The 53,568-nt window shown below is 72.9% G+C and carries 57 protein-coding genes and 1 riboswitch (2 of these 58 only partly in view); of the genes, 24 read left to right on the forward strand and 33 right to left on the reverse strand.

From position 1 onward, the window contains the following. Positions 1-1,273: the start of an ABC transporter permease gene (locus ACFYXE_RS28885; protein WP_389317257.1), read on the reverse strand. The gene continues 1,292 nt to the left of window position 1, outside the view; 1,273 of the gene's 2,565 nt are visible here — the first part of the coding sequence; it begins with the start codon at positions 1,271-1,273; its stop codon lies off the left edge, out of view. A 13-nt stretch (positions 1,274-1,286) separates the two neighbouring features. Beyond that, complete coding sequence (locus ACFYXE_RS28890; RefSeq protein WP_389317260.1) at positions 1,287-2,126, reverse strand: ABC transporter ATP-binding protein; 840 nt, start codon at positions 2,124-2,126, stop codon at positions 1,287-1,289. A 164-nt stretch (positions 2,127-2,290) separates the two neighbouring features. Here ACFYXE_RS28890 and ACFYXE_RS28895 point away from each other — a divergent pair, with 164 nt between their 5' ends. Then, positions 2,291-2,539: an antitoxin gene (locus ACFYXE_RS28895; protein WP_361179358.1), complete on the forward strand. Its 249-nt coding sequence runs from the start codon at positions 2,291-2,293 to the stop codon at positions 2,537-2,539. Positions 2,540-2,543: 4 nt separating this feature from the next. Further along, positions 2,544-2,915: a fic family toxin-antitoxin system, toxin component gene (locus ACFYXE_RS28900; protein WP_389317264.1), complete on the forward strand. Its 372-nt coding sequence runs from the start codon at positions 2,544-2,546 to the stop codon at positions 2,913-2,915. A gap of 72 nt (positions 2,916-2,987) precedes the next feature. Here the strand turns inward: ACFYXE_RS28900 and ACFYXE_RS28905 are convergent, their stop codons facing one another. The 4 genes from ACFYXE_RS28905 to bioB all read right to left on the reverse strand — a co-directional run bounded on the left by ACFYXE_RS28905 (position 2,988) and on the right by bioB (position 7,105). Next, a complete protein-coding gene (locus ACFYXE_RS28905; RefSeq protein ID WP_389317267.1) occupies positions 2,988-3,659 on the reverse strand; it encodes a class I SAM-dependent methyltransferase in 672 nt (223 codons plus the stop codon). Between the two features lie 219 nt (positions 3,660-3,878). Continuing rightward, positions 3,879-4,613 carry a dethiobiotin synthase gene (gene bioD, locus ACFYXE_RS28910; protein ID WP_389317270.1) on the reverse strand — a complete coding sequence of 245 codons (735 nt, stop codon included), beginning with the start codon at positions 4,611-4,613 and terminating at the stop codon, positions 3,879-3,881. Position 4,614: 1 nt separating this feature from the next. After that, positions 4,615-5,892, reverse strand: coding sequence for an adenosylmethionine--8-amino-7-oxononanoate transaminase (locus ACFYXE_RS28915; protein ID WP_389317273.1), 1,278 nt, complete (start codon positions 5,890-5,892; stop codon positions 4,615-4,617). Next, positions 5,885-7,105 carry a biotin synthase BioB gene (gene bioB, locus ACFYXE_RS28920; protein WP_389317276.1) on the reverse strand — a complete coding sequence of 407 codons (1,221 nt, stop codon included), beginning with the start codon at positions 7,103-7,105 and terminating at the stop codon, positions 5,885-5,887. The genes ACFYXE_RS28915 and bioB overlap by 8 nt, the downstream gene beginning before the upstream one ends. 120 nt (positions 7,106-7,225) lie before the next feature. Between bioB and ACFYXE_RS28925 the strand changes: the two genes are divergently transcribed. Beyond that, positions 7,226-8,389, forward strand: a complete 1,164-nt coding sequence (locus ACFYXE_RS28925) for an 8-amino-7-oxononanoate synthase (RefSeq protein WP_389317279.1) — start codon at positions 7,226-7,228, stop codon at positions 8,387-8,389. Between the two features lie 29 nt (positions 8,390-8,418). Here the strand turns inward: ACFYXE_RS28925 and ACFYXE_RS28930 are convergent, their stop codons facing one another. Both ACFYXE_RS28930 and ACFYXE_RS28935 read right to left on the reverse strand, forming a co-directional pair. Beyond that, complete coding sequence (locus ACFYXE_RS28930) at positions 8,419-8,643, reverse strand: DUF397 domain-containing protein (RefSeq protein ID WP_389317282.1); 225 nt, start codon at positions 8,641-8,643, stop codon at positions 8,419-8,421. A gap of 9 nt (positions 8,644-8,652) precedes the next feature. Next, a complete protein-coding gene (locus ACFYXE_RS28935) occupies positions 8,653-9,516 on the reverse strand; it encodes a helix-turn-helix domain-containing protein (RefSeq protein WP_389317285.1) in 864 nt (287 codons plus the stop codon). A 273-nt stretch (positions 9,517-9,789) separates the two neighbouring features. Here ACFYXE_RS28935 and ACFYXE_RS28940 point away from each other — a divergent pair, with 273 nt between their 5' ends. After that, positions 9,790-10,242 carry an ATP-binding protein gene (locus ACFYXE_RS28940; RefSeq protein WP_389317288.1) on the forward strand — a complete coding sequence of 151 codons (453 nt, stop codon included), beginning with the start codon at positions 9,790-9,792 and terminating at the stop codon, positions 10,240-10,242. Positions 10,243-10,288: 46 nt separating this feature from the next. On the opposite strand, the gene ACFYXE_RS28945 is transcribed toward ACFYXE_RS28940, so the two are convergent. Then, positions 10,289-11,206 carry a LysR family transcriptional regulator gene (locus ACFYXE_RS28945; protein ID WP_389317291.1) on the reverse strand — a complete coding sequence of 306 codons (918 nt, stop codon included), beginning with the start codon at positions 11,204-11,206 and terminating at the stop codon, positions 10,289-10,291. A gap of 84 nt (positions 11,207-11,290) precedes the next feature. Between ACFYXE_RS28945 and ACFYXE_RS28950 the strand changes: the two genes are divergently transcribed. Beyond that, positions 11,291-12,010, forward strand: a complete 720-nt coding sequence (locus ACFYXE_RS28950; RefSeq protein WP_389317294.1) for a LysE family translocator — start codon at positions 11,291-11,293, stop codon at positions 12,008-12,010. Positions 12,011-12,094: 84 nt separating this feature from the next. Here ACFYXE_RS28950 and ACFYXE_RS28955 read toward each other — a convergent pair whose 3' ends face one another. The 3 genes from ACFYXE_RS28955 to ACFYXE_RS28965 all read right to left on the reverse strand — a co-directional run bounded on the left by ACFYXE_RS28955 (position 12,095) and on the right by ACFYXE_RS28965 (position 14,247). Next, positions 12,095-12,568, reverse strand: a complete 474-nt coding sequence (locus ACFYXE_RS28955) for a C40 family peptidase (protein WP_389317297.1) — start codon at positions 12,566-12,568, stop codon at positions 12,095-12,097. Between the two features lie 3 nt (positions 12,569-12,571). Continuing rightward, positions 12,572-12,748, reverse strand: a riboswitch (cyclic di-AMP (ydaO/yuaA leader). A gap of 535 nt (positions 12,749-13,283) precedes the next feature. Next, positions 13,284-13,604, reverse strand: a complete 321-nt coding sequence (locus tag ACFYXE_RS28960; protein ID WP_389317300.1) for a hypothetical protein — start codon at positions 13,602-13,604, stop codon at positions 13,284-13,286. A gap of 7 nt (positions 13,605-13,611) precedes the next feature. After that, positions 13,612-14,247, reverse strand: coding sequence for an ATP-dependent Clp protease proteolytic subunit (locus ACFYXE_RS28965; protein ID WP_389317303.1), 636 nt, complete (start codon positions 14,245-14,247; stop codon positions 13,612-13,614). Positions 14,248-14,384: 137 nt separating this feature from the next. On the opposite strand from ACFYXE_RS28965, the gene ACFYXE_RS28970 reads away from it, so the two are divergent. From ACFYXE_RS28970 to ACFYXE_RS29000, 7 genes are all read left to right on the forward strand, one after another. Next, positions 14,385-14,693 carry a type II toxin-antitoxin system Phd/YefM family antitoxin gene (locus ACFYXE_RS28970; RefSeq protein WP_389317306.1) on the forward strand — a complete coding sequence of 103 codons (309 nt, stop codon included), beginning with the start codon at positions 14,385-14,387 and terminating at the stop codon, positions 14,691-14,693. Positions 14,694-15,178: 485 nt separating this feature from the next. Beyond that, positions 15,179-15,481 (forward strand): urease subunit gamma, encoded by a 303-nt coding sequence (locus ACFYXE_RS28975; protein ID WP_361181154.1) that lies wholly within the window; start codon positions 15,179-15,181, stop codon positions 15,479-15,481. A gap of 50 nt (positions 15,482-15,531) precedes the next feature. Further along, positions 15,532-15,843, forward strand: coding sequence for an urease subunit beta (locus ACFYXE_RS28980; protein ID WP_389317613.1), 312 nt, complete (start codon positions 15,532-15,534; stop codon positions 15,841-15,843). After that, positions 15,836-17,557 (forward strand): urease subunit alpha, encoded by a 1,722-nt coding sequence (locus tag ACFYXE_RS28985; RefSeq protein ID WP_389317310.1) that lies wholly within the window; start codon positions 15,836-15,838, stop codon positions 17,555-17,557. Before ACFYXE_RS28980 ends, ACFYXE_RS28985 begins: the two co-directional genes overlap by 8 nt. Before the next feature lie 18 nt (positions 17,558-17,575). Next, positions 17,576-18,250, forward strand: a complete 675-nt coding sequence (locus tag ACFYXE_RS28990; protein WP_389317313.1) for an urease accessory protein UreF — start codon at positions 17,576-17,578, stop codon at positions 18,248-18,250. A 166-nt stretch (positions 18,251-18,416) separates the two neighbouring features. Then, a complete protein-coding gene (gene ureG, locus ACFYXE_RS28995; protein WP_389317316.1) occupies positions 18,417-19,100 on the forward strand; it encodes an urease accessory protein UreG in 684 nt (227 codons plus the stop codon). A gap of 74 nt (positions 19,101-19,174) precedes the next feature. Next, positions 19,175-19,918, forward strand: coding sequence for an urease accessory protein UreD (locus tag ACFYXE_RS29000; protein ID WP_389317616.1), 744 nt, complete (start codon positions 19,175-19,177; stop codon positions 19,916-19,918). Between the two features lie 33 nt (positions 19,919-19,951). Here ACFYXE_RS29000 and ACFYXE_RS29005 read toward each other — a convergent pair whose 3' ends face one another. After that, positions 19,952-20,704, reverse strand: a complete 753-nt coding sequence (locus ACFYXE_RS29005; RefSeq protein WP_389317619.1) for a dienelactone hydrolase family protein — start codon at positions 20,702-20,704, stop codon at positions 19,952-19,954. A gap of 93 nt (positions 20,705-20,797) precedes the next feature. On the opposite strand from ACFYXE_RS29005, the gene ACFYXE_RS29010 reads away from it, so the two are divergent. Beyond that, positions 20,798-21,304 carry a MarR family winged helix-turn-helix transcriptional regulator gene (locus tag ACFYXE_RS29010; RefSeq protein WP_389317319.1) on the forward strand — a complete coding sequence of 169 codons (507 nt, stop codon included), beginning with the start codon at positions 20,798-20,800 and terminating at the stop codon, positions 21,302-21,304. 194 nt (positions 21,305-21,498) lie between these two features. Here the strand turns inward: ACFYXE_RS29010 and ACFYXE_RS29015 are convergent, their stop codons facing one another. The 5 genes from ACFYXE_RS29015 to ACFYXE_RS29035 all read right to left on the reverse strand — a co-directional run bounded on the left by ACFYXE_RS29015 (position 21,499) and on the right by ACFYXE_RS29035 (position 27,458). Continuing rightward, positions 21,499-22,188 (reverse strand): DUF5825 family protein, encoded by a 690-nt coding sequence (locus ACFYXE_RS29015; RefSeq protein ID WP_389317322.1) that lies wholly within the window; start codon positions 22,186-22,188, stop codon positions 21,499-21,501. 33 nt (positions 22,189-22,221) lie between these two features. Then, the gene (locus ACFYXE_RS29020; protein ID WP_389317325.1) at positions 22,222-24,159 is read right to left on the reverse strand and encodes a RiPP maturation radical SAM C-methyltransferase; all 1,938 of its coding nucleotides are present in this window, start codon (positions 24,157-24,159) and stop codon (positions 22,222-22,224) included. Between the two features lie 64 nt (positions 24,160-24,223). Continuing rightward, positions 24,224-24,352: a hypothetical protein gene (locus ACFYXE_RS29025; RefSeq protein ID WP_263398771.1), complete on the reverse strand. Its 129-nt coding sequence runs from the start codon at positions 24,350-24,352 to the stop codon at positions 24,224-24,226. Positions 24,353-24,396: 44 nt separating this feature from the next. After that, entirely contained in the window at positions 24,397-26,202 is a 1,806-nt protein-coding gene (locus ACFYXE_RS29030) for an alpha/beta hydrolase family protein (RefSeq protein ID WP_389317329.1), read from the reverse strand. Continuing rightward, a complete protein-coding gene (locus ACFYXE_RS29035; RefSeq protein ID WP_389317332.1) occupies positions 26,199-27,458 on the reverse strand; it encodes an MFS transporter in 1,260 nt (419 codons plus the stop codon). The genes ACFYXE_RS29030 and ACFYXE_RS29035 overlap by 4 nt, the downstream gene beginning before the upstream one ends. Before the next feature lie 586 nt (positions 27,459-28,044). On the opposite strand from ACFYXE_RS29035, the gene ACFYXE_RS29040 reads away from it, so the two are divergent. Further along, positions 28,045-29,688 (forward strand): alpha/beta fold hydrolase, encoded by a 1,644-nt coding sequence (locus ACFYXE_RS29040; RefSeq protein WP_389317335.1) that lies wholly within the window; start codon positions 28,045-28,047, stop codon positions 29,686-29,688. A 148-nt stretch (positions 29,689-29,836) separates the two neighbouring features. On the opposite strand, the gene ACFYXE_RS29045 is transcribed toward ACFYXE_RS29040, so the two are convergent. After that, on the reverse strand, positions 29,837-30,571 hold the full coding sequence (locus ACFYXE_RS29045) for a lysophospholipid acyltransferase family protein (RefSeq protein ID WP_389317338.1): 735 nt from the start codon (positions 30,569-30,571) through the stop codon (positions 29,837-29,839). A gap of 228 nt (positions 30,572-30,799) precedes the next feature. Between ACFYXE_RS29045 and ACFYXE_RS29050 the strand changes: the two genes are divergently transcribed. Beyond that, positions 30,800-31,192 carry an SSI family serine proteinase inhibitor gene (locus ACFYXE_RS29050; RefSeq protein ID WP_389317341.1) on the forward strand — a complete coding sequence of 131 codons (393 nt, stop codon included), beginning with the start codon at positions 30,800-30,802 and terminating at the stop codon, positions 31,190-31,192. 25 nt (positions 31,193-31,217) lie between these two features. Here the strand turns inward: ACFYXE_RS29050 and ACFYXE_RS29055 are convergent, their stop codons facing one another. From ACFYXE_RS29055 to ACFYXE_RS29075, 5 genes are all read right to left on the reverse strand, one after another. Then, positions 31,218-31,379: a hypothetical protein gene (locus tag ACFYXE_RS29055; RefSeq protein WP_361173216.1), complete on the reverse strand. Its 162-nt coding sequence runs from the start codon at positions 31,377-31,379 to the stop codon at positions 31,218-31,220. Positions 31,380-31,466: 87 nt separating this feature from the next. After that, a complete protein-coding gene (locus ACFYXE_RS29060; protein WP_361173219.1) occupies positions 31,467-32,417 on the reverse strand; it encodes a cytochrome c oxidase assembly protein in 951 nt (316 codons plus the stop codon). Between the two features lie 127 nt (positions 32,418-32,544). Next, positions 32,545-33,570 carry a 6-phosphofructokinase gene (locus tag ACFYXE_RS29065; protein ID WP_361173222.1) on the reverse strand — a complete coding sequence of 342 codons (1,026 nt, stop codon included), beginning with the start codon at positions 33,568-33,570 and terminating at the stop codon, positions 32,545-32,547. Positions 33,571-33,737: 167 nt separating this feature from the next. Then, positions 33,738-34,466: a glutamine amidotransferase gene (locus ACFYXE_RS29070; RefSeq protein WP_361173225.1), complete on the reverse strand. Its 729-nt coding sequence runs from the start codon at positions 34,464-34,466 to the stop codon at positions 33,738-33,740. A gap of 39 nt (positions 34,467-34,505) precedes the next feature. Then, on the reverse strand, positions 34,506-35,744 hold the full coding sequence (locus tag ACFYXE_RS29075) for a MurT ligase domain-containing protein (RefSeq protein ID WP_389317346.1): 1,239 nt from the start codon (positions 35,742-35,744) through the stop codon (positions 34,506-34,508). Between the two features lie 152 nt (positions 35,745-35,896). Between ACFYXE_RS29075 and def the strand changes: the two genes are divergently transcribed. Next, on the forward strand, positions 35,897-36,484 hold the full coding sequence (gene def, locus ACFYXE_RS29080) for a peptide deformylase (protein ID WP_361173231.1): 588 nt from the start codon (positions 35,897-35,899) through the stop codon (positions 36,482-36,484). Positions 36,485-36,513: 29 nt separating this feature from the next. Here def and ACFYXE_RS29085 read toward each other — a convergent pair whose 3' ends face one another. Continuing rightward, positions 36,514-37,158 (reverse strand): TetR family transcriptional regulator, encoded by a 645-nt coding sequence (locus tag ACFYXE_RS29085; RefSeq protein ID WP_361173234.1) that lies wholly within the window; start codon positions 37,156-37,158, stop codon positions 36,514-36,516. Between the two features lie 164 nt (positions 37,159-37,322). Here ACFYXE_RS29085 and ACFYXE_RS29090 point away from each other — a divergent pair, with 164 nt between their 5' ends. The 3 genes from ACFYXE_RS29090 to ACFYXE_RS29100 all read left to right on the forward strand — a co-directional run bounded on the left by ACFYXE_RS29090 (position 37,323) and on the right by ACFYXE_RS29100 (position 39,863). Next, positions 37,323-38,549 (forward strand): acyl-CoA dehydrogenase family protein, encoded by a 1,227-nt coding sequence (locus ACFYXE_RS29090; protein ID WP_361173237.1) that lies wholly within the window; start codon positions 37,323-37,325, stop codon positions 38,547-38,549. Positions 38,550-38,782: 233 nt separating this feature from the next. Next, positions 38,783-39,226, forward strand: coding sequence for a MarR family winged helix-turn-helix transcriptional regulator (locus ACFYXE_RS29095; protein WP_389317352.1), 444 nt, complete (start codon positions 38,783-38,785; stop codon positions 39,224-39,226). An 85-nt stretch (positions 39,227-39,311) separates the two neighbouring features. Then, complete coding sequence (locus tag ACFYXE_RS29100; RefSeq protein WP_389317355.1) at positions 39,312-39,863, forward strand: isochorismatase family protein; 552 nt, start codon at positions 39,312-39,314, stop codon at positions 39,861-39,863. Positions 39,864-39,941: 78 nt separating this feature from the next. Here ACFYXE_RS29100 and ACFYXE_RS29105 read toward each other — a convergent pair whose 3' ends face one another. From ACFYXE_RS29105 to ACFYXE_RS29120, 4 genes are all read right to left on the reverse strand, one after another. Then, complete coding sequence (locus ACFYXE_RS29105; protein WP_389317358.1) at positions 39,942-40,730, reverse strand: GNAT family N-acetyltransferase; 789 nt, start codon at positions 40,728-40,730, stop codon at positions 39,942-39,944. A gap of 43 nt (positions 40,731-40,773) precedes the next feature. Then, positions 40,774-41,814 carry a PhlD gene (locus ACFYXE_RS29110; RefSeq protein WP_389317361.1) on the reverse strand — a complete coding sequence of 347 codons (1,041 nt, stop codon included), beginning with the start codon at positions 41,812-41,814 and terminating at the stop codon, positions 40,774-40,776. 149 nt (positions 41,815-41,963) lie between these two features. Beyond that, the gene (locus tag ACFYXE_RS29115; protein ID WP_361173251.1) at positions 41,964-42,785 is read right to left on the reverse strand and encodes a helix-turn-helix domain-containing protein; all 822 of its coding nucleotides are present in this window, start codon (positions 42,783-42,785) and stop codon (positions 41,964-41,966) included. Between the two features lie 433 nt (positions 42,786-43,218). Further along, positions 43,219-44,109 (reverse strand): Gfo/Idh/MocA family protein, encoded by an 891-nt coding sequence (locus tag ACFYXE_RS29120; RefSeq protein WP_389317365.1) that lies wholly within the window; start codon positions 44,107-44,109, stop codon positions 43,219-43,221. 184 nt (positions 44,110-44,293) lie between these two features. Here ACFYXE_RS29120 and ACFYXE_RS29125 point away from each other — a divergent pair, with 184 nt between their 5' ends. Beyond that, the gene (locus ACFYXE_RS29125; RefSeq protein ID WP_389317368.1) at positions 44,294-45,805 is read left to right on the forward strand and encodes an MFS transporter; all 1,512 of its coding nucleotides are present in this window, start codon (positions 44,294-44,296) and stop codon (positions 45,803-45,805) included. Between the two features lie 74 nt (positions 45,806-45,879). Next, positions 45,880-46,485, forward strand: a complete 606-nt coding sequence (locus ACFYXE_RS29130) for a TetR family transcriptional regulator (protein WP_389317622.1) — start codon at positions 45,880-45,882, stop codon at positions 46,483-46,485. Here ACFYXE_RS29130 and ACFYXE_RS29135 read toward each other — a convergent pair. Continuing rightward, positions 46,436-47,380, reverse strand: a complete 945-nt coding sequence (locus tag ACFYXE_RS29135; RefSeq protein ID WP_389317371.1) for a DMT family transporter — start codon at positions 47,378-47,380, stop codon at positions 46,436-46,438. The two genes, ACFYXE_RS29130 and ACFYXE_RS29135, sit on opposite strands and share 50 nt — an antisense overlap. A 175-nt stretch (positions 47,381-47,555) precedes the next feature. Here ACFYXE_RS29135 and ACFYXE_RS29140 point away from each other — a divergent pair, with 175 nt between their 5' ends. Both ACFYXE_RS29140 and asnB read left to right on the forward strand, forming a co-directional pair. Further along, positions 47,556-48,113 (forward strand): TetR/AcrR family transcriptional regulator, encoded by a 558-nt coding sequence (locus tag ACFYXE_RS29140; RefSeq protein ID WP_389317625.1) that lies wholly within the window; start codon positions 47,556-47,558, stop codon positions 48,111-48,113. 281 nt (positions 48,114-48,394) lie between these two features. After that, positions 48,395-50,236, forward strand: coding sequence for an asparagine synthase (glutamine-hydrolyzing) (gene asnB, locus ACFYXE_RS29145; RefSeq protein WP_389317374.1), 1,842 nt, complete (start codon positions 48,395-48,397; stop codon positions 50,234-50,236). Between the two features lie 4 nt (positions 50,237-50,240). Here the strand turns inward: asnB and ACFYXE_RS29150 are convergent, their stop codons facing one another. Together ACFYXE_RS29150 and ACFYXE_RS29155 are read right to left on the reverse strand one after the other, a co-directional pair. After that, positions 50,241-50,522: a plasmid mobilization protein gene (locus ACFYXE_RS29150; protein ID WP_361173263.1), complete on the reverse strand. Its 282-nt coding sequence runs from the start codon at positions 50,520-50,522 to the stop codon at positions 50,241-50,243. 305 nt (positions 50,523-50,827) lie between these two features. Then, entirely contained in the window at positions 50,828-51,583 is a 756-nt protein-coding gene (locus ACFYXE_RS29155) for a sulfite exporter TauE/SafE family protein (RefSeq protein WP_389317378.1), read from the reverse strand. A gap of 175 nt (positions 51,584-51,758) precedes the next feature. Between ACFYXE_RS29155 and ACFYXE_RS29160 the strand changes: the two genes are divergently transcribed. After that, entirely contained in the window at positions 51,759-52,691 is a 933-nt protein-coding gene (locus tag ACFYXE_RS29160) for a LysR family transcriptional regulator (protein WP_389317381.1), read from the forward strand. Here ACFYXE_RS29160 and ACFYXE_RS29165 read toward each other — a convergent pair. After that, on the reverse strand, positions 52,661-53,568 hold the 3' portion of the coding sequence (locus ACFYXE_RS29165) for an RNA polymerase sigma factor (RefSeq protein ID WP_389317384.1). It continues 325 nt past the right edge of the window; the window shows 908 of its 1,233 coding nt (coding positions 326-1,233); its start codon lies beyond the right edge, outside the window; it ends in the stop codon at positions 52,661-52,663. The two genes, ACFYXE_RS29160 and ACFYXE_RS29165, sit on opposite strands and share 31 nt — an antisense overlap.

The following is a 53,568-nucleotide window of genomic DNA, read 5'->3' on the forward strand; positions in this document are numbered from 1 at the left end:
CCACGAGGGCGGCGGCGCCGGCCGCGCCGACGACCGCCCCGGCGGCGGCCCGCACCTTCAACGGCCGTCCCACTCCGGCGATCTCGGCGTCGGCGAGCGCGGCCATCGGGGAGACGTGCGCGGCCCGCCGGGCCGGAAGGTACGCGGCGACGAAGGTGACGCCGACGCCGACGACGTACGAGGCGACCGGGGTGGCCCAGCCGAGCACCATCTCGGTGGACTTCAGGTTCATCCCGAGCAGGCCCATCAGCTGGATCAGGCCGAGGGCCAGACCGATGCCGGCCGCGAGGCCCAGCGTCGAGCCGACCAGGCCGAGCAGCAGCGCCTCGACGAGCACGGAGCGGCGCACCTGTCTGCGGTCGGCGCCGAGGGCCCGCAACAGGCCCAGCTCGCGGGTGCGTTGGGCGATCAGCATCGAGAAGGTGTTGACGATCAGGAAGATGCCGACGAGTACGGCGACCCCGGCGAAACCGAGCATCACGTACTTGATGACGTCCAGGAAGCCGCCGAGCTCGGACGCCGCGGTGTCGGCCTGTTCGGCGGCGGTCTCCAGGTCGTACGCCGAGCCCAGCTCCGCGGCGATCCGGCCCTTGAGCGCCGCGTCGGAGACACCGTCCGCGGCCGTCGCCTCGATGCTCGTCGCCACGTCCGTGGAGCCGAGCAGCGCGCGCTGGGAGGTCGGGGTGTCCAGGAAGACGAGCGCGGCGCCGGGGTTCGTGGTGGTGAAGGTGGCGATCCCGACGACCTCGACCTGGAACGAGCCGGGCCGGGCGAGGACGGTGAGGGTGTCGCCGATCTCCACGCCCTTCTTGTCCGCCGTGTCCGCGTCCAGCATGGCCTGGTCGGCGCCGTGCGGGGCGTGGCCCGAGGTGAGCTCGACGGGACTGCGGTCGGTGGGGTGCCAGTTGGTGGCGATGGTGGGCGCGCCGGTCGTCGGGCCGACCGATTCGTTGTCGCGGTCGACGACGGTGATGTTGGCGACGTTCACGTCCAGATGCGCGTCCTTGACGCCCGCGACCCCGGCCACCCGCCGCTGGAGGCTGGCGGGCACCGTGGGCGTCTGCCCGGAGGGCACCGCCTCGTCGAGGTCCTCCTTGGGGGCGACCGTCACGTCGGCCGACGTGGAGGCGAAGAGGCGGTCGAAGGTGCGGGTCACCGTGTCCGAGAAGATCAGGCTGCCCGCGACGAACGCGACCGAGAGGATGACGGCAAGGGCGGACAGCATGAGCCGCCCCTTGTGCGCGAGGAAGCTTCTGAGCGTCGCCTTCAGCACCGCGGCCCCCGGCTCAGCTCTGCCCGGACGGGCCGTCGGCGGGCCGGGCAGGGGGCGCCGCGGTGCCGGGCGCCGCCGCGTGCAGGGTGTCGAACCGCTTCATGCGTTCGAGGACCGCGTCCGCCGTGGGCCGTTCCATGTCGTCCACGATCCGTCCGTCGGCGAGGAAGAGGACCAGGTCGGAGTGGCCCGCCGCGCCGGGGTCGTGGGTCACCATCACCACCGTCTGCCCGAGCTGGTCCACCGCCTCGCGCAGGAATCCGAGGACTTCCAGCCCGGCCTGCGAGTCGAGGTTGCCCGTCGGTTCGTCGGCGAAGATCAGCTCGGGCCTGGCGGCGAGGGCCCGCGCGCAGGCCACCCGCTGCTGCTGCCCGCCGGACAGCTGCGCGGGCCGGTGCCCCAGCCGGTCCCGCAGGCCCAGCGTGTCGATCACGTGCTCCAGCCAGTCGCGGTCCGGCCGCCGGCCCGCGATGTCCATCGGGAGCGTCATGTTCTCCAGGGCGTTCAGCGTCGGGATGAGGTTGAAGGACTGGAACATGAAGCCGATCCGGTCCCGCCGCAGCCGGGTCAGCTCGCGCTCCTTGAGACCCGTGATCTCCGTGTCGCCGAGCCACACCTGGCCCGCCGAGACGCTGTCGAGCCCGGCCAGGCAGTGCATCAGGGTGGACTTCCCGGACCCCGAGGGGCCCATCACGGCCGTGAAGCGCCCCCGCGCGATGTCCACGTCCACCGAGTCGAGGGCGAGCACGGTCGTCTCGCCCGAGCCGTACGCCTTGGTGAGGGCGCGGGCGCGCGCGGCGATCGCGGCGGGTTCCGAGCGGTCCGTGGACGGTGCCGAAGCAGGTGTGGACAACGCGGCCTCCTGGGTTGTGGCCGATCCAACTCCCTTGATTCCGCAGAGAGTAGTGGGGATCACCGGGTGTCCGGTATCCCTCCGAGGTCCTGCCCCCGGACGCATGTAAGGGGCATGGTCCCGGCGCCCTTGTCGTGCTAGCACCCTGCCGCTAGCTTGACGGTATGGCGAAGACTCAGCTGAACGTACGGGTGGACGAGGACACCGCCCGGGCCGCGCGGGAGCGCGCCCTGGCCCGCGGCATGAGCGTGAACCGCTACATCGAGGAACTGGTCAAACAGGACGCCGGCGAGGTCGGGCACACCTTCGTCGAGGCCGCCGCCGACTTCATGAAGCAGTACGAGTCCGTGTTCGCCGAGGAGTTCGGCGTCGAGCGCGAGGGCAGCCGCCCGGTGCGTGAAGGTCGTCGCTGAGCCGTTGAACCTCAGAATCGACCTTGCCTGGCTCCTGATGATCGCCGAACACAAGACGCCCGGGGACCCGCAGGTCACCGACTGGGGCGCGCTCGTCGCCGCGGTCGGCAGACACGAGGCCGAGATATTCGGGACACCCGTCTACGACACCCCGCACGACCGTGCCGCGGCGCTTCTGCAGCTCCTGCTCCACATCCCCGCGCTCGAACGCTCGAACGCGCTCTTCGCCTCCTCCGTCGCCTACGCCTATCTCGTCTCCAGCGGCATGAAGGTCGTCACCTCGCCCGAGCAGGTCCGCGACCTGGCCCGGCTCGTGAAGGACGGCCGCGCGAGCGTGCACGCCATCGCCGACGCACTGCGTCAGTGGAGCCTGTGAGCCCTCGCGCGTGGACCCCGGCCGGGCCGTCCGACCGTCCGCGCGTCGTGGGCGGACTCCGGCCGGATGCCGTCAGGGCGTCGCGGGCCGGTGGGCCGTGCCGAGCACGCAGTACGACGACGGCAGGCGCGGACCCTTCGCGGGCACCAGAAGACTCCGGTGCGCGCCCAGTTCGAACCCGGCCCCGCGCAGGGCATCCAGCGGGTCGCGCGCCACGTGACACCCGCCGAACAGCGGCGGCCACACCGTGCGGTCCAGGACCCGCTGGGCGGCCGCCATCGCCGCACCCGGCGCCCGGCCGTGCTCGAAGAAGCGCAGCTCACCACCGGGTCGCAGCACCCGGCGCAGCTCGGCGAGCGACCGGGCGACGTCGCGCACGCTGCACAGCACCAGGGAGACGACGGCGGCGTCGAACGCCTCGCTCTTGACGGGCAGCGCCTCGGCGGCCCCCGGCACCACGTCGACCGGGACGTCCGCGCGCAGGGCCGCCGACACCGCGTGCCGCCGCAGCAGACGCTCCGGCTCGATCGCGACGACCTCGGAGACCGCGCCCGGGTAGTACGCGAAATGGAGGCCGTTGCCCGCGCCGACCTCGATGACCCGCCCGGACAGACCGGCGAGCAGCTCGCGGCGGTGGTCGCCGATCAGCGGCTCGGCGCGCACGCTGTGGCGGGCGTAGAAACGGGCGAAGACCGGATGGTGCACGACGTCCCGGGACGCGGGCTTGGCGGAGCGAGGCGACATGGGCCCTCCTCGGCGGAGCGAGCGGATACCGCCATGGTGCCCCGGCGGCGGCCGTTCGCCTCCTGCCGACGCGGACGTTCCCGCCGGCGCCTCCCCGGGTTCGCCCTTGGCGGCCGCGGGACGCCGTCCGACCGGCGCCTCCCGCACGCGGCGGCGGGGCGGGGCAGCCCCCCCCCGAGGGCCAGCCCGCCCCGCCGCCCCGGCGTCAGCGGACCGGTGTCAGCGGACCAGCGCCGCCGGTGCCTCGCGCTCGGCGAAGGCCGCGCCGTCCCACGTGCCGCCCAGCCCGGGGGCCAGCCAATCCGCCGCCGCCGCACGGAACTCGGCCACGGCGAGCGACCCGGCACCCGCCGGGATCGCGCCGACGAGCGGCGTGCCCGCGTCCTTCGGCAGGTCCGCGAGGTTGCAGCGGGACGCCAGGTCGGGGACCTCCGGCCAGCTGCCGACGAGCGGGCCGAGCTGCCGCACGCCGCGCGCCCGCAGCGCCTCGGCCGTCAGCGCCGTCGTGTTGAGCGAGCCGAGGCCCGCCGAGACCACCATGAGCACGGGCGCGCCCAGGAGCCGGGCCGCGTCCGCGAGGGTGCCGCCCGCGTCGTCGAGGCGGACGAGCAGCCCGCCCGCGCCCTCGACCAGGACCAGGTCGTGCTCGGTCGCCAGCTTCGCCGCCGCGTCGGCCACCTCCTGCGGGTGGATCTGCGCGAGACCGGCCCGCCGCGCCGCCACGTCCGGCGCCAACGGCTCGGGGTAGCGGGCGAGTTCACGAGTGGTGATCCCCTCGCCCGCCAGACGCGCCACTTCGTGGGCGTCCCCGGCCTCGTGGGGGCCGACCCCCGTCTGCGCCGGCTTGAGCACGGCGACGCTGCGCCCGGCCGCGCGGGCGACGGCGGCCACCGCGGCCGTCGTCACCGTCTTGCCGATCTCCGTGCCCGTCCCGGACACCACGATCACCGTCATGTCAGCCCTCCCGTGCCGCCGCCCGGACCGCGCGCGCGATCCGGGCCACGTCGTCGTCGCCCGTGATGAAGGGCGGCATCGTGTAGATCAGGTCGCGGAACGGCCGTACCCACACGCCCTCGCGCACCGCCGCCCGGGTCGCCGCCGCCATGTCCACCGGATGGTCCAGCTGGACCACGCCGATCGCCCCGAGGACGCGCACCTCGCGGACCGAGGGCAGCTCGGCCGCCTCGGCGAGGCCCGCCGTCAGGCCCGCCTCGATGCGCTTGACCTCGGCCCGCCAGTCCTGCCCCAGGAGCAGGTCGAGCGAGGCCCCGGCCACCGCGGCGGCCAGCGGATTGCCCATGAACGTCGGCCCGTGGGCCAGCACCGGCACCTCGCCCCGCGAGATGCCGTCCGCGACCCGCGGCGTGCACAGTGTGGCCGCCAGCGACAGATAGCCGCCGGTCAGCGCCTTGCCCAGGCACATCACGTCGGGTGTGACCCCGGCGTGCCCGGCGGCGAACAGCTCGCCCGTGCGGCCGAAGCCCGTCGCGATCTCGTCGAAGACGAGCAGCACGTCATGCGCGTCACAGGCCTCGCGCAGCACCCGCAGATACGCGGGGGAGTGGAAGCGCATGCCGCCCGCGCCCTGCACCACCGGCTCGACGATCACGGCGGCGAGCTCGTGGGCGTGCCGCTCGATCATGTCGTGCAGGTGCGTCGCGTACGCCTCCTCGTACGCCGACGGCGGCGCGTCCGCGAACACCTGGCGCGGCAGGACGCCCTGCCAGAGCTCGTGCATGCCGCCGTCGGGGTCGCAGACCGCCATCGGCTGCCAGGTGTCCCCGTGGTAGCCGCCGCGCCAGGTCAGCACGCGCTGTTTCGCGGGCCGGCCCAGGGAGCGCCAGTACTGGAGGCACATCTTGAGCGCGACCTCGACCGACACGGAGCCGGAGTCGGACAGGAAGACGTGCTCAAGGCCTGCGGGGGACATGTCGACAAGGCGCTTCGCGAGGCGGACGGCCGGCTCGTGGGTGAGCCCGCCGAACATCACGTGGCTCATGCGGTCCAGCTGGCCGCGCACCGCGTCGTTGAGGACGGGGTGGTTGTAGCCGTGGATCGCCGACCACCAGGACGACATGCCGTCGACCAGTTCGGTGCCGTCCGCGAGCCGCATCCGCACCCCGCTCGCGGACTCGACGACCAGCGGTTCCTGGCGCCCCGGCATCGGGCCGTAGGGGTGCCAGACGTGCTGCCGGTCGAGGGCGAGCAGTTCGGTGGTGGAGAGGTCAGGCATTGGGCGCGAGGTCCGTTCCCGCACCCCGGCGGCGCACCGCGACCAGGTCCGTCCGCGCCTCGCCCGGCTCGGCCACCGCCTCGGCGGCGGGCTCGGCAGAGCCGCAGGGGCCGCACCCGGCGCCTTCGTGCGTGCCGCAGCCGCCGCCCTCGTGAGTACCGCAGGCGCCCTCACGTCCGTGCGCGCCGCACCCGGCGCCGGCCGCGGCCGCCCGGTGCTCGGGCAGCGTCACCTGGTCGGTGCCCTCGACCTCGAAACCGGCGTCCGCGATCATGTCGAGGTCGGCCTGGCCCGCCTGGCCCTCACTGGTCAGGTAGTCGCCGAGGAAGATGGAGTTGGCGAGGTTCAGGGCGAGGGGCTGCATCGACCGCAGGTGGACCTCGCGGCCGCCCGCGATGCGCACCTCGACGTCCGGACAGACGAAGCGGACCATCGCCAGGATGCGCAGACAGCGCTGCGGCGTCAGGTTCCACTCCTTGGCCAGCGGGGTTCCCTCGAAGGGGATCAGGAAGTTCACCGGCACCGAGTCCGCGTCGAGCTCCCGCAGCGCGTAGACGACGTCGACGAGGTCCGCGTCGCTCTCGCCCATGCCCGCGATCAGCCCGGAACAGGCGGAGAGGCCCGCGGCGTGCGCCTTCTGCACGGTGTCCACGCGGTCGGCGTACGTGTGCGTCTTGGTGATGTCCCCGTACGTCGCCTCGGACGTGTTCAGGTTGTGGTTGTAGGCGTCCGCGCCCGCGCCGCGCAGCCGTTCGGCCTGGCCGTCCGAGAGCAGACCGAGGCAGGCGCACACCTCGACGCCCTCGTTCTGCTCCTTGACCGCCTCGATGGTCTTCGCCACCCGGTCCACGTCCCGGTCCGTCGGGCCGCGGCCGCTGGCCACCAGGCACACCCGCTTGGCACCGCCCGCGACCCCGGCCGCCGCGGCCTGCGAGGCCTCGTCGGGCTTCAGCCAGGTGTACTTGAGGATCTCGGCCTTGGAGCCAAGGCGCTGCGAACAGTACGAGCAGTCCTCGGGGCACAGGCCCGACTTGAGGTTCACCAGATAGTTGAGTTTCACCCGCCGCCCGAACCACTGCCGCCGCACCTTCCCGGCGGCGGCCACTACGTCCAGGAGGTCGTCGTCGGAGGTGGCCAGTACGGCCAGCGCCTCTTCACGGGTCGGCAGCTCGCGCCGAAGCCCTTTGTCCACCAGCGTGTTCAGCAGGTCCATGGCGCTGATCCTTACGTACGGCAGCCTGCCGGGCCAAGGAGAGTTCGCACAACAGAAACGGTTTGAGGTGTGGGTATTGCCACACCCTGGCCAGATGGCACGGCGACTAAGGTCTGTGCAATGTCTACAAACAGGCACCCCGCGAGCGGGGCCTTCGGCTGGATCGACGAGCAGGCGCGGCTGCGCGCCGAGGCCGGACTCGTCCGTACGCTGCGCCCGCGCCCCGCCGACGCGGGGGGCCTGCTCGACCTCGCGGGCAACGACTACCTGGGCCTGACCCGGCACCCCGAGGTCACCGAGGGCGCGGCCGGGGCCGCCCGGCGCTGGGGCGGCGGCGCGACCGGCTCCCGGCTGGTCACCGGGACCACCGAACTGCACGCCGAGCTGGAGCGCGAACTGGCCGCGTTCTGCGGCTTCGAGGCGGCGCTGGTCTTCTCCTCCGGCTACGCGGCGAACCTCGCCGCGGTCACCGCGCTCGCCCCGCACGGTTCACTGGTCGTCTCCGACGCCGGGAACCACGCGTCGCTGATCGACGGCTGCCGGCTCGCGCGCGGGACGACGCAGGTGGTGCCGCACGCCGACCCCGACGCGGTGCGCAAGACGCTGGACGCGGCGCAGGGCGGACCGGCCGTCGTGGTCTCGGACTCGGTGTTCTCCGTGGACGGCGACATGGCGCCGCTGGGCCGACTCGCCGCGGCCTGCCGGGAGTTCGGCGCCGGACTGATCATCGACGACGCCCACGGGCTCGGCGTGCTCGGCGACGGCGGCCGGGGCGCCGCCGCCGCGGCGGGGCTCGCGGGCGCGGACGACACCGTCGTCACCCTCACGCTCTCCAAGTCGCTGGGCAGCCAGGGCGGCGCCGTGCTCGGCTCCGCGCAGGTCGTCGCGCACCTGGTGAACGCGGCCAGGACCTTCATCTTCGACACGGGCCTCGCGCCCGCCGCGGCCGGTGCCGCCCTCGCCGCCCTGCGTCTGCTGCGCAGGGAGCCCGAGCGCGCCACCCGGGCCCGGGCGGTCGCCGCCGAGCTGCACCGGCGTCTCACGGCGGAGGGCCTCTCGGCGGTACGCCCCGACGCGGCCGTCGTCTCCGTGCGCGCGCCGTCGCCCGAGCAGGCCGTCCAGTGGGCCGCGGACTGCCGTGCCGAGGGCCTGGCCGTGGGCTGTTTCCGCCCGCCGTCCGTGCCGGACGGCATCTCGCGGCTGCGGCTGACCGCCCGCGCGGATCTGACCGACGCACAGATCGCCGGTGCCGTACGGGTGATCAGCCGCAGTGCACCCCGGTGAAGGCCGGGCCCGTGAGGGCCGGCGTGGGCTCACCGGAGGCTGTTGACGAACGACTCCCAGGGGCCGGGGGAGAACAGCAGGGCAGGCCCTGCGACGCGCTTCGAGTCGCGTACGGCGCACCGGCCGGTCGGCGGACCCGAGTCGAGCGTGGCGGTCTCGACACAGTTGTTCATTCCATTGCTGTAGCTGCTGCGCTGCCACCGCGCACCGTGAAGAGTCGTGCTGGAAGGTACGTTCCGAGGCATTGCGGTCATGGTGCCTCCTTACGCGCCGTCACTTAGCCCGGCGATGAAATCCGTTGAATCCTCGGGTGAAAGCGCCTGTACCTGAAGGGAGTTGAAGGCCTCCGTGTACGCCTGAAGGTCTTCTTTCCGTTCGAGGTAGAGGCTACTCGTCAAGTGGTCGAGAACAACCACATCCAGATCAGCAATGTCCGGAAAAGAAAAAATAACGAAAGAACCGATCAGTCCCACATGCTCACCCGCGGCGAACGGAAGTACCTGAAGCCGGACATGAGGCAGCTGGGACACCTCCCGCAACCGGGCGAGCTGCCCCGCGAAGACCCGCGGACCGCCCACCGGGCGCCGCAGCACCGCCTCGTCCATGACCACGCTCAGTCGCAGCGGCGGGTCCGCGCGCAGCACGTCCTGACGGGCCCGGCGCACCTCGACCAGCTCGTCTACCTGCTCCTCGGGGAGCTCGCCGAGCGCGGCCCGGGTCACCGCGCGGGCGTACTCGGGGGTCTGGAGCAGACCGGGGACCACGGTGGTCTCCAGCGTGCGCACCCAGCTCGCCTGCGACTCCAGGCTGATGAAGTCCCGGTAGGTGGCCGGCAGCAGATCGCGGTAGGCCTTCCACCAGTGGTGACGCCCCGTGCCGGGATCGTCGGCCCCCACGAGCGAGAACAGCAGCTCGCTGCGGTGCGGGTCCTTCACGTCGTACGCCTCGAGCAGCAGCCGCACGTCGGCGGCCTTCACGCCGCTGCGGCCGGTCTCGATCCGGCTCACCTTGGACTGGTGCCAGCCCACCTTGGCCGCGGCCTCGCTGCTCGTGAGCCCGGCCCGGCCGCGCAGCGCGCGCAGTTCGGCGCCGAGCTGACGGCGGCGGACCGCGGGTCCGTACTGCATGCCCGACTCCTTCCGGACGGAGCCGTCGGATGTCCCGGCGGCGGGGCGGGGGCAGGAGGCGAGACTAGAGGAAGGACCAGGGTCGCACCCAAATACGGTCGGCCGTAGCAGAGTTCACCGCTTCGAGCGACAGATATATGCACATCTCGGTGGATCGACACCCGTGACCGGCCAAGGAGTGGCAGTCTGGCGCGAAGCACCAGTCCGGAACTGTCCTCGAGTCATCCGCCCAGAGTCGGAGACCAGTTCCGGTGGGAAAGGGACAGCGTCGTCATGGCAGACCTTCAGGAAGCCTCCGTCACCCTGCCGAGCGAGCCCGCCTCGGTCCCCGCGGCCCGTAAATACGTCTTGCGCGTGCTCTCGGACTGGGGGCTGTCGGGGGACGCCGAGGTGGTCGACACGATCCGGCTGATCGTCTCCGAACTCGCCACGAACGCCGTGCAGCACACCCTGGGCCAGTCGCCCACCTTCACGGTGGACGTCGAGCTCGACCGGGAGGAACACCTGCGCATCGGCGTCACCGACAGTCACCCGCGCTACCCCAAGCGGCTGCCCGCGGCCGTCCAGCAGGACAACGGGCGCGGCATGGTCATCATCCGCTGGCTGACGGCCGAATGCGGCGGCAGACTCTCGGTCAGCCCCACCGACGAGGGGGGCAAGACCGTCTGGATCGCCCTGCCCTGGCGAGCGCCCGTCCAGCGCAGACACCGCGACGTCACCCACTGACCGTGTCACTGGTGCCGGACTCCTCGCAGCCCGGCACCACCGCCCGTCAGGCCGGTCCCGCCCGGCGTCCGAAGGCTCCGCGCAGCAGCCCCCGGAAGGAGTCCGCGGCGGCGTTCGACTCGTCGGCGCGGTGCGCGACGGAAATGGTGCGCCGCAGGTCGCCGGGGTCCAGGAAGCGCATGCCGACCGGCGTCGCGGCGGTACGCGCCACCATCTCCGGTACCACCGCCACTCCGAGCCCTGCGCTGACGAGCGCACAGACAAGGGCGTAGCCCGGCGTCTCGACCAGGACCGCGGGCGTCGCCCCGGCACGGGCGAGGGCATGCTCCACCCCGTGCCGGGCCGGGTGGCCGGGAGCCATGCTGATCAGCGGCTGCCCGGCGAGTTCGTCGAGGGCCAGCCGGGACGTGCCGCTGGTGAGCGTGTGCCCGGGCTGGGCGACCAGCACCAGCTCCTCGACCAGCACCGGCTCGGCGGACACGCCGGCGGGCAGCGGCACCGGATCCGCGGGCTCGTAGGTGTGCGTGAGGGCCAGATCGACCTCGCCCGCCGCCACGGCCGCGACGCCGGAGGGCGGTTCGTGCGTCGCCACCGTCAGCTCCACGTCGGGGTGGGCCCTGCGGAAGGCGCTCAGGACCGGCGGCAGCAGATGGATGCCGGCCGTCTGGAAGGTGCCCACGCGCAGCCGGCCGCCGGACAGCCCGGCCAGCCGCGCCAGTTCGTGCCGGGCGCGCTCCATCTCGTCGAGCACCCGGCGGGCGTGGCCGAGGAGCAGCTCGCCTGCGCCGGTCAGCCGGGCTCCGCGAGGGTGCCGCACCAGCAGGGCGGTGCCCGCCTCCCGCTCCAGCTTGGCGAGCTGCTGCGAGAGCGCGGGCACCGTGTAGCCGAGGCGCTCGGCGGCCCGGGTGATCGATCCCGCCTCGGAGACCGCGACGAGCGCGGCGAGGCGCGTGGGGTCGTACATGGAAAGCTCCCTAAAGGGCTGCTTAAGGCGGACCCAGGATATTCCACATACCTGCTGAAGGCCCGGCGCGGGCAGGCTGGGCGCATGGACGCACAACTGGTCGCCTTCACCGGCGTCGCCGCGGGCATGGTCGCCGTGCCGGGCGCCGACTTCACCGTCGTCGTACGCAACGCCCTGGCCTCGCGGCGCGCCGGCCTCACCTGCGCGGTCGGTGTCGCGGGCGGGCTCCTGGTGCACACGGCCCTCGCGGTGGCCGGGGTGGCGGCCGTGCTCGCCGCCGAGCCCGCGCTCTTCCGGGCCCTGCAACTCGCCGGGGCCGGCTACGTGCTGTTCCTCGCCTGCCGGTCGCTGCGTTCCGCGGCGCGCAGGCGGGCTACCGCACCGGAGGGGCCCGATGAGTCGGAGGCGCCGGTGGCGTCGGGGGCGTCGAGGGCGTCGAGGGAAAGGTCGGGGAAAAAGTCGGGGGAAAAGGGGACTGCGTCGGGGGCGGCGGCGGGTGTGCGGGGTGGGGGCCTGCGCGAGGGCTTCCTCACCAACGCCCTCAACCCCAAGGCGTCGATCACCTTCCTCAGCGTGCTGCCCCAGTTCGTGCCCGACGGGAGCCCCGCGATGCCGATGACCCTGCTGCTCGCGGCGATCGTGGTCGCCCTGGCGCTGCTGTGGTTCCCGGTGGTGGCGCTGCTGGTGGACCGGCTCGGCACCTGGCTGCGCAGGCCGCGGGCCGCCCGTGCCGTCGAGGTCGTCACCGGGACCGTGCTCGGCGCGCTCGGCCTCGTACTCCTCGTCGAGCCGCTCCTTGCCTGAGGCCGGAGGCGTGGCCTTGCCCGAGGCCGGAGGTGGGGCCGGCGTGCTCCCTCGGGAGGAGCACGCCGGCCGACCGCGGCAGGCTCAGCGGACCCTGCCGTACCAGACGCTCTTGGACCAGATCTTCTCCAGGCGCACCACGGAGCCCGACTTCGGTGCGTGCCAGATGCGGTTGTTACCCGCGTAGATCCCGACGTGGTAGACGTTCCGGCCCGAGTGGAAGAACACCAGGTCGCCCCGGGTCCGCTGGGACTTGGAGATGTGCTTGGTCTTGTTGTACTGCGCACCCGTGGTGCGCGGCAGCTTCTTGCCCGTGCGCTTGAACGAGTAGAGCGTCAGGCCCGAGCAGTCGAACCGGGTGGGGCCCGCCGCTCCGTAGCGGTACGGGGCGCCCTTCTTGGACGCCGCGATCTTCAGCGCCTTCGTCCCATGGGTGGCTGCCTCGGCCTCCGACGTGAGCCCGGGGGCCACGACGGTGCCGCCCACGACGGCGAGCGTGAGGACCGATGCGGCACCGGTCCTGCTGAGCAGCGACGGAACATGATTCAGCGCGGTCATGCGCAACCCTTCGTCAGCCGCCTGTGAAAGATGACCTGTCGGGTTCGGGCAGGCGAAGATGCCCGGCCGCGTCGTGCTCTGCGGCTTCACCCCAAGAGCGTCGTCCGGACTGTCCGGACGGGCCCGTCGTACCTGGGTCCTCCACTCCTGCCGTTGCACAGATGTCGACCGGTCATCCGGGTGGCGGCAGGACTCGGCGTCCGCCCGGACCGCCCCGCCGCTGCGGCGGGGGCTTGTCGTCGAAAGGGATCTTGACCCGACATGGGTCCGAAAACCGAGCCGAAACGGCGTTTTGTGAGGCTCCTCACGACTGACCCGTTCAGGTGGACACTGCCGGATCGCGGTCGCGGCCGACCGGTCCGAGGACGGTGCGACCTGCGATGGAATGAGTCATTCCGCCCGTGTTGTACTCGGTTCGCGCAAGTCCCGACCGCCCGAATACGGAGGCACTCCTACGCCGTTCGAGGTAGCCCGACTGGTCCGTTTCGCGTCGGTGCCGGACGTTGCGGGCGCCCGGCACCGGGCGTATCGAGGGGTGGCGGGAGGGTGTGCGCAGGGGGTGTCGGGGGATGCCGTGAGGGGCGTGCGCGGATGAGTGCGGAAAGGGCGTGCGCGAGGGGTGACCGAGGGGCGTCCGGGCGGGGACCCGCGGCGCTCGGATGTCAGGGCGAGGACCTGCCGAGCTCGGACGGCCGGCGTGCGCGCGCCGGGTGGCTCAGGAGCCGGAGGGCGGCGGGGCCGCCGGCGGCATCGCGACCCGCCCGGCCCGCCGTTCGCCGTCCAGCACGCGCAACGCCCGCGCGAGCGTGGGTGCGTGCACCTCGCTCTCGCCCCGCTGGTGCATGAGCGCGAGCGCGTCCCGCAGGGCCGTCGCCCGGCCGACGAGGGCCTGGGCGGCGCGCAGTCCGCCGTAGGTGTGCTCGGCGCGGGCCGGGTTGATCCGGCCGAGCAGGTCCACGACGTCGAGATAGCGGTCGACCAGCTCCGCCTCGGCCCGCGTCAGGGCGGGCAGGGGCGGGAGTTCGGGAGGCAGCATCGGCGCGTCACCGCGAATCGCGCGCGGCGGGCGAGGACGTGCGGCTCGGGACGATCCGGTCGACGAGTCCGTACTCCCGTGCGGCCGGGGCGTCGAGGATCGTGTCCCGCTCGATGTCCGCGCTGATCCGCGCCCTGTCCCGGCCCGTGTGCCGGGCGAGCATCTCCTCCAACAGGCTGCGCGTGCGCAGCAGTTCGTCGGCCTGGATGGCGAGGTCGGTGGCCTGGCCCCGGATCGGTTCGGCGAGCGAGGGCTGGTGGATCAGCACGCGCGCGCCGGGCAGCGCGGACCGCTTGCCGGGGGTGCCCGCGGCGAGCAGCACGGCGGCGGCGGACGCGGCCTGGCCCAGGCAGGTCGTCTCCACGTCACAGCTGACGAACCGCATCGTGTCGTAGATCGCGGTCATCGCGCTGAACGAGCCGCCGGGGGAGTTGATGTAGAGCGAGATGTCGCGGTCCGGCGCCTGGTATTCGAGGTGCATGAACTGGGCCATGACGTCGTTCGCCGACGTCTCGTCGATGGGGGTGCCGAGGAAGACGATCCGCTCCTCCAGGAGCTTGGAGTACGGATCGAGGGTCCGCGTCCCCGAGCTGGTGCGCTCGGTGAATTCGGGCAGGACGTAGCGGGCGGACGGACGATGCATGGCACGCCTCTCCTCTTCCGGTGGTGAGGTGATCCGGTCTCTGTAAAAAATGTACAGGACGTACATTGCGTGGGGAGGTGAAACGTCGGGATCTCGTGACCCGGTGGCCCCGGAGGGGTGGCGTCTAAGCTGGGCGCATGGCCTACGAGATTCCGGTGACGCAAGCCCGAGCAGAGCTCGCGGAGCTGATCAACCGCGTCGTCTACGGCGGCGAGCGGGTCGTCGTCACCCGGCACGGCAAGCCACTCGTGGCGCTGGTCTCGGCCGCCGACCTGGAGCGCCTCGAAGGGCTCGCGGACGCGGCGGAGGAGCGGCCTTTCAGTGACGCGGCGGAGGAGCGGCCCGTCAGCACGGTCACCTCCATCGGCTCGCCGTCGCCCGCCACGCCGTCGGAACGGCAGCGGTTCGGCATCGCGGCCGAGCATCGCGGGCCGCAGGCGACCTAGGGCTCGATGCGGGGTCCCCGTGCGCCGGTCGCCCGGTCCGCGGGTGCGGTGCCGGATGCCCGGGGGTGTCGTGACTCCCGCCCGGGGTATCGGTGTTCAAGGATTCACCCCGACCGGCCCCCGCTCCGCCCGTCCGGCATCCGCGCGGCATCCGCTCCGCCCGTACGGCATCCGTTCCGTCCGTGCCGTGTCCGCTTCGTCCGTGCGGTATCCGCGCGGCGAAAAATTTGCCGAGACGTCGAGCGAGGCGTCCTGGGCGGTCATGGGTATGGACCAGCCCTGGTCTTGGTCATGGGGTGGTCAACGACTGGTTAACCTCGTTGAAACTCCTCCCAACTACCCTCCCGTGCCACGCCACCAGCGGATTTTCTTACCGGGGTGCGCAAGATCGTGCGCAATTCCTGTGTGTTACATCTATATCCGTCGCGGTGGCCGCGGCAACCGGACCCCGCACGGTTCGGAGCGAGGACTGTGAGGTGGGACGCGTGCAACTGACCCCGCACGAGCAGGAGAGACTGCTCATCCATGTGGCGGCGGACGTGGCCGAGAAGCGAAGGGCGCGGGGGCTCCTGCTCAACCATCCCGAGTCGATCGCCCTCATCACGTCGCACATCCTCGAAGGCGCCCGCGACGGCCGCACCGTCGCCGAACTCATGTCCTCCGGGCGCAAGGTGCTCACCCGTGACGACGTCATGGAGGGCATCCCGGAAATGATCCACGACGTCCAGGTCGAGGCCACCTTCCCGGACGGCACCAAGCTCGTCACCGTCCACGAGCCGATCGTCTGACGGGAGTTCGCGTCCTCATGCATGCCGCACCGCACGGCACGGGCCAGGGAATGGTCCCCGGAGAGATCCTCTTCGCGGCCGAGCCCGTCCCCTTCAACGAAGGCCGCGAGGTCACCCGCCTCACCGTCCTCAATGCCGCCGACCGCCCCGTCCAGGTCGGCTCCCACTACCACTTCGCCGAGGCCAACCCGGGTCTGGACTTCGACCGCGGCGCCGCGCACGGAAAGCGGCTCAACGTCGCCGCGGGAACCGCCGTGCGCTTCGAGCCCGGAATCCCCGTCGACGTCGAACTCGTCCCGCTGGCCGGCTGGCGCGTCGTGCCCGGCCTGCGCGGCGAGACCGGAGGTGCCCTCGATGCCTGAGCTGTCCCGAGCCGCGTACGCCGACCTGTTCGGCCCCACGACCGGCGACCGCATCCGGCTCGCCGACACCGACCTGCTCATCGAGATCGAGGAGGACCGCTCGGGCGGCCCCGGGCTCTCCGGCGACGAGTCGGTGTTCGGCGGCGGCAAGGTCATCCGCGAGTCGATGGGCCAGTCCCGCACGACCCGCGCCGAAGGCGCCCCGGACACCGTCATCACCGGCGCGGTGATCATCGACCACTGGGGGATCGTCAAGGCCGACATCGGCCTCCGTGACGGCCGGATCGCCGGTATCGGCAAGTCCGGCAACCCCGACACGATGGACGGCGTCCACCCCGACCTCGTGATCGGCCCCGAGACCGAGGTCATCTCCGGCAACGGGAAGATCGTCACCGCCGGCGGCATCGACACCCACATCCACTTCATCTCGCCGACCATCGTCGACGAGGCGCTGGCCTCCGGGGTGACCACGCTCTTCGGCGGCGGCACCGGGCCCGCCGAGGGCAGCAAGGCGACCACCGTCACGCCCGGCGCCTGGCACCTGGCCCGGATGTTCGCGGCGCTGGAGTCGAGCCCCGTCAACATCGGCTTCCTCGGCAAGGGCAACACCGTCAACGCCGAGTCCATGCACGCCCAGCTGCGGGCCGGCGCGGTCAGCTTCAAGATCCACGAGGACTGGGGCGCGACGCCCGCCACCATCGACGCCTGCCTGAACGTGTGCGAGGAGACCGGCGCGCAACTCGCCGTGCACACCGACACGTTGAACGAGGCGGGCTTCATCGACGCCACCTTCGACGCGGTCGCGGGCCGCACACTGCACGCCTTCCACGTCGAGGGAGCGGGCGGCGGCCACGCCCCCGACATGATCACGGCCGTCTCGCTGCCCAACATGCTGCCGAGCTCCACCAACCCGACCCGGCCGCACACCGTCAACACCGTCGAGGAGCACCTCGACATGCTGATGGTCTGTCACCACCTCAACCCGGCCGTCCCCGAGGACCTCGCCTTCGCGGAGTCCCGCATCCGGCCCACCACCATCGGGGCGGAGGACATCCTGCACGACCTCGGCGCCATCTCGATCATGTCGTCGGACTCCCAGGCGATGGGGCGCATCGGCGAGGTCGTCATGCGGACCTGGCAGACCGCACACGTGATGAAGCGCCGCCGCGGCTTCCTGCCGGGCGACGTCCGCGCCGACAACCACCGCGCACGTCGCTATGTCGCCAAGTACACGATCAACGCGGCCGTCGCCCAGGGCATCGACCACGAGCTCGGCTCCGTCGAGCCCGGCAAGCTCGCCGACCTCGTCCTCTGGGACCCGGCGTTCTTCGGCGTCAAGCCGCTGGTCGTCCTCAAGGGCGGACAGATCGCCTACGCGCAGATGGGCGACGCCAACGCCTCCATCCCGACCCCGCAGCCCGTGCTGCCCCGTCGCATGTACGGGGCGCACGGCAGGGCCCCGGCGCTGAACTCGCTCAACTTCGTGACGCAGTCGGCACTCGACGACCAGCTGCCCGAGCGGCTCGGCCTCGACAAGGCGTTCACCGCGATCCGTTCCACGCGTGGCCGCAGCAAGGCCGACATGCGCGAGAACGACGCGCTGCCCCGGGTCGAGGTCGCGCCCGACAGCTTCGCCGTCACCATCGACGGCGAGCTCGTCGAGCCGTCGCCCGCCGCCGAACTGCCGCTCGCGCAGCGGTATTTCCTCTTCTGACGGCCAGGGCGACGATCCATGTCCCGAGCAGCGCTTCTCGTCCTGGCCGACGGCCGCTTCCCCGCCGGTGGGCACGCCCACTCCGGCGGGGCCGAGGCGGCCGTCAAGGCGGGCCGCGTCACCGGCGCCGCGAGCCTGGAGGCCTTCTGCCGAGGTCGGCTGCACACCTCCGGGCTCGTCTCGGCCGCGCTCGCCGCGGCCGCGGTACTCGGCATCGATCCGGTGGCCCTGGACGCCGCCGCGGACGCCCGCACGCCCTCGCCGGCCCTGCGCGCCGCCGCGCGGCGACTCGGCCGGCAGATGATGCGGGCGGCCCGCGCCACCTGGCCGCACCCCGAACTCGACGCACTGGCCCGGCAGTTCCCCAAGGGCGCCCACCAGCCCGTCGTCCTCGGACTCGCCGCCCGCGAGGCGGGACTCGGGCCCGACGACGCCGCGTACTGCTCGGCGTACGAAGGGATCAGCGGCCCCGCGACCGCCACCGTACGGCTGCTCAGCCTCGACCCCTTCGACGCCACGGCGGTCCTGGCCCGGCTCGCCCCCGACGTCGACCAGGTCGTCCTGCGCGCCGCCGACGCGGCGAGACGCGCCGTCGACGAGGGGGTCGACGCGCTGCCCGCGGCCTCGGCGCCGCTCCTGGAGATCAGCGCCGAGGCGCACGCGGCCTGGCCGGTACGTCTCTTCGCGTCGTGACGCACGCCGTCCGCGCGGTCCGACGCACCCGGACCCGGCCTCCCGACGCGCCCCGCCCGACCCCGTCCCCCACGGGTTCCCCGCCCCACACCCCCGGCCCGCACGCCCCCGCCCCCGACCACGGGGGCGGGCCGCACCGGACCGGCCGAACCATTGGAGCCGACTCATGCACCTCGACCACTCCCACGACGGACCCGCCGCCGTCAGCGCCGACGCCCACCGCCCCGACGGCACCCGCCGCGCACTGCGCATCGGTCTCGGCGGCCCGGTCGGCTCCGGCAAGACCGCGACGGTCGCGGCGCTCTGCCGCGAGCTGCGCGACCAGCTCTCCCTCGCCGTCGTCACCAACGACATCTACACCCGCGAGGACGCCGAGTTCCTGCTGCGCGAGGCCGTCCTGCCGCCCGAGCGCATCACCGCCGTGGAGACCGGCGCCTGCCCGCACACCGCGATCCGCGACGACATCTCCGCCAACCTGGAGGCCGTCGAGGACCTGGAGGACGAGGTCGGCCCGCTCGACCTGATCCTCGTCGAGTCCGGCGGCGACAACCTGACGGCGACGTTCTCCAAGGGGCTCGTCGACGCCCAGATCTTCGTCATCGACGTCGCGGGCGGCGACGACATCCCGCGCAAGGGCGGCCCCGGCGTCTCCAGCGCCGACCTGCTGGTCGTCAACAAGACCGACCTCGCCCCGCACGTCGGGTCCGACCTCGCCCGCATGGCCGCCGACGCCAAGGCGCAGCGCGCCGAACTGCCGGTGGCCTTCCAGTCGCTGCGGTCGGCCGAAGGCGTCGGGCCCGTCGCCGCCTGGGTGCGCGCGCAGTACGCCGCGTGGACCGCGTCGGCGTGACGGTCGACCTGGCGGCGCCCGCCGCCGCGCCGCACCGCGCCCAGTGGGCCGCCCCGCGCGTCGGCGGGGCGGGCATCCGTGCCACCGCCCGGATCGGGGCGCGGGCCGACGGCCGGGGCGGCACGGCCCTGCCCGTCCTCGACGGCGAGGGCCCGCTCGCCCTGCGCCGCACCCGTTCCAGCGGCCCCGCGGCCCGGGTGACGCTCGTCGGCGCGATGAGCGGCCCCCTCGGCGGCGACCACCTCACCGTCGAGGCCACCGCCCACGAGGGCGCGAGACTGCACGTCGACTCGGCGGCGGCCACGATCGCGCTGCCGGGCCAGACCGAGCGGACGGCCCGCTACGACGTACGGCTCACCGTCGCCGACGGTGCCGAACTGCACTGGCTGCCGGAACAGCTGATCTCCGTGCGCGACAGCGACCTGCGGGTGACCACGCGCGCCGACCTGGCCGCCGAGGCCCGGCTGGTGCTGCGCGAGGAGCAGGTGCTCGGCCGCACGGACGAAGCGCCCGGCCACCTCGCGAGCCGCCTCACCGTGCGCCGCGCGGGCCAGGTCCTGATCGACCAGGAGCTGTCCTGCGGGCCCGGCGCCCCCGGCGGCTGGGACGGCCCCGCGGTCCTCGGCGGCCACCGCGCGGTGGGACAACTGGTCGTCGTGCGCCCGGAGTTCGCCCGGGCCAAGCCGCAGCCGGGACTCCTCGGTGAGTGGGCGGCGCTCGCCCCCCTGGCCGGTCCCGCGGTCCTGGTCACCGCCGTCGCGCCGGACGCCCTGCTGGTCCGCAGGGCCATGGACGAGGCGCAGCGGAGGCTCGGCTGACGCCGCGCCGCCCCTCGCCCGGGCCCGAGGGGCTCAGCCGCCGGTCAGCGTGCGGCGGAGCAGCGGGACCAGACGGTCCCAGTGCCGCCGCGACCCCGAGGCGCTGAAGGCGTCGGTGTCGGCCATGGTGAAGCCGTGGCGGGTGTCGGGGTAGACCTCGTAGGTGGCGCCGGGGCCCGGTTCGCCCAGGGCCGGGCCGAGCTCGCGCACGATCTCCGGCGACATGTCGCCCTCGGCGAGGCCCAGATGGACCTCGGCGGCGAGCCCGGGCACCACGCGGTGCGGACTGTCGGGCGCGTCGGTCACCACGAAGGCGGGGTGGAACCCGGCGACGGCGGCCACGCGGTCGGGGTGGGCCGCCGCGGTGCGCAGCGCCAGGAGCGCGCCGATGCAGTACCCGGTCACGCCGAACGGCCCGGGGCCGACCTCGGGCCGCGCGCCGAGGAACGCGAGGTAGGCCGCGGCGTCGCGCGCCGCACGATCCGTGCCGACGTGTCCCGTGAGCAGCGGCATCAACGCGTCGAACACGGCGGGCCGTTCGGCCTCGCCGATGAACTCCGGGAGCTCGATCACGGGTGCCGGACCGTGCCGGTAGTAGAGGTGGGGGACGAGCACGTAGTAACCGTGCCCGGCCAGTTCGCGGGCCATCGCCCGCACGGCGGGCCGCAGCCCGAAAGCGTCCGAGTACAACAACACCCCCGGGTGGCGGCCGCCGCCGTCCGGGAAAGCGGCGAAGGCGTCGGCCAGGCCGTCGGGGGTGGGTATCTGCAGGTGCTGGGTGGGAATGGCGGATCTTCCTCTCCGAGGTCGCGCCCTCGGCGTTGGTCACACCAACGACATGGGCGCAGGCGAACGTATAGCGTTGGGGGGACCAACGCAATGGAGAGGATCGGTGCCGTGACCGGAGGCGCAGCCGCGGGCCCGCCCGGCGACGACGGACCACGGACGCCCGACCGGCTCCGCCGACGGGCGAGCAGACTCCTGTCACAACTGGCCGTCCGGTCGGACCGTTTGGTCAACGAGGGGCTCGCGGAGGCCGACGCCCGCACGTGGCACTACGCCGTGCTCGCCTCGCTGCAGGACTTCGGCCCGGCCAGTCAGGCGGCCCTGAGCCGGCGCACCGGCATCCACCGCAGCGACATGGTCGGCGTGGTCGGCGAACTGACCGGGCAGGGCCTCGTCGACCGGGCCCCCGACCCCGTCGACCAGCGCCGCAACATCATCACGATCTCCGCAGGGGGCCGCCGCAGGCTGCGCCGCCTGGACGAGATCCTGGACACCCTCCACGACACCTTGCTCGCGCCCCTGACCCCGGCGGAGCGCGCCCAGCTGGTCACCCTGCTGAACCGTCTCCTGGACCACCACGCGGAGCGGCCCGGCCCCTGAACGGGGTACCCGGCCGCCCCCGCCGGAGGGAGGACGCCGTCGACATCGGCCGGCTGCGGACGGCCTACCGGGGAGGGGGCGTCGGTGCGGCGTGACGCGGCGGGGGCGAACGGGGGTCGGATGGCGGCACGGCCGACGGAGGCGCGGCCCGGTGGCGGCCGTGCCCCGTCGTCCGGCCCCTTGCGGGGCCGTCCTCAGATCGCGATCGACTGCTGCAGCCAGCGGCTGACCCGGTACGGGAGCCACCAGGCGTACGGGCCGATGTCCAGGACGAGCTGTTCGCTGCGGAAGTCCTCCAGGACGGCCTTCGGGACGGTGTCGGCGAGGGCGCCGTGGTCGAGCCGGTCGATGGCCGCCTCGTACTCCGGCTCGTCGGCGGTGAAGCGGCGCAGTTCGCCCCAGCGGCGGTCACGGATCTGGATGAAGCCCGGCCCCTTGCGCCACAGGCACTTGCACAGATAGTGGCCGCGTCGCCAGGTGTTCAGCGCCTGCTCGGCGGGGGACGGGCCCTCGCCGTCGGCCGCGTCCCGCCCCTCGGCCGCGACCAGGAGCGCGGCGGGCGGCTGGAGGTGGCTGAGCATGCGCCAGCTGTCCACCGCGTCCGGCGCCAGCCGCAGTTCCCACTCCACCATGACGGCCCGCGCGGTCAGGTCCCGGACGAGGCCGAGCCCGTGCACCGCGGCTTCCGGTTCCGCGGCGGGGGTGAGGTCGACGGGAGCGGGCAGCCGCACCCGCCGCGCGCCGAGCTGCCACAGCCGCTCGGCCTGGCCCCGGGGCGGCCCCGGCAGGGGCACCTCGCCCAGGAACATGCCGGGCAGCGCGCACGCGGCGGGGTCGTAGTCACGCCAGGCCAGAAGTGTCGGCGTGGCCAGGGTGGCGGTCATCTTGCTCCTCCGGGTCGGACGGGATCGGGTGGGTCAGGCCGGTTCACGGACGCCGGAACCCTCCGTCGCCACGGACGCGGGGGCGGCCTCCTCCGCGTGGATGTGTCGCATGAAGTCGAGGCGGAGCAGGTCCTCGTTGACCGCGGCCGGAGCGATGTGGACGTACTGGCCCGCGTCGGAGAAGACGATGCCGAGGGCGAGCCAGGAGTCGAGGAGCTCCTGGACCCCGGCCTCGCCGACGGCCGCGTCGGAGACCTTCGCGGTGGCCTTCCGCAGCAGGGCCTGGACGCTGTGCGGCTGGTCGAGGAGGCGGAAGACGGCCAGCTCGAACGGGTCGGTCAGCTCCATCGCGCGCCAGGAGAAGGTGCGCCGACGGCTGACGAGCACGATGCGGTCGCCGTGGTCGTCATGGGTGAGCCGGGCGTCCGTGTGGTGTTTGCGCCAGTCGGCGAGGGCCGAGTTGAGGGCCTTCACCGTGGGCTCCTCGATGCCGCGCGCCGGGGCCTCGAAGACGTACGCCATGCCGTACAGCTCCTCCTCGGGCAGGTCGTAGGTGAAGCGGTAGTGCTCCTCGGGGCGCAGGCCGGTGAAGCCGAGTTCGGGGCGCTCGAAGTAGGGGCTGAAGCGCTCGATGGCGATACGGGCCGAGAGGTCGACCGGCGGGTCGAGGTGTTCCAGGGCCGGGATCTGCGCGATCACGGGGTCGTAGTCCTCCGCGCTCTCCCCGGGGAACCCGTGCAGGTAGTTCCAGGCCACGGAGAGTCCGGTCTCGGCGCCGTCGCGCAGCATCCGGACGTTCTGGCAGCCGCTCACGCCCTTGTCCATCAGGTCCAGGACCCGGCTGTTGAGGCTCTCGATGCCGGGCTGGACGTAGATCAGTCCCGCGTCGGCGAGGGTGCGCAGCTGGCTGCGCTTCATGTTGGCCTTGATCTCGATGTGCAGGCGCAGGTCGTAGCCGCTGTCGATGATGCGGGGCAGCACGGTGGTCAGATAGCGCATGTCGAGGATGTTGTCGACGACGTACATGTCCAGGACCCGGTGGCGGCGGGCCAGATCCATGATCTCTTCGTAGAAGGTGTCCGGGCTCTTGGAACGGAACTCCATGAACGAGCCGTTGAGCCCGCAGAAGGTGCAGTGGTGCTTCTCGCCCCACCAGCAGCCGCGTGCGCCCTCGACGACGAGCTTGGGCTCCACCCAGTTGCGGGCGACGGAAGCGCCGAGGCGTTCGAAGTAGCCGCTGTAGTCGGGCGGCAGGATCGTGGCGGGCGGCAGCGGCCGGGTGGCCATGGGGTTCGCGACGCTGCTGCCCGCGGCGTCGCGGTGGCAGAGCCCCGGGATGCCGTCGAGCGGGGTCTTCTCGGTGAGCGCGGTCAGCAGCGCGGGGAAGGCGGCCTCGCCCTCGCCGCGTACGACGTGGTCGACGAAGGGGAAGTTGCGGTGCACGGCGGCGCCCTGCTCGCCGTCGCAGTTGGCGCCGCCCATGACGGTCACCAGGTGCGGGGCCAGCTGCTTGACGCGGCGGGCGCAGGCGAGCGCGGCGGTGTTCTGCTGGAAGGTGGAGGTGAAGCCGACGACGTCCGGCTCGCTCGCCACGACCTGACGGGCGATCATCTCGACGAACTCGGGGACGATGCGGTGCAGTTCACGGGTCATCTTCATCCGCGAGGCCTTCAGCTTGCCGGCCATCGAGGCGGTGAACTCCTCGTCCCGCCACTGGGGATCGTCGTACAGGGCGGAGGAGAAGACCCAGTCGCCACAGCCCATGAAGTACGAGGAGAGCGCGTAGTACTCGTAGTCGTCACCGGTGAACTCGGTGCGCTCGGTGATCCAATCGGTGAAGGCGAGGTTGGCGTGCAGCACCTCGGCGCTCGCGCCGGGGACGCGCTCGTCGACGCTCCGTTTGAGGATGCCCAGGGCGAGCGACGGGAGGTCGATGGGCGACCAGGGCATGTTGACCAGCAGTACGCGCACGGGCGCTCCTCGGGGTGTGGGCCGGCCGGCCCCCGGGACGTGCCCGGGGGCCGGCCGGTGGAGATCAGTCCTCGACGGTGTCTTCGCCGTCTTCGGCGTTGCGGAACGGGACGGTGACCGTGATGCCGACACTCGGCTTACGGTTCGTCTCGTCCTCCGCGAGCGGGTCGTTGTGAATGACGTCCTTCTGCATGGCTCTCTCCTCTCGGATGCTGAGTGATCCGCCGATTCGGTGAGTCAGCGGTTCAGTGCTGTACGGTGCGGTGGTGCCGACCCCTCTCCCGGCGGGGAACCCGTCGGAGTGGGGCGTCTGGGTGGGCGCAGCTCCCGGTCGAGGAAGAGCACCGCGCGGCGCAGTACGGCCAGGTGGTCGCCGCCGTCGTAGCCGTCGTGCCCGGAGTCCAGCCACAGGGACTCGTGCCGGGCGCCGGCCGTTTCGAGGGCGGTGAGGTAGGAACGGACCTGCTCGGCCGGGCACTTGGTGTCGTGCGTGGCGGCGACGAGCAGGAGCGGATCCCGTACGCGGGCGGCGTACCGGATCGGGGAGCTGTGCGCGTAGCGCGCGGGCACCTGCGCGGGCGTGCCGCCGAACAGCCGCTCGTCCAGGGCGCGCAGGGCCCCGGTGCCCGCGGCGTGGGCGGCGGCGTAGTCGGCGACGGGCTTCACGGCGACGCCCGCCCGCCACAGGCCGGGCCGCGTGCCGAGGGCGAGCAGCACGAGGTAGCCGCCCCACGAGGTGCCCCACAGGCCGGTCGCGTCCGGGCGGATCAGGCCGCGCGCGGTGAGGTCGGCGTGGACGGCGGCGAGGTCGGCGACCTGGGTATGACCGACGCCCTCGCCGAACGCGCCCTGCCAGTGGGGTCCGTAACCCGTGGACCCGCGGTAGTTGACCCGGGCGACGGCGAAGCCGGAGGCGACGAGCGAGTGCACGGTGCCGTCGTAGGCGTCCCGGTCGTGGTCGGCGGGGCCGCCGTGCACGAGGAACACGGCGGGATGGGGGCCCGTGCCGCCCTCGGGCAGGCTCAGCAGCGTGTGCACGAGGCCGTCGGGGCCGGGCGTGCGGATGTCCCGCACGGTGCCCGGGACACGGCCCGCGACGGTGCCGAGCGGTGGCAGCGGGGTGCCGGCGCTCGACGCCATCACCGGCGGGTGCGTGCTGTCGGTCCAGAGGGTGTGCAGGTCGCCGCCGGGACGCGGGGCCGCGTCCAGGAGCGTGCCGGGCGGGGTGGGCACGGGAGCGAGGCTGCGGCCCGCGAGGTGGGCGCGGTGCAGCAGGGACCGGCCGTGGCGCTCCTGGCGGACCAGGACGGAGCGGCCGTCCGGGTACCAGCGGGCGGTGATCTGGGTGTCGAAGGCGCACCAGTCGTGGGTGACGGTGCCGGTCGCGGGGGACCAGGTGGCCAGCAGGTAGCGGTCCTCGCGCTCGCGGACGAGCAGGAGCGTGGCGTCCGGGCCCGCGGGTGCGAAGCCGAGGGCCCACAGCCTGCCGTGCGCGCCGTCGCCGGGCAGGACCGCGGCGACGGCGCCCGAGGGGGTCAGGACGGTGACCGCGGCGGGGGAGTCGGCTGTGCGGGTGAGGGCGAGCAGGTCGCCGCCCGGGGCGAGTCCGGCGAGGGAGGCGGGGCCGTCGACGCGCGTCACCTCGCGCCCGGGGCCGCCGCGCACGCCGATGCGGAACGTGGTGCTGTCGTCCAGGCCGACGCCGATCGTGGCGATGGGCCCGCCGATGACGGCGAGACCGCGCGCGGTGCCGTCCGGCACACCGGTGAGACCGGGCAGGTCGGGCCCGCCGGTGAAGGCCTGGTGGCGCCACCGGCCGACCCCCCGGGCGTCCTCGTCGAACCACCAGACCCGCGCGTCCCGGTCGATGGCGCCGTGCAGGGTCCCGCCGGGCCGGTCGGTGACCTGCCGGGAGCGGCGCGCGGCGGTGTCCCAGGTGTAGACCTCGCAGCGGCCGTCGGCGTCGGCGGTGAACGCCATCCGGGACGGGTCGGCGGCACAGACCTCGGGCAGCGCGGCACGGTAGACCTGGAAGCGGCTCATGCGGCGGCCTCCGCGAGGGCGGCCCGGCGCGTGGTGTGCACGGCGAGCAGGGCGAGGAGCGCGGCGCACCCCAGCGCGGGCGCGGCGGTGCCCACGCGGTCCGCGCACAGTCCGGCGAGCACGGGGGCGAGTGCGGCGGTGCCGCCGGACGCCGTCGCGAGGACCGCGCCGACCCGCGCCTGCAGCGAGCGCTCCGTCACCCCGAGGGCGCGCGCCTGGAGGATGACGGCGGGCAGCGGCACCAGCAGGCAGACCGCGCCGAGCAGCAGGCCGTACGTCCAGGGCCCGGCGGCGGTGGCGAGCGCCGCGGTGAGCGGCACGAGCAGCCAGGTGACGCCGACGATGACCCGGGTGACGCCGACCCGCACCGCGACCCGGGGCGCGGCGAGCGACCCGGCGAGTCCCGCGGCGCCGGACACGGCGAGCACGACACCCAGCGGGAGCGCGCCGGAGCCCGAGCGTTCCAGGGCGAAGACGGCGGCGTAGTACAGCGCCACCGCGACGCCGTTGACGAGCGCGATCCACACCAGGACGAGGCGGAGCAGCGGCTGGCGCCGCACCACGTGCAGCCCCGCGGCGGCCTCGCGCAGCAACCCGCCCCCGGTGGGCTCCGCCGGGGCCTTCAGCTCGGCCCGCATGCCGCGCACACAGCAGGCGGCGACGGCGTACGAGAGGGCGTCGGCCACGAAGGGGAGGGCGCGCGACAGGCTGTAGGCGACGCCGCCGACGGCGGGCCCGAGGATGAGCGCGCCCTGGTCGGCGGCGCCGAGCCGGGCGACGGCGCGGGGCTGCTCGCCGGGCGGGCAGATCAGGGCGACCGTGCCGCGGGAGGCGGCGTCGTGGGTGGCGGTGGCGAACCGCTCGACGAGCACGGCGCCGAGGAGGTGGGGGAGCGTGAGGTGGCCGAGGGCGAGCACCAGGGCGACGGAGCCCATGGCGAGCGCGGAGACGACGGCGGCCCAGAACATGATCGTCTTGCGGGCGCCGCGGTCGGCGGGGACGGCGGCGAGCGGACCGAGCAGGATCCCGGCCGCCAGGGACAGGCCGGCCACGAGCCCGGCGGTCTGCGCGGAGTGGCCGAGCGCGAGGAGCAGCAGCGGGAGGACGACGCCGGAGGCCTGGGTACCGAGCGCGTCGGCGGCGTTGGCCCACCAGAAGAGGCGGAAGTCGCGTGCGGAGGTGCCTTCGGAAGCGGTGGGCCCGGACGGACGGGGCCCGCTGTGGTCCGGCGTATCTGCCTGCGCGAACGACTCCACGCAATTCCCCCATGAACATGAAGTAGCTGTGAAGAGATGTGTGCGATGTGCAACGAGAGCGGGATCGTAGCCAGCGCCCGGATCCGGCTACAAGGTGCAGGACCCACTGACCGAAAAGCGTGGAAGCGGGGCGCGCGGCGGGACCATGGCGCCGCCACAAAAGGAAGTTCGAGTTCCGGCCGAACGCGCGAGACGAGTGGTGTTCAAGTGACTGATGTGACATCAGGGACACCATGGGTGCCACGTACACCGATATGCGCCGGCGGGTAATTACGTACGCGGACATCCGCCTCGGATGCCGGGGCGCAAACGTCGGCGGGCACAACCGGAAGTGAGGATGGCCGGTTCCTGACGACGACGGTGTGACAACTGGCCGCTGTGCGCCGCGAGTTGGTTTCACCGATCGCGCATCCGCCCGGTGTCCCACCGGAAGCGGACGCCCGCGGCCGTGCGGCTCCCCCGCGCTAGTCGCTCACCGGTACCGACCGAACCGTTTATCGGATTGGTAAAGAACGTCCGCCCCTCCTGTCGCCGGGGACCCGGCAGGCGCAAGGATCCCTCGTACTGCTCGAATCTGCTCGAATCGATGTGCGGGAGGCCTCACTTGAGAAGGACGCCAGGGAACAGACGGACGGCCGTGCTGGGATCCGCGGGTGCTCTTGTCGCGGCGACGCTGCTGGCGGGCGCGATAGCCGCCCCGTCGGCGAGCGCCGACGCGCAGCAGGGTGCCCGCGGCGACGCCGCCGCCCGCTCCGGCAAGGACCGTGAGGCCCGCGGCGCCGCGCTCGCCGCACAGCGCGCCGGCAAGGCCGGTGTCGACTGGCGCGACTGTCCCGCCGACTGGGGCCTGGAGAAGCCCATCCAGTGCGGCTGGGTCACCGTGCCGCTCGACTACGCCAAGCCCGACGGCAAGAAGATCAAGCTCGCCGTCGACCGCATCGGCAACACCGGCGGCAAGGGCGAGCGCCAGGGCGCCCTCGTCTACAACCCCGGCGGCCCCGGCGCCTCCGGCCTGCGTTTCCCGCGCCGCGTCGTCACCAAGAGCGCGCTGTGGGAGAAGACGGCCAAGGCCTACGACTTCGTGGGCTTCGAACCCCGCGGCGTCGGCCACTCCGCCCCCATCTCCTGTGTCGACCCGCAGGAGTTCGTCAAGGCGCCCAAGCCGGACCCGGTCCCCGGCAGCGAGGCCGACAAGCGCGCGCAGCGCAAGCTCGCCGCCGAGTACGCGGACGGCTGCCAGGAGCGCAGCGGCGCCATGCTGCCGCACATGACGACGCCCAACACGGCGCGCGACCTGGACGTCATCCGCGCCGCGCTCGGCGAGAAGAAGCTGAACTTCCTCGGCGTCTCCTACGGCACCTACCTGGGCGCGGTCTACAGCACGCTCTTCCCGACCCACGTGCGCCGCATGGTCTTCGACTCCGTGGTCAACCCGAGCACGGAGAAGATCTGGTACGAGGCCAACCTCGACCAGGACGTGGCCTTCGAGAAGCGCCTCACCGACTGGATGACGTGGGTCGCGAAGAACGACGCCGCCTTCCACCTCGGCGACACCCTCGGCGAGGTCCGCGCACAGTGGGACACCCTGCGCTCCGCGGTGAAGAAGCAGCCGCTGGACGGCGTGGTCGGCCCGGCCGAGCTGATCGCCTACTTCCAGAGCGCGCCGTACTACGACTCCTCCTGGGTCGAGATCGCCACGAACTGGAGCAAGTACGTCGCCGGTGACCCGAAGCCGCTGACCGCGGCGGCGAGCCCCGACCCGTCCGACACCGCGGGCAACATCGCCTCGGAGAACAGCAACGCCGTGTACACGGCCGTCGAGTGCGCCGACGCCAAGTGGCCGCGCAGCTGGCAGAAGTGGGACCGCGACAACACCCGCATCCACCGGGACCACCCCTTCCTCACCTGGGCCAACGCCTGGATGAACCTGCCGTGCGCGACCTGGTCGAGCAAGCAGCAGCAGCCGCTGGAGGTCCGGTCCCACAAGGGCCTGCCGAAGACGCTGATCGTCCAGTCCACCCGTGACGCGGCCACGCCGTACCCGGGCGCCGTGGAACTGCACAAGCGCCTCAAGGGATCCCGCATGATCACGGAGAAGGACGCCGGTTCGCACGGCATCACCAACCTCGTGAACCCGTGCCTCAACGAGCGCGTCGACACCTACCTGCTCACCGGCAGGACGGGCGGCGCCGACGTGACGTGCGGACCGCACGCCACCCCCAAGCCGTAGCGGTCGAACGGCAGCGGCACCGCCGACGGGCCGGCCGTCACCGGGAGGACTCCGGTGACGGCCGGCCCGTCGTATGTTCCACGGGGCGCACGTGCCGCCCGTCGCACGCCGGCCCGTCGTGCGTGTCGCGTACCGGGGGAGGGGCGGGTCAGCTCAGCGGCATCCGCGGGAACTTCCGCCCGTCCTTGACGCCCTGCGCGGCCCGCTCGGCCTCCTCCGCCTTCACGACGGCCGCGTACTTGTCGACGTACTCCTGGCCGGAGAGCCCGAGGATCGCGTACATGATCTCGTCGGTGACGGCCCGCAGCACCGCCTTCTCGTTGTCCATGCCGACGTAGCGGGAGAAGTCGAGGGGCTCGCCGAAGCGGATCGTCACGCGCTTGAGGTTCGGGAGCTTCTGGCCGGGCGGCTGGGCCTCGAAGGTGCCGATCATGGCGCACGGGATCACCGGCACCTGGGCCTTGAGCGCCATCGCGGCCACGCCGACCTTCCCCTTGTAGAGGCGGCCGTCGTGCGAGCGGGTGCCTTCCGGATAGATGCCGAGGAGCTCGCCCTTGTGGAGCACGCCGAGCCCCTCGCGGATCGCCGCCTGGCCGGCCTCCTTGCCGGAGCGGTCCACCGGGATCTGCCCCGCGCTGCGGAAGAACGCCGCCGTGAGCCGGCCCTTGATGCCGGGCCCCGTGAAGTACTCGGCCTTGGCCAGGAACGTGATCCGGCGCTTGATGATGGCCGGCATCAGGAAATGGTCGGAGAACGACAGATGGTTGCCCGCGACGATCGCCGCGCCATGGTCCGGCACATGCTCCAGGCCCTCGATTCTGGGCCGGAACATCAGCCGGAGCAGCGGGCCGAGGATCACGTGCTTGAGCAGTAGGTAGAACATGGCGGCCGCCTTCCCCCTGGTCTGGGTGCCGACGCACAGTAACCAATCGATGCCGCGGATGCGAGAGCCCGTACGGGCCCTTGCGTGCGGCCGGGCGGGGGAGTGACCGGCGGGGCGGCTCGACGTGTCGCGCCGCGGGAGGGTGGCCTGGCCTCCTCCCGGCGTCCCCGACGCCACAGAACGTCACCGCCGGCGCCCTGAGCGGCGTCGCACCCCCGGAGGTCTCCCATGCGCCCGTCCCCCGTCGCGGCCGCCGTCCTGATCGCCCTCGGCACCGCCGTCCCCGCCCACGCGGCACGAGCGGTCCCCGCCCCGGAGCACGGGATCTTCCTCACCGTCTCGGGTACCGACCAGACCTGGATCCGCGGCGTCCTCCTCGACTGCGGGCCCACGCCGCCCCCGGGCCCCCACCCGCAGGCGGCCAAGGCGTGCGAGGCGCTCGCGCTGGCGAACGGCGACTTCGACGCGCTCGCCGACGACCCGCACGCGTGCACGAAGGAGTACGACCCGGTGAAGGTGCGCGCGACCGGGACGTACGGCGGCCGGGCGGTCGACTGGCGCCGCACCTACCCGAACGCCTGCGCCCTGGACGCCGACACCGGCTACGTCTTCCGCTTCTGAGGAGCCCGCGGCGGTCGGTACGGGCTCAGGTGGTGCCGCGCGACAGCACCATCGCCAAGGTGATCAGGCCGAGGACCACCCAGCCGAACCACAGCCATCCGTTGCTTCCGAGCGTCACTGTGTAGGCCGTCACCATGACGAGACCTCCGATGGTGAACCCACCCATGGTCTTCGTGGAACCGGGCATCGCTCAGCCTCCTCCCGGCAGCCTGCGGCGCGCACGCGCCGAGACCGCGGTCCGAGAACCATCGTCACCCGACATGCCCCTCCGGCGCTAGCGTCCGCGTGCGGCCAGTGAGGCCAGATAGGCGTTGTACTCCTCCAGCTCCTTGTCCCCGTCGCGGTCCGCGGCACGGTCCTTGCGGCGTGCCTCCCGGTCCTCGGAGCGCCGCCACTGGAAGAGCAGGGCCACCAGGACCACCACGGAGGGAATCTCGCTGAAGGCCCAGGCGATGCCGCCCGCGGCCTCCTGGTCGGCGAGGGCGTCGATGCCCAGCGAGGCCGGCGGGTGCATGTACGTGCCGATCATCGGCTGGGTCGCCATCATGAGCGCGATGCCGAAGAACGCGTGGAACGGCATGCCCGCGAAGAGCTCCAGCATCCGCATGATGTAGCCGGGCCGGTGCGGGCCGGGGTCGACCCCCATGATCGGCCAGAAGAAGACCAGGCCGACGGCGAGGAAGTGCACCATCATCCCGATGTGGCCCGCCTTGGACCCCATCAGCGTGTCGAAGATCGGCGTGAAGTAGAGCGCGTACAGGCTCGCGATGAACAGGGGGATCGTGAACGCGGGATGCGTGATGATCTTGATGTAGCGGCTGTGCAGCAGCCAGAGCAGCCACTCGCGCGGTCCCTTGCTGCCGCGCCTGGCCACCGGCAGCGCCCGCAGCGCCAGCGTGATCGGGGCGCCGAGCAGCAGCAGGATCGGCGAGAGCATGCTGATCACCATGTGCTGCACCATGTGCACGCTGAACATGACCATGCCGTAGTCGTTCAGCTTGGTGTTCATCACGAGCAGCACGGTGAACACGCCGAGCACGAACGCGATCGTGCGCCCGACGGGCCACTTGTCGCCGCGCCGCACGAGCCGCGCCACACCCCACCCGTACAGGGCGAGGCCCACCAGGCAGCCGATGAGGAAGAAGGGGTCGACCGAGAGTTCCAGGCCTCGCCCCAGCGTGAACGGCGGCAGATCCATGTTCATGCCGTGCCCGCTGTGATCCATCCAGTGGCTCCTGATTCGTGCGGATTGTGCGACGTGTGTCGGCACCAGAGTAGAACTGCCCCCGGCCGTGGACACGACCGGGGGCAGTTAGTTCAACAGGCGATGACCTGGCGCGGCGGGGCCTGCTCTACAGGACGCACTCCGCCTCGGCGTACCGCTCCTCGGGCACCGTCTTCAGCGTCTCGACGGCCTCGGCGAGCGGCACCATGGTGATGTCCGTGCCGCGCAGCGCCGTCATCCGGCCGAACTCGCCGCGGTGCACGGCCTCCACGGCGTGCCAGCCGAAGCGGGTCGCGAGCACCCGGTCGTACGCGGTGGGGGTGCCGCCGCGCTGCACGTGACCGAGGATGACCGGGCGCGCCTCCTTGCCGAGGCGCTGTTCGAGTTCGAGGGAGAGCTGGCGGGCGATGCCGGCGAACCGCTCGTGCCCGTAGATGTCCTTGGCGCCCTCGTCGAACGCCATGGAGCCGACCCGCGGCTTGGCGCCCTCGGCCGCGACGACGATCGCGAACTTCTTGCCCGCCGAGAAGCGTTCGCCGACCTTCGCGGCCAGCTCCTCGATGTCGAAGGGGCGCTCGGGCACGACGATGGCGTGCGCGCCCGCGGCCATGCCCGAGTGCAGGGCGATCCAGCCGGTGTGCCGGCCCATCACCTCGACGATGAGCACGCGCTGGTGCGACTCCGCGGTGGTCTTCAGGCGGTCGAGGGCCTCGGTGGCGACACCGACGGCCGTGTCGAACCCGAAGGTGACGTCGGTGACGGCGATGTCGTTGTCGATGGTCTTGGGGACGCCGACGATGGGCAGGCCCGCGTCGGAGAGCAGCCGGGCCGCCTTGAGGGTGCCCTCACCGCCGATCGGGATGATCGCGTCGAGGCCCAGCTCGGCGACGTGCCCCCGGGCGCGCTCCACGCCGTCCCGCAGGTGGGCGGGCTGGACCCGCGAGGAGCCGAGGATCGTGCCGCCGCGGGCGAGGATGCCGCCCACCGCGTCGAGGTCGAGCTTGCGGTAGTCGCATTCCAGGAGGCCTTTCCAGCCGTCGTGGAAGCCGATGACCTCGTCCCCGTGGTCCACCACCGCGCGGTGCACGACGGAGCGGATGACGGCGTTCAGGCCGGGGCAGTCGCCGCCGGACGTCAGGACACCAATGCGCATGGCCCGGAATACCTTTGCAACGTGGGTCGATGACCGGACCACGTCGTCCGGCTGGATCCCCGCCACCCTATAGGCGCCGGGGGGCGGGGCCGCATCAGGCGTCCGAGGGCTGGACGGCCCCGCTCACATGTGCGGGCGGGGCGTCAGGCGGGCTCTCCTGCCGGGGGTTACGCGGGCTGCTGGGCGGCGTTGATGCGCTCGGCGCGCAGCGCCTCGTACCACCGGTCGTCGGTGGGCGGCAGCGCGTTCACGTCGAGGGCCAGCTTGAGCAGCAGGTCCGCGATGAGCGGGTTGCGGGCGAGGACCGGGCCGTGCATGTACGTGCCGAACACCGTGCCGTTGAAGGCGCCCTCGGTGCCGTCGCCCGTGCCGTTGCCCCGGCCGAGCGTCACGCGGGCGAACGGCCGCGCGGCCGGGCCGATGTGCGTGATGCCCTGGTGGTTCTCGAAGCCGGTCAGCGGGGGCAGGCCCAGCTGCGGGTCGATGTCGGCGAGGACGTCACCGACGCAGCGGTCGCCCTCGCCGCGGGTGGAGACCACGTCGAGCAGGCCGAGGCCCGGCTCGCGCTGGCCGAGGTCGTTGATGAACTCGTTGCCGAGGATCTGGTAGCCGGCGCAGACCGAGAAGACGATCGCGCCGTTGCCCACGGCGCGCTGCAGGCCGCCGTCGCGGCGCAGCCGCTCGGCCGCCAGGCGCTGCGGACGGTCCTCGCCGCCGCCGATCAGGTAGATGTCGCCGGAGGTGGGCACCGGCTGGTCGCTGCGCACGTCGTAGCGCTCGACCTGGAGACCGCGCTGGCGGGCGCGACGCTCCACGACCAGGGCGTTGCCCTGGTCTCCGTACGTGCTGAGCAGGTCGGGGTAGACCCACACCAGCCGCAGGCTGTTGTCACTCATGCTCATTCGTCCCTACGAAGGTTTGAGGGGCCGGTGGGGTCAGTTGCCGACGCGGCGGCGCAGGTCCTGGAACGCGGTGTAGTTCGCGATCGTCTCGATGCGGCCGGGCGGGGCGAGCTGCACCGCCTCGTCGAGGCTCTCGCAGACGCGGAAGTCCAGGCCCGCGACCTCCAGCCGCACCGCGAGGTCCAGCTTGCGGTCGCCGAGCACGAAGATCGGGTGACCGGAGAGCCGGGTGTAGTCGACGTCCCAGAGCCAGGAGGTGTCGGTGCCGTCCGCGCCGCGGGCGTTCACCGAGAGGATCACCGGGGTCGGCGGCGGGTCGATCAGCGAGAACGTCTCGAGCCAGCCCGCGGGGTTCTTCGCGAGGAGCAGACGCAGGTCGCGGCCCTGGAACTGGACCACGTCGTAGCGTCCGGCGACCGCCTGCACCTGGTACATGCGCTCCAGGGCGACCTGCGGCGGCACGCCGAAGACGGCGGCGACGGCGGCCGACGAGGCGGCGTTCGCGCGGTTGGCGCGGCCGGGCAGCTGGAGGTGGATCGGCCAGGCGGAGCCGTGCGGGTCCAGGACGTGGTCGCCGGAGAGCACCCAGCTGGGCGCCGGACGGCGGAAGCCGCACTCGCCGCAGAACCAGTCGTCCCCGGGGCGCTGCATGACGCCACCGCAGGACGGGCACGACCAGGCGTCGTCCTTCCACTCCTGGCCCGCGGCCACCCACACCACGTTCGGCGAGGAGGAGGCGGCCCAGACGACCAGCGGGTCGTCGGCGTTGGCGATGACGACGGCCTTGGAACCGGCCAGGCCCTCGCGCCACTTCTCGGCGAGCATGCGGGTCTCCGCGGCGCGGTCCAGCTGGTCGCGGGAGAGGTTGAGCAGGGCGATGGCCTTGGGGTCGACGTCACGGGCGACACCCGCGAGGTACTTCTCGTCGACCTCGATCACGCCGTACCGCGCGTCGGAGCCACCGGCGAGAGCCGAGGTGATTCCGGCGGGCATGTTCGCGCCGAGCGCGTTCGAGACGACCGGGCCGCTGGCCCGGAGCGCCTCGGCGATCAGACGGGTGGTGGTCGTCTTGCCGTTGGTGGCCGACACGAGGACCACGTCCAGGTGCGTGGCGAGCCGTCCGAGCAGCTCGGGGTCGAGCCTGAGCGCGACCTTGCCGCCGATCACCGATCCGCTGCCGCGGCCCGCAGCCCGCGACACCGCCGCGGCCGCCTTGCCCGCCGTCACGGCCAGCTTGGCCCGCGGCGACAGCGGGTCCGTGTTGCCTGACATCTGTCGAGATCCTCCTTGCGTACGGCGCCGCGCCTGCCCCCGGCATCGTTTCGCTGCTCAGCCTATCGAGATCCACTGGCAAGCCCGAATCACGGCACCACCTCGGCACCTCCCCGGTGCCGCTCCGTCCCCTGGACCGTACTCTTGCCGCCATGCGACACGGCACGATCCCGGGCGCCTCGGGGCGCGTACGACCCATGACCCTGCTCGGCGAGCCCGTGCTGCACACGGCCTGTGAGGAGGTCACCGACTTCGGGCCCGAACTGGCGGAGCTCGTCGAGGACATGTTCGCCACGATGTACGCCGCGCGGGGCGTGGGACTCGCCGCGAACCAGATCGGCGTGGGCCTGCGGGTGTTCGTCTACGACTGCGAGGACGACGAGGACGTGCGCCATCTCGGACACGTCGTCAACCCGCGGCTCGTCGAGGTGGACGGCGTGACCGTGCGCGGCCCGGAGGGCTGTCTCTCGCTGCCCGGCCTGGAGGCGGGCACGCCGCGCTTCGACCACGCCGTGGTCGAGGGCGTCGACGTGCGCGGGGAGCCGGTGCGGGTGCACGGGACGGGCTGGTTCGCGCGCTGTCTCCAGCACGAGTGCGACCACTTGGTCGGCGGGGTCTACACCGACCACGTCACGGGCTGGCGGCGCCGCAGGGTGCTGCGGGCCGCCGCCAGGGCACCGTGGAACACGTCCGGGCATGCGGAGCGGGCCCCCGGCGGACCCTCGGCAGGGACCGCCTGACACCGCGCACCGCCGTGCTCGGTCCCGGTTCAGAAGCCGGGGCCGCCCACGCGATTGCCCGCCGCCGCGAGCCGCCCCCACAGGAGGTCGGCGAGGCTGCGCACCAACTGGGCGCGCGGGCAGGGGCGTTCGCCGAGCCACCAGTCGCCGGCCGCGTGCATCATGCCGACGATGCCGTGGCCCCACACCCGGGACAGCTCGGCGCTCTCCGGGCCGAGGTCCACGCGCTCCTCGATGACCTCCGCGAGTTCCTCGCCGAGGCGGCGCAGCAGCGGGGCGGAGTGCAGCCCCACGTCGAAGCCCGCCTCGCCGGGCGAGGGGGCCTCCGAGGGATGCATCAGGAAGCGGTAGACCTGCGGGCGTGCCTCGATCGCCGCGAGGTAGGTGTCGAGGGTCGCCTCGACGCGCTCCCTGCGCTCGGCCGGGGCGTCGAGGGCGGCGCGCAGCGCTTCGAGCAGCGCGTCCGTGTGCCGCTTGGCGAGCGCGGCGTACAGTCCGCCCTTGTCGCCGAAGTGGCGGTAGAGGATCGGCTTGGTGATGCCCGCCTCGGCGGCGATGGCGTTCATCGAGGCGCCGGGGCCTTCGCGCAGCACGACCCGGTCCGCGGCCTCGAGGAGCTCGCGCCGTCGGTGCTCCGCGGACCGCTGCTGATCGGTCCGCTGGGTGGTCTCCATCGTTTCTCCCCGCCCGTGCTGAATCGGTGACGCACGCGCAACGTAACACCCGTCGGCCGCCGCGCATCGAACGGGCTGCCGGGAGTTGACATGGACTACTGGCCGGTAACAGACTGCGGTTACCGCAAGTAACGCCGCAGATGATCGCAGGTCCTGGAGGGGTCATGGCCGAGTTCACCATGGAGCTCAACGACGAACAGAAGGAGGTCCGGGACTGGCTCCACGGGTTCGCCGCCGACGTGATCCGCCCCGCGGCCGCCGAGTGGGACGAGCGCGAAGAGACCCCGTGGCCCATCATCCAGGAAGCGGCGAAGCTCGGTATCTACTCGCTGGATTTCTACGCCCAGCAGTTCTTCGACCCCTCGGGGCTCGGCATCCCGATGGCGACCGAGGAGATCTTCTGGGGTGACGCGGGCATCGGCCTGTCCATCATGGGCACGGGCCTGGCCGCCGTCGGTGTGCTCGCCAACGGCACCGAGGAGCAGATCGGGACCTGGATCCCGCAGATGTACGGCGACGTGAACGACGTGAAGGTCGCCGCCTTCTGTTCCTCCGAGCCCGACGCCGGATCCGACGTGGCGGCCATGCGGACCCGTGCCGTGTACGACGAGGCCAAGGACGAGTGGGTCCTCAACGGCACGAAGACCTGGGCGACCAACGGCGGCATAGCCAACGTCCACGTCGTCGTCGCGGTCGTCGACGCGGAGCTCGGCTCCAAGGGCCACGCCTCCTTCATCGTCCCGCCGAACACCCCCGGCCTCTCCCAGGGGCAGAAGTTCAAGAAGCACGGCATCCGCGCCTCGCACACCGCCGAGGTCGTCCTCGAGGACGTCCGGGTGCCGGGCCACTGCCTGCTCGGCGGCAAGGAGAAGCTGGACGAGCGTCTGGCCCGGGCCCGGGAGCGTGCCAGGACGGGCGGCGAGCGGGTCAAGAACGCCGCGATGGCCACCTTCGAGGCATCCCGCCCCGCGGTCGGCGCGATGGCCGTGGGCACCGCCCGTGCCGCGTACGAGGAGGCCCTGGAGTACGCCAAGACGCGTACGCAGTTCGGCCGCCCGATCATCGACAACCAGGGCGTCGCCTTCCAGCTCGCCGACATGCGCACCCAGATCGATGCGGCCCGCCTCCTGGTGTGGCGCGCCTCCTGGATGGCCAGCACGGGCAAGAAGTTCGAGTCGGCCGAGGGCTCCATGTCGAAGCTGTACGCGAGCGAGGTCGCCAAGAAGGTCACCGCGCAGGCCGTGCAGATCCTCGGCGGCAACGGCTTCACGCGGGAGTACCCGGTGGAGCGCATGCACCGCGACGCCGCGATCTACACGATCTTCGAGGGGACGAGCGAGATCCAGCGGCTCGTCATCGCGCGCACGCTCTCGGGCATGCCGATCCGCTAGCGCGTCGGCCCGAGTGCGGCGGTCGTCGCATTCCTTCAGGCCCGCATGTTCCTTCAGGTGTGCGTGTCTCCTCGGTGCACGTGAGACGTCCGCCCTCGCCGCTTCGGTGGCGGGGGCGGACGTTTTGGTGCGTGCCGGTCCGCTTGGTGCGTGCCGGTCCGCGCGGCGTGGTCGACAGGTAGGTTTGCAAGTGTGGTTTGCAAGTTTGCCTGTCGAACTCGTAGGGTGCAGGCATGAGCGGACCTCCTGGCGAACCCACCCCCGAGCAGGTCGCCGCCGACCTCACGAGCGTCGTCGGGCGTCTCGTCCGCAGACTGCGCGGCGCCTCGCCCGGCAGCGGCCTCAGTCCCTCGCAGCGTTCCGTGCTGGCCCAGCTCGACCGGGAGGGTCCCGCGACCACCGCGGCCCTGGCCCGCGCCGAGCTCGTACGTCCCCAGTCGATGCGGATGACCGTGGCCGCGCTGGAATCCATGGAGCTCGTCGCGCGCGCCCCCGATCCGAACGACGGGCGACAGTCCGTCGTCTCCCTCACCGAACGGGGCCGCCGCACCCTCGCCGACGCCCGGGCCGCGAAGCAGGGCTGGCTCGCGCAGGCCCTCGCCGACGAGCTCGATCCGGCCGAGCGGCGCCGGGTCGCCGAGGCCGTCGCGCTCCTGGAGCGACTGGCGCGGACCTGACGGGCGCCCGGAGCGGCACCGCGTCCCCCTGATCCACCCCCCCCTCGCGTACGAGGGGTGCTCACGCAAGAGAAAGGCACCTCCCATGACTGCCACCGTGATCGACCCGAACACCGCCCTCGTCGTCGTCGACCTGCAGAAGGGCATCACCGGCCTGCCCACCGCCCACCCCTCGGCGCCGATCGTCGAGCGGTCCGCCGCGCTGGCCGCGGCCTTCCGCGAGCGCGGCCTGCCCGTGGTCCTGGTGCGGGTGACCGGCGGCGCCCCCGGCCGCACCGAGGGCCCCGCGCGCGGCGGCGACGTCCCCTCGGACTGGGCTGACCTCGTGCCCGAACTGGGCCGCACGGACACCGATATCGTCGTCACCAAGCAGCAGTGGGGCGCGTTCTACGGCACCGACCTCGACCTGCAACTGCGGCGCAGGGGCGTCACCCAGGTCGTGGTCACCGGCATCGCGACGAGCATCGGAGTGGAGTCGACGGCCCGCGCGGCGCACGAGCACGGCTACCACGTCACCGTGGCCGTCGACGCGGTGACCGACATGGACGCGGACGCCCACCGCAACAGCGTGGAGAAGATCTTCCCGAGGCTCGGCGAGACGGACACGACGGAGGCCCTGCTCAAGCTGCTCGGCTGAACCGCGGGAGCCGCCCCGGCTCACGGTGGCCGACGGCCGGTGGCGGAGTGGCCGGCCCACGGCCGGGACGGGCGTGACCTACGGCCGGTACACGTACGGCGTCGTCGTGCACAGCGTGGCGAAGCCGAGCCGGTCCAGGATCGGACGGCTGTCGTCGGTGGCGTCGACCTGCAGATAGCGGTAGCCGCGGGCGACGGCGATCCGGGCGCGATGGGCCACCAGCGCCCGGTAGATGCCTTTGCCGCGCCACCGCGGGTCGGTGCCACCGCCCCACAGTCCGGCGAAGTCCGTGCCCGGACAGAACTCCATCCGCGCACCGCACACCGGCCGGTCACCGGCCATCGCGACGACGGCGACGATCCGGTCCGGCGCCTCCGTGAGCTGGGCGAGCACCCGCCGGGCGAGGTGCTCGCCCAGCGCCGCGTCGTCCTCGCCGAAGGCCGCGACATGCGCCTGTGCCATCAGGCGCACGCCCGCCGCGTCCGTGACCGGTACCAGCCGGACTCCGTCGGGCAGCCCGGGCCCCGCGGGCAGCGACGCCGCCTCGGCCACCATCACGCTCTCCGTCGGCTCCGCCTGGAAACCGGCGGCGAGCAGCCGGCCGGACAGGTCGCCGGGGCGGTCGTAGGAGTGCAGCTTCCACTCGAACTCCCGCCCCGCCGCGGTGTAGTGGCGCACCTGCTCCGCGATGACGGCGTCCGCCGTGGACGCGTCGACGTCCGTCCACAGCACGCCGTTCCAGTCGTGCGCCGAGCCGGTCACCCGGACGACGCCCCCCGTCCGCTCGACCCGGGAGCCGCCGCCCTCGCTCAGCGCATCGTGCCGGAGCTGACGGTCGTACGCGGCCAGTACCGCTGCATGATCCATGCGGTCACCTCAGCAGGGCGACCGACGGGCGGCAACAGGATTTTCACGCCTGCCAGCGGCAGCGCAGCGCCGCCGTGGCGAACCCCGGGCCGAACGCGACGGCGGCACCGTGCGCGCCGTCGTCCGGCGGGTCCGCGTGGGTGCGCTCCAGCACGCGCAGGACGCTCACGCCCCCGAGGTTCCCCTCGTGGGCCAGGGTGTCCGTGGAGTGCCGCGCGGCGCTCTCGTCCAGGCCCAGGGCGGCCACGGTGTCGGCGATGATGCGCGGACTGCCCGGGTGGACGACGGCGAAGTCCGTCCGGTGCGGGCCGAGCCACTCCAGCAGGTGCGGCACCATGTCGGTGACCGCGGCGAGCACCTGCTTGGTCGAGTCGAAGTGGATGCCGTCCGTGGCGATCCGGCCGCGCTGGCGCTCCAGGCTGTCGCGCAGGACGTACTCGAAGGTGTCCTCGATCGCGATGCCCGGGCCCAGAGGGGTGTCGGTGACGACGGTCGCGGCGGCCGCGTCCCCGAAGAGCGCCTTGTAGATCATCGACTCGATGGTGGTGTCGCTGTGGTGGTAGATGCTCGACAGCACTTCGGAGGCCACCACCAGGACCGTGCTGCCCGGCCGCGCCGCCAGCAGGTCGGCGGCGCGGGTGAGGGCCTGGGTGCCGCCCGGGCAGGCGACCGTGCCGAGCGCGACACGGCGCACGTCGGGGCGCAGCCCGAGTCGCGAGACGAGGCCGATGTCGAGGTTGGGCACCGCCCAGCTCGTGGTGTGCGTGGTGACCAGGGCGTCGACGTCCCGGGCCGCGAGCCCCGCGCCGTCCAGCGCCGTGGCCGCGGCGCGCTCCGCCATGGCCAGCGCGTCGCCGAACGCGACCCGGGCCCGCTCGCCGACGTCGGCCGTCCCCGCCACGGTGGGGGAGTCGAGGGGGCGGGTGAAGTAGCGGGTCTGCACACCGCAGTTGCCGATGACGCGCAGGAGGGCGCGCAGCCGCGGGTGGTCGGCGTGGTGGGTGCTGACGTCGTCGGCTATCTCGGCCGTGGTGACCTTGTGGTCCCCGACGACCGTGTGCGGCCGGAGCACATGAGCGGTCATGTGGCAGCTCCCCAGGATCGAAGAAGGCTGGGTGTGGCCAAAGTACTGCACTGGGACGTGAGTGCCCTGTCGGGAGCCGACTGTCCGAGCACCTGAGCGTCGAAGATGTGTGCGAGCAGGCCGGACGGTCGGCCGGGGTGGAGGGGTGATCAGTCCGAGCGGAGAATGGGGGCGCGCGAGTGGGTGCGCTGGGCGCCGGCGTGGAAGACGAGGATCATCAGCCGGGAGCCGGGCGCCGTCAGGGGCTGCGCCGCGCACATGGTGACCCAGCCCGGCCCTTCCAGGGCGTGCAGCAGCGGGCGCTCGTCCCCGTCGGGGTGCGGGTGGGAGTTGCCCGCGGCGTACAGGTCGGCGATCTCCGGCTCGGCGAGGATCTCCTTCTCGATCTGCCGCAGGACGTCGTCGTCGGGTCTGGCCGCGAGCGCGGCGCGCAGCTGGGGCAGGACCATCGGGGCCCAGGCGGTGTGCCAGCTCAGCAGGGTGTCGCGGCCGAGCGGGTCCAGGAGCATCCAGCGCAGGGTGTTGCCGGGGACCTTGCCGCCCGGGAACATGCCGGCGAACGCGGCGTTGTACGCCAGCACTTCCCAGGAGGCGTCGGTCACGTAGGCCATGTGCCCTATGCCGTCGACCGCCTCCTGCCAGACGCCGGGCACCTCCTTGCCGGAGGAGAGGTGGAGCGGTCCCGGCGGGTCCTGGAGCAGGGCGTAGCGGCAGAGGGACACCCATTCCTGTTCGTTGAGCCCGAAGAGGCGGGCGACGTCCCGGAGCAGTGAAGTCGGCGGATTGGGGTAATTGCCGGATTCGAGGCGGTGATACGTCCCGAAGGTACGGTGCAGCAATTGGTCGACCTGGTGCTGCGACAGGCCGGGGGCGCGCCGGCCCTGACCCGTGGGGCGGGCGAAACCGTGTGATTCGGGGGCTATGAGGGCGCGTCGTTCGCGGAGCAGTGCGCGGAGCGCCGTCTTGTTCATGGTGGGTAATCCCTCTTGGTGCACGCCGAGTTGGAGCGTGATCAGTCTAAATATTCACATCGGCTTTGGTAGTAAACATTGCCCGAAGAAAACGATCAGTCGCTCGGGCATCATGGAGCGTGCGGAGTCACCGACCTGCAGGTTTGATCGTCGGGGGATCTCCGTGCACAACCGCGGGGCATCTTGTCCGGGGAGCTCGAAAATGGCTGAAATTCCTCGGCATTGGGTACCCCCTAGGCCTATAGGGCCGACGCGGGAAGCGTGTGGGACAACTGTTCGTATTTCGATCCGTGTGGTCGGAATCGGAGCAGCGCAGGACCGCACGGCACTTCTTCCCGCACCGGTTTCGTAGGGCCATCGGCTGCGGTCGGTGCCGTCACTCGCCATTACGTAGCGGCCACGGTACCGGCCGCCCGTGGTTGTCCCGGGCGCGTCAGACGGCCGCGACGCGCTTCTCCGCCTCCGCCAGGATCTCCGTGACACGTACCCCGAACCGGACGTCGCACGGGTGTGCCGTGCCGCTTCTCACCGCGGCGACGAGTGCGTCGACCGCCGCGCGGAACGCCTCGTCCGACCCTTCCCACGACGGCAGCACCGCCGTGCCGCTCTCGCCCCGCAGCTCCACGGTCACGCCCGCGCAGTCCTCCGGAGCCGTGAGGCTCAGCGTCGCCGTGCTGGACGCGCCGCCGGTGTGCCGCAGGACCAGGTGGACCGTGTCGCGCGGACCGGCGGCCGCCGCCGACACCGCGCTCACGTCGCCGAGGACGGGCAGCAGCATCGACAGGGCGTGCGGCCCCACGTCCCACAGGCCGCCCCGGCTGGCCCGCCACGGCGAGTCGAAGGCCGCGCCCCCGTCCGGGGCGTAGAACGATCCGTACCAGTCGGCACGGCCGGTGAACCAGCCGCCGGTGGCGGCCTGTTCGGTCACCCAGGCCGCAGGTCCCGGGGCGAAGCGCAGCGTGAAGAAGACCACGGACGCCACACCGGCCCCGGCCACCGCCGCCGCGAGCTCGTGCGCCCCCTCCGTGGTCGTGGCCACCGGCTTGTCGAGCAGGAGGTGACACCCCGCCGCCGCGGCCCGCGCGGCGAGCGGCGCCTGGACGTCGGGCGGCACCGCGAAGGCCACCGCGTCACTGGCGGCGAAGAGCTCGTCCGCGTCCGCGTACGCCGTCGTCCGGTGCGTGGCGGCGAGCGAGGCCGCGGCCTCGGGGCGCCGGCCCCAGATGCCGCAGAGCTCGACGCCCGGGTGCGCGGCCAGCGCCGGGGCGTGCGTGGCGCCGGCCCAGGGGCCCGTGCCCACCAGGCCGATACGGAGTCGGTTCATGGCCCGCAGTATGACCGACGCCGCCGACGGGCGGCCTCCCCCGGTGGGCCCCCCGCCGGCGCGGGGGGCGGTCGACGGCCACGGCGGGCAGGCCCCGGCGCGCCCCGTGCGCCGCGCCCCCGGACACCCCCGACGGTGCGGCGGAATCGCCGAATTCCCGGTGGTGAATGCCCATTCACCCGCTATGGTGAATTCGAATTCACCTCAGAGGGGCGGGGGAGACGACGTGGAGCCTGGACCGATACCCGCCGGGAGGGGCCTGCGGGAGCGTCTGACCGTGCCGGTCCTGGCCTTCGGCGGCATCCTCATGGCCGTCACGCAGACGGTCGTCGTGCCGCTGCTGCCCGACCTGCCCCGGCTGACGGGCAGTTCGCCGGGCGCCGTCTCCTGGCTGGTCACCGCCACCCTGCTGTCGGGGGCGGTCCTCACGCCCGTCCTCGGCCGCGCGGGCGACATGTACGGCAAGCGGCGGGTGCTGCTCATCGCCCTCGGCCTGATGGCCGGCGGCTCGGTGCTCTGCGCGCTGACCTCGGACATCCGGCTGCTCATCGCGGCGCGTGCCCTGCAAGGGGCATCGGCCGCCGTGGTGCCGCTGTCCATCAGCATCCTGCGCGACGAACTCCCGCCGCAGCGCACGGCGTCGGCGGTCGCCCTGATGAGTTCGACGGTCGGCATCGGCGCGGCCCTCGGCCTGCCGCTCGCCGCGCTCATCGTGCAGTACGCGGACTGGCACGCGATGTTCTGGGCGACCGCGGGGCTCAGCACCCTCGGCCTCGCGCTCGCCGTCTGGGCGGTGCGCGAATCGCCGGTGCGTTCGCCGGGCCGGTTCGACACCTGGGGGGCGCTGGGGCTGGCGGCCGGGCTGGTGTGCCTGTTGCTCGCGGTGTCGCAGGGCGGCCAGTGGGGGTGGGGGAGCGCGCCGATCCTCGGCCTGTTCGCCGGGGCCGTCGTCGTCCTCGCCCTGTGGTGGCGGATGCAACTGCGCTCGAAGCACCCGCTGGTGGACCTGCGCCTGGCGTCCGGGCGGCGGGTCGCGCTGCCGCACGTGACGGCGCTGCTGGCGGGATTCGCCTTCTACGCCAACTCGCTGGTGACCGCGCAGCTGGTGCAGGCCCCCGCCGCGAGCGGCTACGGCCTGGACCTGTCGATCGTGGCGACCGGCCTGTGCCTGTTGCCCAACGGCGTCATCATGCTCGTGCTCTCGCCGGTGTCGGCGCGGATCTCGACGGCGCGCGGCCCCCGGGTGACGCTCGCCGCGGGCGCCGTCTTCATGGCGCTCGGCTATGCCGTGCGCATCGTCGACAGCCGGGAGCTGTGGGTGATCATGGTCGGCGCCGCGGTGGTGTCGACCGGCACCACCTTCGCGTACTCGGCGCTGCCCACGCTGATCCTGCGGGCGGTCCCGGTCGAGCAGACCGCCTCGGCGAACGGTGTGAACGTCCTGATGCGCACGATCGGGCAGAGCGTCTCCAGCGCGGCCGTCGCCGCCGTGCTCGTGCGGCACACCTCGGCCGTGGAGGGGCTGCGGGTGCCCACCCTGGGCGGCTACCAACTGGCCTTCGCCCTGGCCGGAACGGTCGCGCTCGTCGCGTGCGCCGTGGCCCTGGCCATACCCTCGGACACGGCCCCCGAGGCCGGGCGCGCGACCGCCCGGGGCACCGGGCCGGCCCAGGAGAAGGCTCTGGAAGGAAGGTGACCGTGGCGGGAAGGAACGTGTCCACGGCGAGCGCGGCGGGCCCGGCGCAGGACGGATCCGGCGCGGCCGGGCCCGTGGCCGCCGCAGCGGGAGGCGTAGGCCCGCGCTCCACCCCGGCCGCCCCGCCCTCCGGCCGCAGGGACGCGGAGGCCACCAAGGCCGCCATCGTCCGCGCCGCCCGTCACCTCCTGGCCCGGCACGCGCACGGTGACATCACCCTGAAGGCGGTGGCCGAACGGGCCGGGGTGAGCGCGCCGTTGATCCTCAAGTACTTCGGCAACAAGGACGCGTTGTTCTCCCAGGTGATGTCGTTCGAGGCGGACGCGGAAGGCTTCCTCGACGCACCCGTGGGCGACCTCGGCCGCCACATGGTCCACCAACTGCTCACCGGCCAGGCCGAGCGCGGCGCCGACCCGATCCTGCGCATCGTCTTCGCCCCGCTCCACGGCGCACAGGGCGACATCCTGCGCGCCAACTTCCGCGCCCAGGTGGCCCAGCGGCTCGGTGCACGGCTGTCCGGACCGGACGCCGGACTGCGCGCCGAGCTCGCCGTCGGCATGCTGCTCGGCCTCGGCGTGATGTACGGCATCGCGCGCGGCCCGCATCTGCGCGCCGCCGAGCTCACCGAGATCACCGACCGGTACGCGCCCGCGGTGCAGGCCTTCCTGACGCCCGGGTGACGCCCGCGGGTGGCGCGGCGGCGGTGGGACGGGCCGCGCCACGTCGTACGACCAGCACCGCCGCGAGTCCCACGGCGAGCCCGGCCGCCGTCTGCGGACCGAAGGGCTCGCCGAACATCAGCGCGCCCCACAGGGCGGTCACCGGGGCCATCAGGAACATCAGCGTGTTGACCTGGGTGACGCCGGAGCGCCGCAGGATCAGCCAGTACAGGCCGTACCCGCCGAAGGTGGAGAGCACCACCAGCCATCCGACGGCCGTCCAGAAGGACGCCTCGGCCGGCGGTGTCGCGGCGCCCGCCGCGAGGGCGAGGCCGGTGAAGACGACGGCGCTGGTGACGCAGTGGACGGTCATCGAGGCGGCGGGGGAGACCGCGCGCGGCGCGCGCCGGTCCAGGAAGGTCGCCGCCACCAGCGACAGCATGCCGAGGAACGGCACGAGATAGGCCCACCACGCCGCGTCGCCACCGCCCGAGAAGTCGGCCGCCGTGACGATGACGACCCCGGTCACACCGAGCCCGAGGCCGGCCCACTGGGTGCGCGAGACGAAGTGACCCAGCAGCGGTCCGGCGAGCGCGCCCGCCACCAGCGGCTGGGTGCCGTCGATCAGCGCGGTCGTGCCGCTGGAGACGCCGAGCTGGATGGCGTAGTACACGGTGAGCAGGTAGCCGCTCTGCGAGAGCGCGCCGACGGCCGCCTGCCGCCCCACGTCACGTGCCGTCAGGCCGCGCCAGGAGCCCCGCAGGAAGAGCGCGGCGACGAGCCCGAGGACCACGGCCAGCGGCAGGAAGCGCCACATCAGGACCGTCACGGCCGACGCGCTCCCGGCCCCCAGCTTGGCGCCGATGAAGCCGGAGCTCCAGGTCAGCACGAACGCGGTCGAGAGCAGGACGTTCATGGATGCCTCCTCGCCGTGCGGTGGCGCCCGCAGGGGCGAGTAGACCGATCGGTCTACCTGGCGGCGAGTATACAGATCGGTTTAGTGGTCGGTATACAGACCGGTCTACTATGGAGGCATGGCTGAGGACGTGCAGGGAGCAGAAGGCCGGACCGCGACGCCGCGGCGGGTGGTCATGACGCCGGGGGCGCGGCGCGCCCTGGCGGCGGCGGGGCGGCTCTTCTACGAGCGCGGCATCCATGCCGTGGGCGTGGACCTGATCGCCGCCGAGGCCGGTGTCACCAAGAAGACCCTCTACGACCGGTTCGGCTCCAAGGAGCAGATCGTCGTCGAGTACCTGGCCGACCGCGACGAGCGCTGGCGCGCCTTCCTCGCCCCGCGCCTCGCGGCCGCCCCCACCCCGGCCGCCCGGATCCTCGCCGTCTTCGACGCCTCGCGGGACTGGGCCGACGCGCACCTGGTCAAGGGCTGCAGCATGGTCAACGCGCACGCGGAGATCAGCGACGCCGCGCACCCTGCGTACCCGATCATCACCGGCCAGAAGGCCTGGATGCTGGCGCTCTTCACCGGGCTCGCCGAGGAGGCGGCACCGGGGCGCGGGGCGCGTCTGGGCCGGACGCTGATGCTCCTGCACGAGGGGGCGCTCGTGGCGCACGGGCTGCACGTCTTCCCCGATGCCGTCGACCAGGCCCGCGAGGACGCCGAGGTGCTGGTCGGCGCAGTCGCGGAGTGACGGTCGGCAGGCGGTCGCCGCTGCTCCGCCCGCAGAACGTGGGGAAGTTTTTGCCCATGGCCGGAATGTTTCGTTCCGTCGCACGGGCCGGGCGCGCTCCCGGCGGGTGAGGGGGCGGGGAGGCCTCCCCGCAGGCGTCTGGCCTTGGCAAAGAGCGGCCGAAACCGTCGGGGTCGAGGGGCGCAGACCCGCCGAGGGGGCGTTGACCGTACGCAATCGCAGGCGCACGCTGCCGACATAGGTGCTAGTTACACCTAGTTCGGCGAGCGGAAGGAAAGCGCATGTGCGGCATCACCGGCTGGGTCTCCTTCGACCGTGATCTGACGGCCGAGTCCACCACCCTGGACGCCATGACGGAGACGATGTCCTGCCGCGGTCCCGACGACCGCGGCAGCTGGACCGGCGGGCCCGCCGGCCTCGGACACCGCCGACTCGCGATCATCGACCTGCCCGGCGGACGCCAGCCCATGACGGTCGACACGCCGACGGGAACCGTCGCCCTCGTCTACTCGGGGGAGACCTACAACTTCACCGAGCTGCGCCGCGAACTGGCGGGCCGCGGGCACCGCTTCACCACCGAGTCCGACACCGAGGTCGTCCTGCGCGGCTACCTCGAATGGGGCGAGGCCCTCGCCGAGCGGCTGAACGGCATGTACGCCTTCGCCCTCTGGGACGCCCGCCACGACAAGCTCGTCATGATCCGCGACCGCATGGGCATCAAGCCCTTCTACTACTACGAGACCGCCGACGGGGTCCTGTTCGGCTCCGAGCCCAAGGTGATCCTCGCGAACCCCCTCGCCCGCCGCCGCGTCGCCCTCGACGGCCTGCGCGAGGTGTTCGCGATGGTCAAGACGCCCGGCCACGCCGTGTGGGACGGCATGCGCGAGGTCGAGCCCGGCACCGTCGTCACGGTCGACCGGGCCGGGCTGCGCCGGCACGTCTACTGGTCGCTGGAGACCAGGGCGCACACCGACGACCGGGACGCGTCCATCGGCAGGGTGCGCGAGCTCCTCGACGACATCGTGCGCCGCCAGCTCGTCTCGGACGTCCCCCGCTGCACGCTGCTCTCCGGCGGCCTGGACTCCTCGGCGATGACGGCGCTCGCGGCGCGCCAACTGGCCGAGACGGGCGAGACCGTGCGCAGCTTCGCCGTCGACTTCGTCGGCCAGGCGGACAACTTCGTCGCCGACGAGCTGCGCGGCACGCCCGACACCCCCTTCGTCCACGACGTCGCGAAGGCGTCGGGCACCGATCACCGCGACATCGTCCTCGACTCGCACGCCCTCGCCGATCCGGAGGTGCGCGCCAAGATGATCCGGGCGCGGGACATCCCCATGGGCTTCGGCGACATGGATGCCTCCCTCTACCTCCTCTTCCACGCCATCAGGGAGCACTCCACGGTCGCGCTGTCCGGGGAGTCCGCGGACGAGGTGTTCGGCGGCTACCTGCAGTTCTTCGACGAGGGGGCGCGTACGGCCGACACCTTCCCCTGGCTCGTGCGGTTCGCCGACCACTTCGGCGACGACTCCGGGGTGCTGCGCCCCGACGTGACCGCGGCGCTCGACCTGCCGCGCTACGTCAAGGACAGCTACGCGACGGCGGTCACCGGCATCCGGCGCCTGGACGGGGAGAGCGACTTCGAGTACCGGATGCGCAAGATCTGTCATCTGCACCTGACCCGCTTCGTGCGCATCCTGCTCGACCGCAAGGACCGCGCGAGCATGGCCGTCGGCCTGGAGGTCCGCGTGCCGTTCTGCGACCACCGCCTCGTGGAGTACGTCTACAACGCGCCCTGGTCGCTGAAGTCCTTCGACGGCCGCGAGAAGAGCCTGCTGCGCGAGGCGACCGCCGACGTGCTGCCGAAGTCGGTGTACGACCGGGTGAAGAGCCCGTACCCCTCCACGCAGGACCCGCAGTACGCGGTCGCGCTCCAGGGGCACGTCAAGGACCTGCTGGCCACGCCCGGTCATCCGGTCTTCGACCTGGTGGACCGGGGCCGGGCGGCCCGGGCCGCGGAGCGGGGGACGCCGCAGATCACCCAGGCCTCGCGGCGGGATCTGGAGCGGACCCTCGACCTGGCGCTGTGGCTGGACCTCTACAAGCCGGAGGTGGTCCTCTCCTGAGTCGTCACCGTCCGTGCTCGTCCTCGGGCTCCGCCGCGGTGGCGAGGGTGTCGAGGAACCGCTGGAGCGCGGGTGTCCCGTCGGGGCCGAGGCCCCGCTGGACCGGGGGCACGGCCGCCCCGCGCCGGGAGTCGTTGGCCTGGCACGGCACGGACTCCTCGGTCCGGACGGTCACCGCGCGGCGGATGAACTCGGCTAACGGCATCCCGAGCTGGTCCGCATGGCGCGCGATCGCGGCGTACTCGTCGGGCGTGAACAAGACCTGCACAGGCTTGGCACCGTCCATGGACGCATGATGCCGCTCGGGCCGGTGTGACGCGCTGTGGTTGGCATATTCGCCCTCGAAGGCGTGAAAACAGCAGAAGACGCCTGCGTGAAGCGAGCGTGACCCCGACCGGACGGGGGAATCTCGGTCGGGGTCACACAATGTTCAACGATAAACCATGGCGCGGCGTTCCCGGGTCGCGGGCCGACGGGTGTGAGCCGCGTTACGCCCCGCCCCGCCCCACCCCGCTCGGCCCGCCCCGCCCCACCTCCCTCGGCCCGACCTGACCCGACCGGCCCGCGGTCCCGGCGCGGTCACGGCCGCCGTCAGCTCGCGAGCATGATCACCGAGGCCGTGACGCCGACGACCACGATGAAGCCGCGCATCACCGGCGGCGGCAGCCTGCGGCCGAACCGGGCGCCGACCAGGCCGCCCACCGTCGAACCGAGGGCGATCAGTCCGGCCGCCGTCCAGTCGATGTCCGCCACCGCGATGAAGACGACGGCCGCGACCCCGTTGACGATCGAGGCCAGCACGTTCTTCGCGGCGTTCAGGCGCTGCAGGTCGTCCGGCAGGAACGTGCCGAACAGGGCCATGAGCAGCACTCCTTGGGCCGCCCCGAAGTAGCCGCCGTAGACCCCGGTGGCGAGTACCCCGCACCACATCGGTACGCCGCCGTCATGGCCCGCGCCCTCCTCGTGGTGGCGGAGCCTGCGCGACAGCCAGGGCTGCAGCAGCACCAGGAGACACGCGGTCAGGATGAGGGCGGGCACCACCGCCTGGAAGGCGTCGGCGGGCAGCTTCAGCAGGAGCAGCGCGCCGATCAGGCCGCCGACGAGCGAGGCGGAACCGAACCGCACCAGCCGTCGGAACTGCCCCTTCATCTCCCGCCGGTAGCCGTACGCGGCGCTCAACGTGCCCGGCACCAGGCCGAGGTTGTTCGACACGTTGGCGAGCACCGGCGGATAGCCGAAAGCCAGCAGCGTGGGGAAGGTGATGAGGGTGCCCGACCCCACCACCGCGTTCAGCCCGCCGGCCGCGACACCGGCGGCCCCGACGGCCACCATCTCGAGCGCTTCCACACGTCACCTTTCCCACGGATTCCGCGGCCCGCGCCCCGGAGCCCCTTGGGGTGACCCCGGGTCGACGCCCGTCGCCGGGTCGCCGCCCGGGCCAGCAGCGATCTTGGTGCACGGTGAAAACCCAAGTCAATCCTCGGGTTTCCTTGCACCCACCCAAGAGATACCTTCACACCCCGTGACACTCGACGACCTCCGCATCTTCATCTCCGTGTGCCGCGCCGGCAGCCTCAGCGCCGTCGCCCGCGACCTGTCCTGCACGCAGTCGGCGGTGAGCCAGCACGTCAAACGCCTGGAGCGGGAGCTGGGCGTGAGCCTGCTGGAGCGGCATGCGCGGGGCGTCGTGCCCACCTCGGCCGGGCGCGTCCTGCAGGCCGCCGCGTCCGACGGCATCGGCGGCATCGACCTCGCCGTGCGCAGGCTGCGCGAGCAGGTCCGGGGCGAGGGCGGCGCCGTGCGCATCACCACGGGCGCCACCTCGGTACGGCACTTCATGGCCGAGGCCGTCGTGGACTTCCGGGACCGCTACCCGCGCGTCAGCCTGGAGTTCCAGACCGTCAGCTCCAGCCGCGGCTGCTTCGACGCGCTCGCCGCCGACGACCTGGACCTCGCCTGGATCACGCTGGGGGAGCCGGTGCGCGGCATCGAGCAGCGGCCCGTCGTCGAGCTGCCCTGGGTGCTCGCGGTACGCGCCGACGATCCCCTCGCCGGACGGGCGCACGTCACCCCCGCCGATCTTGCGGCGGCCCAGCTCATCACGCCGCCCGAGGGGTCGACGTCACGCGGCCAACTCGACGTCCACCTGGGTGACCTGGCGGTGGCGCTGCCGACGGTCACCAGCGTCGCCGACTGGGACACCGCGGTCCTCCTCGCCGAGCTGGGCCTCGGCCAGGCGGTCGTGCCCGCGCTGCCCGGCTGGGGCGAGCGGGCCCCCGAGGGACTGCGCCTGGTTCCCGTCCCCGCCCTGCCGCCGCTGTCGGTCGGCTGGGCGGTGCGGCGCTGGGACGCGCTCAGCCCGCTGGCCCGTGCCTTCGCCGACACCGTCGCCGAGCACTGCGCGCCGCTCGGTGTCGGCCCCGCTCAGGGCGCGAGCCTGGCGGCGCGTGTCTGAAGGTACCGGGCCTCGGGACGGCTGAGCGTGCCCTGCGCGGCGGACCGGTAGGCGGCGCGGGCCCCTTCGGTGTCGCCGGCCCGCTCCAGGAGGTGGGCGCGGACCGCGGCGAGCCGGTAGTGGTCCTTGAGACGGTCCTCCAGCGCGGCCAGTTCGCCGAGCCCGGCGCGCGGCCCGTGCACCATCGCGTAGGCGACGGCCCGCCCCAGTGCGGCCATGGGCTCCGGGGTGCGGCGCACGAGCAGGTCGTAGAGCGCGAGGATCTGCGGCCAGTCGGTGGCGTCGGCGTGCGGCGCCTCGTCGTGCAGGGCGGCGATGGCCGCCTGCAGCGGGTAGGCGCCGGGCGGGCCCTGGGCCAGCGCCTCCTCCACGAGAGCCGTGCCCTCCGCGATCGCCCGGCGGTCCCAGCGGGCGCGGTCCTGCTCGTCGAGCGGGATCAGCTCGCCGTGCGGCCCGGTGCGGGCGGCGGTGCGCGCCTCGGTGAGCAGCATGAGCGCCAACAGGCCGGTCACCGCGCCCTCGTGGGGGAGCAGACGGCGCACCGCGCGCGTGAGCCGGATCGCCTCCCGGGCGAGGTCCGCGCGGTGCAGAGCCTCGCCGGAGGTCGCGGTGTAGCCCTCGTTGAAGATCAGGTACAGCACCTGGAGGACCACGGCGAGCCGGGCGTCGCGGTCCTCGGCACCGGGCTGGCGGAACGGCATCCCCTTGATCCGCCCCTTGGCCCTGCTGATCCGCTGGACCATCGTCGCCTCCGGCACCAGGTGCGCCCGGGCGATCTCGGCCGTGGTCAGCCCGCCGACGGCGCGCAGCGTGAGGGCGACCTGCGCGGGCGGGCCCAGCTCCGGATGGCAGCACAGGAACAGCAGCGTCAGCGTGT

Origin of the sequence: Streptomyces sp. NPDC002564, from assembly GCF_042889645.1 — a bacterium.
Classification (GTDB): Bacteria; Actinomycetota; Actinomycetes; order Streptomycetales; family Streptomycetaceae; genus Streptomyces.

What these genes read in the sequence shown, in the direction of transcription:
- ACFYXE_RS29060 (WP_361173219.1), bottom strand. Translation starts at nt 32,417, where the DNA reads ATGGATCACAGCGGGCACGGCATGAACATGGATCTGCCGCCGTTCACG.
- ACFYXE_RS28970 (WP_389317306.1), top strand. Translation starts at nt 14,385, where the DNA reads ATGGCCTACGAGATTCCGGTGACGCAAGCCCGAGCAGAGCTCGCGGAG.
- ACFYXE_RS29010 (WP_389317319.1), top strand. Translation starts at nt 20,798, where the DNA reads ATGGAGAGGATCGGTGCCGTGACCGGAGGCGCAGCCGCGGGCCCGCCC.
- ACFYXE_RS29090 (WP_361173237.1), top strand. Translation starts at nt 37,323, where the DNA reads ATGGCCGAGTTCACCATGGAGCTCAACGACGAACAGAAGGAGGTCCGG.
- ureG (WP_389317316.1), top strand. Translation starts at nt 18,417, where the DNA reads ATGCACCTCGACCACTCCCACGACGGACCCGCCGCCGTCAGCGCCGAC.
- ACFYXE_RS29115 (WP_361173251.1), bottom strand. Translation starts at nt 42,785, where the DNA reads ATGAACAAGACGGCGCTCCGCGCACTGCTCCGCGAACGACGCGCCCTC.
- ACFYXE_RS29105 (WP_389317358.1), bottom strand. Translation starts at nt 40,730, where the DNA reads ATGGATCATGCAGCGGTACTGGCCGCGTACGACCGTCAGCTCCGGCAC.
- ACFYXE_RS29025 (WP_263398771.1), bottom strand. Translation starts at nt 24,352, where the DNA reads ATGCAGAAGGACGTCATTCACAACGACCCGCTCGCGGAGGACGAGACG.
- ACFYXE_RS29140 (WP_389317625.1), top strand. Translation starts at nt 47,556, where the DNA reads ATGACGCCGGGGGCGCGGCGCGCCCTGGCGGCGGCGGGGCGGCTCTTC.
- ACFYXE_RS28915 (WP_389317273.1), bottom strand. Translation starts at nt 5,892, where the DNA reads ATGCCTGACCTCTCCACCACCGAACTGCTCGCCCTCGACCGGCAGCAC.
- ACFYXE_RS28950 (WP_389317294.1), top strand. Translation starts at nt 11,291, where the DNA reads ATGGACGCACAACTGGTCGCCTTCACCGGCGTCGCCGCGGGCATGGTC.
- ACFYXE_RS29065 (WP_361173222.1), bottom strand. Translation starts at nt 33,570, where the DNA reads ATGCGCATTGGTGTCCTGACGTCCGGCGGCGACTGCCCCGGCCTGAAC.
- ACFYXE_RS29085 (WP_361173234.1), bottom strand. Translation starts at nt 37,158, where the DNA reads ATGGAGACCACCCAGCGGACCGATCAGCAGCGGTCCGCGGAGCACCGA.
- ACFYXE_RS29120 (WP_389317365.1), bottom strand. Translation starts at nt 44,109, where the DNA reads ATGAACCGACTCCGTATCGGCCTGGTGGGCACGGGCCCCTGGGCCGGC.
- ACFYXE_RS28965 (WP_389317303.1), bottom strand. Translation starts at nt 14,247, where the DNA reads ATGCATCGTCCGTCCGCCCGCTACGTCCTGCCCGAATTCACCGAGCGC.
- ACFYXE_RS29150 (WP_361173263.1), bottom strand. Translation starts at nt 50,522, where the DNA reads ATGGACGGTGCCAAGCCTGTGCAGGTCTTGTTCACGCCCGACGAGTAC.
- ACFYXE_RS29095 (WP_389317352.1), top strand. Translation starts at nt 38,783, where the DNA reads ATGAGCGGACCTCCTGGCGAACCCACCCCCGAGCAGGTCGCCGCCGAC.
- ACFYXE_RS29100 (WP_389317355.1), top strand. Translation starts at nt 39,312, where the DNA reads ATGACTGCCACCGTGATCGACCCGAACACCGCCCTCGTCGTCGTCGAC.
- bioB (WP_389317276.1), bottom strand. Translation starts at nt 7,105, where the DNA reads ATGGACCTGCTGAACACGCTGGTGGACAAAGGGCTTCGGCGCGAGCTG.
- ACFYXE_RS29125 (WP_389317368.1), top strand. Translation starts at nt 44,294, where the DNA reads ATGGTGAATTCGAATTCACCTCAGAGGGGCGGGGGAGACGACGTGGAG.
- ACFYXE_RS29030 (WP_389317329.1), bottom strand. Translation starts at nt 26,202, where the DNA reads ATGAGCCGCTTCCAGGTCTACCGTGCCGCGCTGCCCGAGGTCTGTGCC.
- ACFYXE_RS29070 (WP_361173225.1), bottom strand. Translation starts at nt 34,466, where the DNA reads ATGAGTGACAACAGCCTGCGGCTGGTGTGGGTCTACCCCGACCTGCTC.
- ACFYXE_RS29110 (WP_389317361.1), bottom strand. Translation starts at nt 41,814, where the DNA reads ATGACCGCTCATGTGCTCCGGCCGCACACGGTCGTCGGGGACCACAAG.
- ACFYXE_RS28945 (WP_389317291.1), bottom strand. Translation starts at nt 11,206, where the DNA reads ATGTACGACCCCACGCGCCTCGCCGCGCTCGTCGCGGTCTCCGAGGCG.
- bioD (WP_389317270.1), bottom strand. Translation starts at nt 4,613, where the DNA reads ATGACGGTGATCGTGGTGTCCGGGACGGGCACGGAGATCGGCAAGACG.
- ACFYXE_RS29135 (WP_389317371.1), bottom strand. Translation starts at nt 47,380, where the DNA reads ATGAACGTCCTGCTCTCGACCGCGTTCGTGCTGACCTGGAGCTCCGGC.
- ACFYXE_RS29040 (WP_389317335.1), top strand. Translation starts at nt 28,045, where the DNA reads ATGTGCGGGAGGCCTCACTTGAGAAGGACGCCAGGGAACAGACGGACG.
- ACFYXE_RS28935 (WP_389317285.1), bottom strand. Translation starts at nt 9,516, where the DNA reads ATGCAGTACGGACCCGCGGTCCGCCGCCGTCAGCTCGGCGCCGAACTG.
- ACFYXE_RS28960 (WP_389317300.1), bottom strand. Translation starts at nt 13,604, where the DNA reads ATGCTGCCTCCCGAACTCCCGCCCCTGCCCGCCCTGACGCGGGCCGAG.
- ACFYXE_RS28990 (WP_389317313.1), top strand. Translation starts at nt 17,576, where the DNA reads ATGTCCCGAGCAGCGCTTCTCGTCCTGGCCGACGGCCGCTTCCCCGCC.
- ACFYXE_RS28955 (WP_389317297.1), bottom strand. Translation starts at nt 12,568, where the DNA reads ATGACCGCGCTGAATCATGTTCCGTCGCTGCTCAGCAGGACCGGTGCC.
- def (WP_361173231.1), top strand. Translation starts at nt 35,897, where the DNA reads ATGCGACACGGCACGATCCCGGGCGCCTCGGGGCGCGTACGACCCATG.
- asnB (WP_389317374.1), top strand. Translation starts at nt 48,395, where the DNA reads ATGTGCGGCATCACCGGCTGGGTCTCCTTCGACCGTGATCTGACGGCC.
- ACFYXE_RS28985 (WP_389317310.1), top strand. Translation starts at nt 15,836, where the DNA reads ATGCCTGAGCTGTCCCGAGCCGCGTACGCCGACCTGTTCGGCCCCACG.
- ACFYXE_RS29055 (WP_361173216.1), bottom strand. Translation starts at nt 31,379, where the DNA reads ATGCCCGGTTCCACGAAGACCATGGGTGGGTTCACCATCGGAGGTCTC.
- ACFYXE_RS29050 (WP_389317341.1), top strand. Translation starts at nt 30,800, where the DNA reads ATGCGCCCGTCCCCCGTCGCGGCCGCCGTCCTGATCGCCCTCGGCACC.
- ACFYXE_RS28905 (WP_389317267.1), bottom strand. Translation starts at nt 3,659, where the DNA reads ATGTCGCCTCGCTCCGCCAAGCCCGCGTCCCGGGACGTCGTGCACCAT.
- ACFYXE_RS29045 (WP_389317338.1), bottom strand. Translation starts at nt 30,571, where the DNA reads ATGTTCTACCTACTGCTCAAGCACGTGATCCTCGGCCCGCTGCTCCGG.
- ACFYXE_RS28980 (WP_389317613.1), top strand. Translation starts at nt 15,532, where the DNA reads ATGGTCCCCGGAGAGATCCTCTTCGCGGCCGAGCCCGTCCCCTTCAAC.
- ACFYXE_RS28895 (WP_361179358.1), top strand. Translation starts at nt 2,291, where the DNA reads ATGGCGAAGACTCAGCTGAACGTACGGGTGGACGAGGACACCGCCCGG.
- ACFYXE_RS28940 (WP_389317288.1), top strand. Translation starts at nt 9,790, where the DNA reads ATGGCAGACCTTCAGGAAGCCTCCGTCACCCTGCCGAGCGAGCCCGCC.
- ACFYXE_RS29075 (WP_389317346.1), bottom strand. Translation starts at nt 35,744, where the DNA reads ATGTCAGGCAACACGGACCCGCTGTCGCCGCGGGCCAAGCTGGCCGTG.
- ACFYXE_RS28930 (WP_389317282.1), bottom strand. Translation starts at nt 8,643, where the DNA reads ATGACCGCAATGCCTCGGAACGTACCTTCCAGCACGACTCTTCACGGT.
- ACFYXE_RS29015 (WP_389317322.1), bottom strand. Translation starts at nt 22,188, where the DNA reads ATGACCGCCACCCTGGCCACGCCGACACTTCTGGCCTGGCGTGACTAC.
- ACFYXE_RS28925 (WP_389317279.1), top strand. Translation starts at nt 7,226, where the DNA reads ATGTCTACAAACAGGCACCCCGCGAGCGGGGCCTTCGGCTGGATCGAC.